Origin of the sequence: Bifidobacterium asteroides (assembly GCF_048001765.1) — a bacterium.
Classification (GTDB): domain Bacteria; phylum Actinomycetota; class Actinomycetes; order Actinomycetales; family Bifidobacteriaceae; genus Bombiscardovia; species Bombiscardovia asteroides_K.
On sequence record NZ_CP181447.1, the window covers coordinates 1,672,149 to 1,729,819 of the forward strand.

Sequence of the window (57,671 nt, forward strand, 5' to 3'; positions counted from 1 at the left end):
GGCTAGGGCGTAGGCTAAGACCGAACTGGTCAACAGAGTCAGCACAACCGAACACACCGTGATCATGGCCGTGTTCATAAGCGCTCTGGGGAAATTGGTTCGGGCCCATGCCTCTGCAAAATTGCCCCAATGCACTGGATTGGGCCATTCAAAGCCCGTCCCCTTAGCCAGTTGTTCAGGACTCTTAAGCGCAACCGCCACAGCAAAATACAGGGGTACAAGAACAGTCAATGAGCATACTGCCACCAGGGCTGTCAACCACCAATTGACCCTATGGAGACGCCTTTCATGGCCTTGTCGTGTATGTGGATTCATGCCCGATGACTTTGCCGGAATGGCATTCATAACTTGACTGGAGGTCATGGCGCTTAATCCTCCTTCGGATTAAGGTAACGAAGCTGTATAACTGAAAGAGCCGTGATGATTAAGAAGAGAATGGCTGCATCAGCAGATTGATAGGCGAATTCGCCGCCAGTGAATCCACCCTGATAAATCTGCAGAGTCACCGATTCAGTGGCCATCCCTGGCCCGCCATCGGTCAAGGCCACTATCTGATCGAATGCCTGCATGAAGTTCTTGATATTGAGCACCACGTTTATAGTCACGTAGCCCATGATCAGAGGCAATGTGATGGACTTGAATGCCTTGAATCCTGTGGCACCGTCGAGCGAAGCCGCCTCATAGATGTCGGCAGGGATAGTCTGCAGGCCAGCCAGGTAGATGATGATTGCAAAAGCGCAAGCCTGCCATACCGTAACGATAACGATAGGCACCCAGGCCCAGTGCTCATTGGTCAGGATGTTGTCCCTGAGCAGAGGAACTGCTGAGAAGATCTTCGGCACTGACTTGGAGAAGAAGAATTGGAAGACATATCCGATAATCAGCATAGACAACACGTAGGGAATGAAGAAGATACCTCTGAACAAATTTCTGGCCTTGATTCGTGCATTCAGCGCCAGAGCGATAGCCAAGGAAATAACATTGGTCAGGATCGTAGCCACCAGGGAAAAGAAAATAGTGAACAAGTACGAGTGAAGAACCCTGTCATCCCCGAAAAGATTGACATAGTTCGACAGGCCTACCATGTGCCATTTTCCGTAACCGGCATAGTTGGTAAAGCTGAAGAAAATGCCAGCCAGCATGGGAATGGTATGGAAGATGGCGAAAAGGATGATAAAAGGCCATACCATCCAGTAATAAGTGGCTTCAGCGAATCGGCGATGCCGGTGAGCGCCTGCAGCCACAGTCGTCTGTGTCGTAGTCATGTGTTTGCCTCCGATCACTCGATGGTCCTGGCCGCAACTTTGCCCCACTCTTTGTCGAGTGTGGTGAGGGCCGAATCCAGGTCGCCGTCCAACATGGCTTTGTTCAGTATCGGGTTGTAACTGATGCTGGAGGGTATCTGGTGATCCGCATATCCCTGGATCCTGCCAGAATCTATCCAGTATTTGGCCGGCTTCATGGCCGGATTCTCGTCAACAGGAATTGACGAGAGCGAAGGAATGAGCTGTTGCGACTTTACAAAGCGACGTTGAACCTCGTCCGAGTACAGATAGTTAATAAAGGCCATGGATTCCTTCTCGTGCTTGGGATGCGCACCCATGGTGATCGCCACATCTCCGCCAGAGACGAGAATGGCCTTGTCGGCCTCGTCCGTCGGATATGGGAAGAAGCCTATATGCATTTTGGGGTTGATCTGCAGAACCGGCGCCATAGACCAGTTCCCCGCCAAGAGCATGGCTCCCTCACCCCGCGCGAAAGCGGAAGTTCCGTCCTCATAGATCATGGTTCTCACGTCTTTGGTCGAGTGCTGGTAAATCCAATAGAGCCGTTCCATCAGAGGTTTAAAGTTTTTCTGGAAAGAAACGGGCGAATCCGGCCCTACCTTTTTACCTTCAGCACGCATTTTGTCCCAGAACCCGTTGCTGTCGTAGTAAGGAGCCAAACCATCGAAAGGCGTTGAAACACGATTGGGGTCACCCAATGTCCCAATGAAAGGGGCAACGCCGTCAGCTTCCAGAGTGGCAACTGCCTGCTCAAGATCCTTCCAGGTCTTGGGCACCTTAATACCATGCTGCTTGAACAAATCGATGTTATAAGTGATGCCGCATACATTACCGGCATAAGGCACAATATTTATCTGTTTGCCATCTCGTCCCAACCCATTGATCACTGATTGCATGACCGGGCGGATCCTATGGCTTATAGGCGTGTTGCTGAAGTCATAAAATACCCCTGCCTTGGCCATCTTTCCCATGCTTCCGTTGGGATTCAGCGCTATGACGTCAGGCGTGCGATCCTTGACCAGAAGAGCCCTCAAGGCTGTGTCGGCTGAAGAGACCTGATTCTGTACCACTTTGATGTTCGGATGCAGTCTCTCAAAGTCCGCGATAATTCTGGAGTAGTCTTCCACCGCCTCTGGTTTGGTCTGGAAGAAGCTGAGGGTCGTCACATTGGCGCCTCCGAATCCACCGCATGCCGACAGAGGTGCCAGAGCCAGGACAGTAAGAACTGCCGCAAGCACGTGCACAAATTTGTTTTTCGTCATCTTCATTGACGTTTCTCCTCTGCCCCGTTCAAGCCGCCACGCTGCAATAAGACGGCTCGACCTGTGGTTAGACCAGCCGGAATGGAAATTATAGAAACCATCATTGGCATTCCGACCAGCTGATGTAAACGTTAGCACGCAAGTTATCGCCCTGCAAGTTCTTTAATAGCCAGTCATTCAGTCAATTTCTGTATATCAGCTTTAACCCACGCTTTATAGACCTAGTTCAAAAAACAAGTGTCTCTTGTAAAGAATAAATATATGATGTATACGTATCCATCATTTGAGCAGCCGTGATAAGATTTTGCAGGCAAAAGCCCTAAGGAAAACAGGAGGGCATTGTGGGTGCATCCATTCAAGACGTAGCAGATCGTGCCGGGGTTTCAATAGCAACGGTGTCCCGTACTTTTACCCTCCCCGACAAGGTTCTTCCGCAGACAAGGGAAAAAGTCCTCAAAGTCGCACAAGACCTGGACTACACCATTTCACGATCTGCTTCAGCATTGAAATCGGGCAAGTCGGCACGAATCGCCTTCCTGACTGGCGGAGAATTGGACTCCTGGTATGACTCGCATGTTCTGGCTGGCCTCAATTCCGTCCTCCATGACGCAGGGTATGACATCGCTCTATATGCCGTTTCAGATGAGCAGGAACGCCATGCATTCTTTTCGGATATGTCCATCAAACGCAATGCTGATGCTGTGCTTGTGGTGTCTTTCCAAATACCCTGTACAGAGGCCGACAAATTAGCCACGACAGGCATCCCGCTTATCGGGATCAACACTGAGCCAATTCCTGAATTTTCGGCAACCATAGGCATAGATGAGACCAGTTGCATGGAACTGGTCATCAACCATCTGGTCAACCTTGGGCATCGTAAAATCGCCTATGTCTGTCTGGATCCAGAGACTGAACATTTCAAATGGAACGGTCAGGCACGCCTGCAGGCATTTCGCTCTATATGCTCCAAACTAGGAGATCGGGTGAACCCCACAGTTGTATACGCGCCCAAGGACGATACCCGAGCGGACTTCGCCTTATCCCAGTTGGTCAGGTTGGACCAGCACCCAACAGCCATAATCTGCATGAATGATGAATACGCCCTTCCTCTGCTTTTCTGTATGCAGCGTTCGGGATACACAATCCCCCGAGACGTATCGGTTGCTGGTTTCGACGATTCGACTTACGCTCATGAAATCGGGTTGACCACTATTCATCAGGATCCCTATGAGATGGGAAAGTCGTCCGCTCAGACGCTTCTTAAATTGTTAGAGGGCGAAAACCCTGACATGAACATGCAAATTCAGCCATCCTTCCTGGCCGTGCGCAATACAACCGCCCCTCCAGAACACTGACTCTCTGCCGCCATATCAAAAGTTGAGTTTTCATAGGACCAGTGCTCACAATTCCAATCCATCCGAAACACATGATGCGGCAGATGGTTCATAAGGTCTTTGGCCTTTGCTGATGTATACGTTATCATGTGCTTAGAAGCATGGATGTAACCATGTGGACTCCATGACCGTGGATGGGCCATCGAGCATGCTATGAAGCGATACCCGCGTCCCACAAACTTGCTGAAAGGAGCAGTTGATGCCGTCGCCAACCTCGGATCAACAAGAAAATAAAACGGAAAAAACCTTGATGGGATTCAATGCGAAAGGTGCCGCTGGCAATCGTGCTAGCTTCTTTGCCGCAGCAGGCCTCGAATGGCCTGACGACATGGTCATGGAATACGATCTGGGCAGATACACTGATTATCCTTTCAGCGTCGATATCTCCAACAATCGCCTTTTGGCCGCCCTAGACAGAACTGGACAGGTGCGACGCGCGGTTGTTGCAATAGGACGCGAGGACGTGCGAGGCAAGACCATTCCTGGTGTCTACGTGTACAAGAAGTTGGCTTTCTGCCAAGGACATATTGGAATGCAGATTAATTGCATGAACCGTCAATGTCCATCGCCTGCGCTCAGTTTCATGGACGATCTCATACCTGTCTTCGATGCCTCGATAGGCGATCTGCACAGTCAGACCATCGTCTTCGTGCCCCAAGAAGGCGCCAGCAGGCCTTTGTGCCTTATTCAACTTTGCCAGCTCACCAATCTGGGGGCCACACCTATAGATGTAAATGTATCGATTTTGTCGTCAACACAGGGCAAGGATGGGACAGTTTCTCTGCCCTTGAAATTCAATCTTCTGAGCGAATCGGACAGTCCTATCACGAGCGGCACATCCAAGACCATGCTCAGGCTTGATCCAGGAGAGAGTCGGAGCGTGGCCAGTGTCTTCGATTTTTCAGAGCAAGAGGATAGCCTTCGGATATTTAACTCCCTTCATGGATGCCGGACAGCTCTGAAAGCTACCTTGGAAGCCCGTAAGGGCAGCTTGGGCAAGGTCCAGATTCCAGAAGACCCATGGTACGGTGAGCTCATCACCCGGTCGGCTGAACTGGCCCGACAAAGTCTTCTCCTGCTAGCAGACGGCAAGGCAGCTGGCTCATTCTGGGGATCCAACGCCAATCCACTCCCCGACGTATGGACCAGAGACTTCGGCTACTGCGCCATGGGGCTGGTCGACAGCAATCCTGACCTAGCCAATCCCATGATCGAATTTCTTGCGCAGTATGGCATTCCTGACCAAGCTTGGGAACGCGAGGCCCGAATGCATCCAGAAGCAAGCGGATTCGAACACTCCTTAGGCAATTCCTGTCTCGCCGCGGTTCTGGCTTCCATGTTGGTTCACCGGCATGGCCGCACAGCACTCGCTGTGAATCAAAAAATATTCGCACAATACGTTCGTAGGCTGGCCGCCGATCTTATCGCTGAACGACCTGATCAAGGGCAGCTTTATGAGACTCTTTACATTTCGGACGGGCCGTCACGCGGTGACTACCATACCGGGTCCAACATACTGGCCTGGAAGGCAGCCACGGTCATGGCCGAGGACTTTTCGGATCTTCTGGATGCTGATCAGACGAGACAGCTGAAACAGATCGCCGAAGAACTTCGCCAGTCGCTTGACCAGAGATGCGTCCGCAACATTGACGGCAAGCCCATGTATGTGGAAGGAACCAACAGGGATGGGAGCATCATCGGCATCCATGACGGAGAGGAAAGCGACCTGACACTAGCCTCCGTTTACGGATTCACCAGCCGTGACGACGAACTCATCCGCAATCATGCCAGATGGGCCCACAGCACCAGAGATCCATATTATGCGCCGATTACGGGAGGAATCGACTTCTGGGATTTTGATGACAGCAACGGAATTACCTATCCTGGCCACATCCATGGGCTCTGCAGGGCAAATACGCGGGAAGAACTCAAAGATGCCCTGCTTGAGCTCCGCAGAACCACTGATCTGGATGGATCCTTCTGGTGGTGGCCATTCGAACATGCTGAGCAAGAACCAACCAAGGTCAAACGAGGTCTGGGCAAGTGCGGCTGGTGCGCGGGTGAATTCGTCAGTTTCTTCCTGCATGACATCATGGGAGTCGAACGCGATCAAGAGGCCCGAAGCATCAGAATCGCTCCTTATACGCCTTGGCGTCATTTCAGCTGGAAAGGGCTGGCCTTCTGTGGTGGTCAGGTCGATTTCGAGCAAGTAGACGACACACTTCACTTCACCAACAGGACCGATGAGACCCTGCATGCCTATTTGCAAATCTCCATGCAGCCGGACACAATGCTGGAAGACGTGACACTCAATGGCCAGAGCAGACGATACCAAGCCAGCGTCATCCATCTTCACGATGGATCCGCAGTCGGCGTAGACGAAGATGTCGAGCCCGGGCAAAGTGTCGCCTTGACCATCCGGACCAGATAGGCAGCAAGATTATCAGGGGAGCGAAAATCGCTTTTGCTCTCTCCCACGGCGCAAAAGGCATCAGGAATACGAAAGGTGGCGCCCACTACAAAAGTAGAGGACACCACCTCTAATAACTTTGGACGCTCTGCATCCAAAGTCCGATTCACATCATCGGATAAATTATCTAAAGAATCTCAAGAATCTCACTTCTGACCCTGTGCCGCCACAGCAGCGGCACCGGCGGCGGCTGCCTCCGGATCCAGATACTCGCCACGAGGCTTGATGGGCTTGAAGTTCTCATCAAGCTCGTAGACCAGAGGAATGGCCGTGGGGATGTTGACCTTGGCGATCTCATCCTCAGTCAGGTTGTCGAGCATCTTGACGATGGCCCTCAGCGAGTTGCCGTGAGCGGCAATCAGTACGGTCTTGCCGGTCTTGAGCTCCGGGACAATGTCGCTCTCCCAGTAAGGGGTGACGCGCTTGACCACGTTGGCCAGTGCCTCGGCGCGGGGCACGGGGGCTCCGGCATACCGAGGATCATGGGACTGCGAGTATTCGTCATCAGGGTCGATCTCGGGCGGCGGGGTGGCATAGGAGCGGCGCCAGAGCATGAACTTCTCGTCGCCGTACTTCTCACGGATCTCGGTCTTGTTCTTGCCCTGCAATGCTCCGTAATGACGCTCGTTCAGCCTCCAGTCGCGCTTGACGGGGATCCAGAGACGGTCAGCCTCATCCAAAGCTATGTTGGCGGTGTTGATGGCGCGGCGCAGCAGCGAGGTGAAGACAATGTCCGGCAGAACACCCTTATCCTTGAGCAGCTTGCCGCCCTTGCGGGCCTCCTGCTCGCCCTGCTCGGTCAGCGGGACGTCCACCCAGCCGGTGAACTGATTGGTGTTGTTCCATGCGCTCTGGCCGTGCCTGAGCAATACTAGTTTGTAGGTCATAGTGAAAATTCTAAGACCTGAGAGGGACCGTTTGGCGGATCTACAGCTCCCCCTATAGAACAGTCTCTTAAAGCAGACAGACACCCAGCCAGCAGAACCCTGTCAGCAGATCCGTATAGCCCGACAGCGCGAATGCCCTACTGAAGCGATTCCGACAGCTGGCCACTGTGGTGGCAATGGCCAGCACCACGACAGGCAACAGGCAGAGCAGGCGCGGCCAGACGTTCGCAAAGGAGCCGCCGGACAGGGACCATGACTCGACCGCACCCAGAATCACAGCCAGTGCATAGCAGGACCCCATCAGAATCAGCGTGCCTTTGGCTCCGATGAATGAAGACAGCGTGTACTTGCCAGCCAGCGGGTCTGCATCAATGTCCCGATAGTTGTTGATCTCCAGAACGGGAATGCAGATAAGACCCCCGACCAAGGCACCGATGAACCCGTGACGGTCGATACCGCCGGTCTCCATGTACTGGGTGGCCAGCACGCCCACCAGGCCGAAGAATATCATGATGCTCAGTTCGCCCATGGCCCTATAGCCGTAAGGGTGTTTGCCTCCCGTGTAAAACCAGGCTCCTAGCAGACAGAAGATACCTACCAGGATCATCCACCAGTGGCCTGTAACCCAGCAGAGAATCAGACCGGACAGGCAGGCCATAAGGATGTTGAGGTAGGCGGACAGCAGGACCTTGCGGGGTTCCACGCCACCGGCCACCCCTCTTCTGGGCAAATCAGGCACCGAACCGTCGGCCCCCGCGCCCGAAAGGCTACTCCGGCCCTCGTCAGTACCCCTGATGCCGTCAAAGTAATCATTGGCCAGATTGCAGGTACTGTGGATGAATACAGCCGTCAGACAGCATAAGAGAGCAATCAGCCAGAAGCGCGCATCCGGCCCCGACCCCTGGCTGAACAGCTGCCGGAGGGCCACCGCCGTGCCAATCAGAACCGGCGTGGGCGAGCAGAGCAAGGCCGATGGTCGCAGTGCGTCCTTGTATTCCCGAAGTGTGATGAACATGATTGCCTGATTATCCACCAAATCGCTTGAAAGTCGGTCTGCTCTCTTATGAGAGTATCAAGATTTTCACAGCTGCAGGAGCAGGCCAGCCGACCAGCATATGGCGGAGACCAGGGTGCCCTTGCCTGCCATGCCAAAGGCCTTGGGCACCTGGCCACGGGCAAAGGCTCGACAGATCAGCAGAAAGACGGCGGCCACTGGCAGCAGGACCAACACAAGAGGGAAGCCCGGCAGGCCATGTCGCATGACAGCCGGAATGAACTGGATCAGGCCCAGAACCAGACTCAGGATGTAGACCAGGTAAATGGAGATAGCCGCTGCACGCGCCCCCACCAGAACCGCATATGTGTGCTTGCCGGCAAGGCGGTCGTCGTCCAGGTCCCTGTAATTGTTGAGCATGAGCAGGCCCACGGCGTTGAGCCCGCAGACGCAGGCACCCAGGATGCCGGCGGCATCGACCCGATTAATGAGAAAGTACTCGGTGCCCAGGGTGGCCACCAGACCGAAGAAGATGAAGACGCTGATCTCACCCAGCCCGTGGTAGCCGTATGGATGCGGGCCGCCCACGTAACACCAGCCGGCGATCAGACAGCAGACCCCGACCAGAATCATCCACCAGTGGCCGGTCAGTGCCATGACTGCCAGACCCATCAGGCAGGTGAAGGCCGCTGAAATCATGGTGGCGTACAGCACCTTCCTGGGCGGCACACCGGCGGCGACCAGACGTCTGGGCCTGCCGGAGGTGGCTTCCTCGCCTCCACGGCCGGAGTCGGTGCCGCGAACACCATCGGCATAGTCGTTGGCGAAGTTGGCTGCAATCTGCATAGACAGGGCGAGCAAGACCAGCAAGACGACGATCAGGGCCAGCCGTCCCGGCGTGGTCGCCTTCAGGGCAGGGTCGACAGGCGTGGGCGAGCAGGAGCTGGTGCACTGTTCCAGCAGCCGTGACCGCTTCAAGAGTGCAGCTGAAGCGCCCACGCAGACAGGCGCCACCGAGGCAGGCAGCGTCCGGGGACGCATGCCATCCATCCAAAGCCTGATATTCATGACCATCCCTCCCCTGTTATCATCTCAGACCAGCGGCTTAACCAGGGGGAAAGTGATGGTCTCACGGATGGACGCACCGGTAAGGGCGATCAGCAGGCGATCGATACCCATGCCCATACCACCAGCGGGAGGCATGCCTACACCCAGGGCCTCCAGGAAGTCCTCGTCAATGTCCATGGCCTCGACATCGCCGCGGCTTGCCATCTTGGCCTGCTCGACGAACCGCTGCCGCTGGACCACCGGATCGTTGAGCTCGGAGTAGCCCGTGGCCAGCTCAAAGCCGCGAACGTAAAGGTCCCACTTCTCAACAACGCCCGGCTTGGTGCGGTGGGCCTTGACCAGGGGCGAGGTCTCGACCGGGAAATCACGAACAAAGGTCGGCTCAAACAGCTTGTCCTGCCAGAAGTGCTCCCAGAGGTGTTCGACCAGCTTGCCGTGGTTTTCGGCCGGCTCCTCCTCCAGGCCCAGCCCGTCAGCGATAGTCCGCAGATGCTCAACGCTGGTCTGGGGGGTGATCTCCTCACCCAGGGACTCGGAAAGGGACTCATACATGCTGATCTGACGCCAATCGCCGCCGAAATCGTACTGGCTGCCATCCTGCAGAGTCACCTTCAACGAACCAGCCGTGGCCATGGCCGCCTTCTGAATCAGCTCCTTGGTCAGCTCCCCGATGGTGTCGTAGGTGCCGTAGGCCTGGTAGGCCTCCAACATGGTGAATTCCGGGGCGTGGGTGGCATCCACTCCCTCATTGCGGAAGTCGCGGTTTATTTCGAAGACCCGCTCGATGCCGCCTACCAGGCAGCGTTTGAGGAAGAGCTCAGGGGCGATGCGCAGGTAGAGGTCGATGTCGAAGGCGTTCATATGCGTGGTGAAGGGCCGGGCCGCAGCACCGCCATGCACGGTCTGAAGCATGGGGGTCTCGACCTCCATGAAGTCGTGGTCCTCGAAGGTACGCCTCAGGGAGGAGACCGCCTTCGAGCGACGACGAACCATGGCACGCACATCCTCATCGGCGATCATGGCCAGGTAGGGCTTGCGGGTGCGCTGTTCCTCGGTCAGTTCCTTGTGAAGGGCAGGCAGGGGCTGCAGGGCCTTGGCCGCGATATTCCACTCAGTAGCGAAGACGGAGAGTTCGCCGGTCTTGGAGGCGACCACACGGCCGCGCAGGTAGAGGTGGTCACCAAGGTCGACCAGTTGCTTGAATCGCTTCAGAGAATCAGCGCCGATCTCACGCTTGGAGATCATGCCCTGGATGCGGGTGCCATCGCCCGCCGCCAGCTGGACGAAGCAGAGACCGCCGCCGTTGCGCAGGAAGAGAACCCTGCCGGCGATGCCAACCACATCCTCAGTCTCCTGTCCTGGCTCAAGGCGGTCCTGGTACTTGCGGCGCACGTCCTCGATACGATCCGTCACATCCAGATGGACCGGATAGGGTTCGATGCCTTCCTTGAGCATGAGAGCCCTTTTGGCTACACGCATGCGCACCTGTTCGGGATGGCTTTCAGGGCCGTCCTCCAGGTTGTCAGGATCAATGGCGTCATCCAGCTGGGCGCCCTGATCGATCTTCTCCGTGATGGCCATATCCTGGTCGAGCAGTGCCTGAGCGCGTTCGACCGTCGTCAGACGAGGGGTTTCTTCCGATGAGTCATTCATAAATCGCTATTTTACGCATGAGCCGGTACTTGATCCTGGTTGCCGCCTATTGGCAAGCGGCTGAATGGCCGCGCCGCGCAGACGATGGTGTTTGGCCGACGGTACGTGTACTATATAGAACGTTGTCACGGGGTATAGCGCAGCTTGGTAGCGCGCTTCGTTCGGGACGAAGAGGCCGGGGGTTCAAATCCCCCTACCCCGACAAGCAAGAAGGGGGAGACGAGCATCGTCTCCCCCTTCTCTTTTACACCGATAACATATGCCTAACCGGAAAAATAATCAGCCAGTCAGGAATTTTGTTCCAGCATGCTATCAGCGGTGGGGCGCAATTCCTCAGAGGCAGCCTCCGGGTCCTCTTTCTTCAACTTGTTTATATACCGCATGTACCAGAGCATGGCAAGCCCTATGAAGACGACTACGCCACCCACGTTATAAACCAGTGTCAACCAGAGGGGCTGGCCAAGCGGAATGGTGCCCGCTACAAAGACAAAGGCGAAGACGCAAAGCAGGAAAACGGAAATAGTCAATCCAAACGTCCTGTTTCCCATCTTGAAGGAACGCTCGACACCATCGAACTTCAGCCTTAGCATGAAATAGGCCAGAAGAATCAGCAGAGGCGGAATCAAGGCCGTGGCTGCAGTCATATTGATGACAATCTGCAGCAATTCGTTGACGTTATTGGAGCCCAAAGCAGGAATAATCAGAATCGGAACCACAATTGCAAACTGGAGCCACGCTGCACGCCAAGGAATGCCTTGTTTGTTCAACTCGATAATCTTGCCGCCGAAGATACCGCTGGGAATCTCAGAGAAGAAAACCTTGACAGGCGCGGAGGTCCACATCATCAAAGATCCCAAGGTGGCAGCCAGCAGAATTAGGCCGACGATACGCTTCACGACCGGGGCCGAAATACCTACCCACTGTCCAACGGCACCCATCACGGTGAAGATGCCAGTCGACAGATCAAGCTTGCCCACAGGCACGAAGATATTCATGACGATTGATGCACCTGCATACAGCAGTCCTATTACCAGGCCTGCGATGATGATAGTGCGGACGAATGCCTTGACTCCCCCCTTGAGATCATTGACAAACACACCGACGGACTCAGCGCCGCCTACGCCCTGAATGATCCAAGCCAGTGTTCCGAGGAATGCCCAGGTTGTGGCAAACGTGCTCAGATCAGGGGAAAGGGTGGAGGCATTGATGGGGGTGGCGGGCTTAACTCCGCCAATCAGCGAACCTACAGAGAGAAGGATGAATAAAACCGTCAGACCAAGAGCCGCCATAGCTCCGAAAGAAGAGATATTTCCAATCCACTTTGCCCCTTTAGTCGAAACCCAGGTTGCGATAGCGAAAATAACGATCTCCGTCACTGTAATCCAGAACTGGCTCATCTGTCTGTTCTCGCCGAAGAAAAGGAACGAGGCATAGATGATGATGTTCGGAAGTATGGAAGCGAAGTAGAACAGGTTGACGAACCAATAGCAAAAAGCCGTCAAAAAGGCCCATGACCCTCCCATGGACGTCTTCACCCATTGATAAACGCCGGACTCCGAGTCCTTATTCAAGGACACAAACTCGGCTATGACCAGAGTAAAAGGTACAAAATACAAAACAGTGGCAATGAAAAACGCAGGGGCAGCGCTCAAACCGATAGCCACATTGTTATTGATGACGTTCTTAATGCCGAAAACTGCAGAAACAGTCATGCCAAGCAGGGCTACCTGCCCTATTGTGGCTCGTTTCTCAGCACTCATGATTTAGCTCCTTATTAATGTATGAAAATGATGCGATAGTCGCTGCAAGATCGAATGGCGGCTTCTTGACTGAAAAGAGGGGATGCATCGTTTACAGATCCTCAATGGTGACGTGCAGGACATTGACGTGTGCCTGTGAGCCAGGAATTATTCTGACCGCTTCATCAATATCGCAAACAAGGATCTGGCCCCCTTCGACGGTGATTTTGTCTCCCGAACCGTGGAACAGCTCCCTGTCTGAAAGGTCGTCATACTGGCAGGAGACAGAAAGGCGACTTTTCTGTGCGATCTCGACCGTAAAATCAAAATCCATGCTGGCCAAAACGGTGAAATACCGCCTGTGACCGATGAAATCCGCGCTTGACAAACTCGTCGCCGAATCCCACCAGTACGTCACTGAGTCCCCCACGGAATAAGCGACGTTTTGAAGAAGCCCCGGCGCTTTGGTCAATGCTTCCTGAGATCTGGCCCACTTCTTAACTGCACCAGTGGCCTTGTCAAAATAGGAGCGCGTCTTGAAAAGATACATACCGGTCAATCCTCCTCGAAATTCATCAACGCCGACGTAAGGTCATCTTCATAGAGTGGTCGCAACGAGAACGTGAAATCAAACGATTCGAAGCGAATACGGTACTTGTCGAGTACCTCGGAGCCCCATGAATTGGAACCCAGACCCAGCACTTTCTCATTGATATTCAAAGTGACTGAAGATCGCTTTTGCAGATCAGTCGTGTGCCGAGCCTGATCAATGTCCTCGCTCTTGTAAGGCCAAGCGGAGAATGAGAAAGGATGCTCAGCGCTGTTGGATGGCCGTGTTACCAGGAGGCCGTTCCCGCGATGATTCGTCAACGCAACCCAACGCACATCACCTCTGTTGCCGCAATCCTGCGGAAACACATAGGGCGTGAACATAGAATCCACATCTGTGGACCACCTGCCAATGACATTGGCCGTTTTTGAATCCGGATAATTCTCACCAGGGCCCCGTCCATACCACTCGACTTGACGACAGTCACCAGGCAACTCCATGGATATGCCCATTCGGGGAATAATGTCATGGTAATTCCCATAAGGAGTGCCTTGAGCTCGCACTTCCAGACGCCCCTCAGGCCGAATGCAATAGGTCAGAATTACATTCATGCCGAAATCGTAGGAGGGAGGCGCAATTCGTTCCTCCACACGGACCAAGGCATGTCCGCCGTCCTGAGAGAATGAGGTTCCTCCGACCACCGTCTGCATTATCTGAATATTCTTGGGCATCCAGATCGAGTCGAACTCCTGCTGATGGTTATCGATCAGGGGCGTCCAGAATCCCAGGCGAATGGGAGAAACCAGCAAGTCCTTGCCGTCTTGACTCCATTTTCTCAGTTCGCCTGTGGCTTTGTCGAAGAGCATCGCATTCTTTTGCGTCTGCACCTCGATTGAATCAGCCCTATCCCTGACTTCGACAGGTTTTGATTTCGGTGCAGCAAGGGGCGAAACGGCAACGTTCTGAATATCAAACTGATAGATTCCAATCTGGAACATGGCCGGCGCCCAGATATGGGATTTGGTGGATATTACTCGCACAGACAAACGGGTTTCCCCCACTGGAGCGATCTTGATTCGAACTGGAATCGACTTAGTCTCGCCAGGGGCAAGGGGTCCTGGCTGAACACGTTCATTGAAAGCCTCACGGCCATCGTATAGGGTTGCCAGCTCCAGTTCGATATCGCTCAGATCTGTGAAGAACCGCTTGTTCTTCACAAGCAGCTTGCCATGATCGTAGCTGACAGACACAGGACAGATGACCTGCTTGTATTCTTCAAGCCCGGGCCCAGGTTCCTGCCAGGGAAAGACCATGCCATCAATGCAGAAATGACCACTATTGGGATAATCGCCAAAATCTCCGCCATACGCATAGAATGAGCGCCCCTGTGCGTCCTTCTGCCGCAGCCCTTGGTCGCCCCATTCCCAAATGAAGTGCCCTTGAATGCAATCCCACTTGTCCAGCACTGCTTGGTACTCGCTCAATCCGCCGGGACCATTACCCATGGAGTGCCCATATTCACAGATGATTCTTGGTTTGGGATTAGGGTGTTCGCCAAAGTCGTTCATCTGGCTCACACGCGAATACATGGTTGAAATCACGTCAACGCTATCTGCGTTCCTGTCCTCTTCATAATGAGTCGGACGGTAGGGATCGATCTCCTTGCAACGCTTGACCATTGAATCGATATTGCAACCGTAACCGGATTCATTTCCCATCGACCAAATCACAATCGAAGCGTGATTCCGCTCCTGCTTTACCAACCGTGTAATCCTGTCGACGTATGGAATACGCCACTGAGGATCATCGGTCAATCGATTAATTTGGCCCACATCGTCGAATCCGTTGGTCTCCATATCAGTTTCAGCCAGCACCATGAGGCCGATCTGATCGCACAACTCATAAAACCGCGGGTCATTGGGATAATGCGAGGTTCGTACGGCATTTATGTTGTGCTGTTTCATGAGCTCAAGATCTCGACGAACTCTAGGCATGCCCACCGCTCTGCCATGCCTGTCATCGAAATCATGACGATTGACGCCGTTCATTTTGAAGTACGAGCCGTTGAGCAGCATCCGCCCGTCAGCAATGGTCACTTCCGACAGCCCGAGGCGATGTGGAACATATTCAACAGTCTCGTTTCCACATTGCACACAGAGCATCATCTGGTACAGATAAGGTTCCTCTGGATTCCAGAAAACCGGGTGATCCAAGGTGACGCTGGTAGAGGCTCCCGGAACAGCCTCAGCGGACGATATGACTTTATCTCCCTGCGCAATGGTCCACACAATCCTGTCTGCCGGAGAATCGGCCAAATCGAGAGTCACCTCTGCATTGCCCTCCTCCGTACGGTGGGTGTGCACAAAGAAATCAACGAGTCCCTGCACTGGTCTTTCCAGTAAATAAAGATCGCGGAAGATTCCGCTTGCCCACCACATATCCTGATCTTCCAAGTAGGTGCCATCACAGAATTGGAGGACCTTGATCGCAATCAAGTTCTCTCCGTCCAGGAGAAAATCGGTGATATCGAACTCGGCTGAAAGACGCGACCCTTTAGTCATGCCCACATAGCGGCCGTTCAGATAGAGTTCTGCGTAACTTTCCACACCATCAAACCTGAGGATGGTTCGATACCCATCGGCTGGCATATCGATATCAACCGTTCGAACATACACACCAGTAGGATTTGCGGATGCCACCTTCGGAGGATCGACTGGGATGGGATAAAGTTCATCAGTGTATTGGAACTTGCCGTATCCATCTGCCTGCCACATATGAGGCACATCTACTTTGTCCCAGTCAGCATTGAATTTGGACAAATCCTCCAAAGTCACCCGACCAGGTCCGTCGAACAGCCGAAAATGCCATTGGCCCGTTAAATCCATGAACCCCTGGGATAGTTCGCGCGACATCGTGTTGGCCAGTTCCCTGCTTTTATAGCCAAAGAAGTATGCATGAGCAGGCAAACGATTCCTTGATGTCAGTTCTTGGTTTTCCCAGTCGTTAATTGTTCCCATCTATACGCTCCTTTGCGACAGGCGCCACTATTGTGCAACCGGTTGTCTGCAACGATACGTCATCTTTGCCAATTGTGCAACCGGTTGTATTTCTACTGATTGCTCGGCCTTAAGATAGCCGCCCTGAATATTCTGTATCAACACAAAGTGAAATGCCTTTACCGTCGGCATCGATGACCGGCAGATACAATATCAACAAACGTCGTATAAAAGAGAAGGTCACATGGGCTTAATTCGGGGTAGCAAACGAATCACTCTGCATGATGTAGCTCAAAAGGCAGGTGTTTCTCGCTCTACAGCTTCGCGAGCCCTGAATGGTTCAAAACGTATAAGCAGGCAAACCACGCAGCGCGTCGAAGATGCTGCACGGGCACTCGGTTTCGTTGCTAACGCACAAGGCAGGGCTCTGGCTATTGGACGTTCGGAAACCATATCCATTCTGATTACTGAACCGCTTGACGAACTGCTCTCCGATCCTACCTATGGTGCCTTTCTGCGCGGAATATCCGAAGAGCTTTCGCACACCTCGTATTTGCCTGTACTCATGCAGGCCTCTTCCGCTTTTGAACGTAAACGTGTTCAAACACATTTAGAACAACATACAGTCGACGCAGTTATCAACATCTCCCCATACGAAGGAATGGAACTTTTGGAATCCATACAGAATCAGCATCTTCCAGCCGTTCTGTGCGGGCAGCTACAGAATAACCCTTACACCGCGGTCTTTTCGAACGTCTATTCCGACGATGTCGAAGGTGCAGCCATGGCAGCGAAAGCAATGCAGAAACGAGGAAGAAAACAAATCGCCATCATTCTGGGACCTGCAGATAATCCAGCAGTGCCAGATCGCCTGGAAGGGTACCGATCGATATACGGAGCAGGCCTTGACGAAAGTCGAATCGTATATACGGGGTGGGATGAGTCATCAGGCTATTCCGCAATAAGCCACTTGCTCGATCTCGATATATCCATCGACGGGCTCTTGGCCGGCTCCGACCGTATAGCCGCAGGAGCTATTGCTGCCCTTGCCTCCAGGAATCTCAGCGTACCTGACGACGTCTCTGTAATAGGTTACGACGATCATCCTATAGCCGCGCGAATAAAACCAAGACTGACCACGATCCATCAACCCTTGCTTGAAGAAGGACGCGTGGCTGCTCAACTTGCCTTGGCCATGATTAACGGAGAAGAACCCAGCACAAAAATATTGCACATGCGGCTTATCAATCGGGAGTCCCTTTAAGGACTTGCCGAATTTTCCATAAACCACCATCTGACAAAATTTTAATTACAGCTTTCTCAAGCATCAAAACAGCGAATTTCATCACAGTCGCCACGCCCTGCAAGCTTTTCAAAGCCTACGATAGTACTAGTGGTTTTAATGGCGAACACATCATGAAACAAGTCGGAGATCGAATGCAAGAGAGTGGACAAGTAGACCAGACCTATAACGATGGCCCAGCTCATACGAATGCTAACAACGGCTTCGACACCCAAGCTTTCCTGGACGGCCTGGATGCCATCTTTAACGCCGGCAAGGCCCGCGATGAGGCTGAGCCCTACCTGCAACAAGCGCTGGTGGATGCGGAGAATGCGGGCGATGATGCCGGACTGCTGACCGTACTGAACGAAACCATGGGCTTCTACCGGTCCCAGGGTCGCCACCAGGAGAATATGTGGATGATCCAGCGCGCCATCGAACTGGCCTCACGCATGCGCATAGAGGGGTCGGAGGCCTGGACAACCACCCTGATCAATGCAGCCACAGGTCTGCGGGCAGCCAAGAAGTACGACCAGGCTGAAGACCTCTACCGGCAGGCGCTTGCCTCTGCAGGCAAAACCCTTGGGCCCAAGGACCGGAGGCTGGCGGCCCTGCACAACAACCTGTCCATGCTCTACAGCGAAACCGATCGGCCCGACCAGGCCGAGCAGGAACTGCGCCAGGCCATGGGCATCCTGGAGAATTCCAGTACTGATCCTTCCCGGGATCTGGATCTGGCCACCACACACACCAATCTGGCCCTTATGCTTATGCAACGCAACGACAATCCGGAGACCCTTCAGGAGGCCTGGGACCAGGCTCGCACAGCCTTGGACATCTATCGAACCGGCCACCTGGAGAACAGCGCACACTATGCCTCGGCCCTGGCAGGCTTCGCCCAGATCTGCTATATGACCGGACGATTCAGCCAGTCGGCAGACACCTACCGCAAGGCCCTGGCCATCATTGAGGATCGGTACGGCAAGGGTAGCGACTACTACCAGATCACCAAGGCCAATCTGGACCAGGCCCAGGCCACTGCTGAGAAAAACAGGGACAAGGACCAATCCAACCAGGCCGACGCACCCGCATCCAGCCAGCCGAGTACCAGCTCAGACCGGCCACCGGCCGGGAATCACAGCAATGACAACGATCGGCACGACCTTCGCCCCGATATTCAAGGTCTGGACCTGGCCAAGGCCTACTGGGAGCAGGTGGGCCGTCCCATGCTGGAGGAACGCTACCCTCAATATCGCAGTCGGATTGCCGTGGGATTGATGGGCCATGGCTCGGACTGCTACGGCTTTGACGATGCCATATCCCGGGACCACGATTTCGGTCCGGGCTTCTGCCTGTGGCTGACCAGCGAGGATTACCAGGCCATCGGCGACCAGCTGCAGAAGGACTATGAGGCCCTGCCTACTGAGTTCATGGGGTTCGGTTCGCGGACCGACAGCGTCAGAGCCAAGGGGGCTAATCGACGCGTGGGCGTCTTTGAAATCGGCGCCTTCTTCGAATCTCTGACCGGCTACCGGCAGGCGCCCCCGGAAGATCACCCACACGAATGGCTGCTCCTGGACGAGGCCACGCTGGCAGCAGCCACCAATGGCAAGATTTTCGCGGATCCTCTGGGACAGATGCTGGCCACCCGGCAGGGGTTCAAGGCCATGCCCGACGATGTGCGCCTCTGTCTGATCTCCCGTCGCCTGGGCATGATTGCCCAAGCGGGCCAGTATAACCTGCCGCGGAGTCTACAGCGGGGCGATGGTGCTGCGGCTATGCTGTCAATCAACGAATTCATCAAAGCCTGCGCCTCCCTGATCTTCCTGATCAACAATCCGCTTACCGTCGGGTATCTTCCCTATTACAAGTGGACCTTCGCGGCCCTTCGGCGACTGAGCGGACGAATGGCCACCAGGCTGGCCGACCTGACCGAGCAACTGGAAGACATTCTGCGCCTGGCCTCGGCTGCCTGCTACGGGGGGCAAGGCTTCGGCGAAGGCGGCAAGGGAGCCCGACCGGCCGCTGAACGCGTCAGCAAACTTGTAGAGTCAATCTGCGCCAGAATCGTAGAAGAGTTGCAAGCGGAGGGCTTAACCAACAGCCCCGAGACCTTCCTGGAGTGGCAGCGCCCCTATGTCGAGGCCCACATCTCCAGCGACGATCCGGTTCTGCACAGCATCTGAAAGGAGCCAAAGATGGCTAACGACGAGCAATGTCAGGATGAGGAATCCCTGCGCGAGCGGATCGTCCGCCACGAATGGAAGCAGTTCCAGCAGGTCAACAACGAGGGTGGTCCGGCCAACTGTCAGGGCAACTGGCCCATGTTCCACCAGATGCGCCTGAGCCAGTTTCTGACCTGGCCACATCCCCTGCTGACCAGCTATGCGGACGACCTGGATCAGGCCGACAAAGAGGGACGCAACCTGCTGACCGAGAAGTACGGGCGGATGATGGAGTCCACAGCCCCGGACCAGTACCACAACAGCATCGCCCCCTACCTGCCCAGGCTGGGTCTGGATCGCCAGGAGCAGCAGGAGCGCATCATCGACAGACAGGTGGCCTGGGCCAAGGACTTCCGCGAGCGCTACCCCCGTCTAGGTCAGGAGATGCGGGTCCTGCGCACCAGCGAGGACACGCCGGAGACCACTTCCTTCGAGACCTATCTGCGTGGCGAACTGGGCACCTACTCGGCCCGAACGCTGGATCTTTACCAGTCCATGGTGGACCAAATCGAGGCCAAGGGCGGCAATCTTACCGAGGAAACCATCTTGGCCACGGTGCAGTTGAACGGCTTTGAGACCCTGGACGAAGCCGAGCAGGCCCAGGACCGGCCACCTGAACCACAATCATGAGGTCCATCTGACCAACCAGTCGCGCAGTCGGGTAGAGTTGACGGGTGCAAAAGCTGAAACGGGCGGGCTTTACCGCCGCCTCCTTTGTGGTCATCCTGCTGATTATGCTCCTTTTGGGCCAAGCCATGACGCCGGACTGGCAGGTGGAACCCTACCGCGACCATCTGCAGGTCTCGACCCGCTCCACTGCCGTCGCCTCGAGGCTGGGTCCCACCACCCCTGAGGGCACCCACCAAGTCAGGGAGCGGAAGATCAGCATCACTCTGGACGGCGGGGTCCGTGTCCAGGCCATCGTCAGAGAGCCAAGCGACCGTAAGGGCACTGGACCAGCCTGCCTGTTCATCCATGGCGCCGGAACGGGCAAATCCTCCGAAGTATACGGCGACCTGGCTTCAGCCATGGCCTCGGCCGGCATCACCACCCTGGTGCCCGACAAGCGTTTGGACACCTACACCACCTTCCACCGCGACTATCAGGCCATGGCCGCCGACTATGGACGATCCCTTGACCGTCTACGCTCCTGGCCAGGTGTGGATCCAACCAAAGTAGGCCTGTACGCCGAGTCCGAGGGCACCTGGATATCGTCCATCATGACCGCCAAGGACCCCAGCATCGCCTTCTCCATCCTGACTTCGCCCCCCGTCTACCCGGGACGACGGCAGATGGCCATGGCGGCCACCAGCTACTTGGATCTGATTGGCGCACCCAAGGGAATCCGCAACGTGATACCCCGGCTCATGGGCATGGACCTGTCCCTGCTGGGCCTGGAGTACGCCGACTTTCCCTCCCTGCCCTATTTGGATCAGCTGCGGATGCCGGTCATGGTCAACTTTGGCACCATGGATGTCTCCATGCCAGTCGAACAGGGTGCTCACGAGATCATCCGCAGGGCGCATGAAAGTGGCAACGACAACGTGACCCTGCGCTACTACCCCACCAACCATCAGATCCGCACCGGCAGTCGGCTGGCCAAGGCCGGGTTGCCCCTGGAACCCAGATATACCCATAATCTGGAAGACTGGATCAACGCTGTAGTACTGGGCACTAAAGCCGAACAATGGTCGACTCCTATGATTGCCGGCAGCCAGCCCCATCAGCTCAATCAAGTGCCCGAGCACACGAATACAGGGTTGATACCTTCGCTGACCGCCCTGTTGACCCTGATGGCCAGTGGCCCCATTCTGCTGGCAGCCGCCCTTGTCTCTGCCCTGATTGGAGCCTTGAGCTCACATCTGCGGGATCAAGACAAAGACCGCCGACAGTCAGGTTTCAACAAAGGTCTGACCGGACGGCTCTGGTCGCTAGGTCTGCTAGCCGCAGGACTTATGACTGCCCTGCTGGCCTATGCCTTTACTGTGGTCCGCAAGGCGCTTGGCCTCATGCATCTGTCCTCGATGATGGCATCATACTGGTCCCTGTTGTCCGTTCTGTGTCTGGTATTCATCCTGCTCTTGGCGAGCACCCTGACCTCTATCTTCAACCGAGCTGACGGCAAGCCGGCTGTTGCCGGGGCTGGCCACTGGCTGACCCTGACCCTGATCCTGCTGGGGTCTCTGGCCATCCTTGGCAGCCTGATCTTCTGGAATATCCTGGTCTTTTGAGACAGAGCGGGTGCGCCTTGCCGATGCCAGCCAGGCTAATACAGACGCGCCAATCAGCACTACGCCCAGGCCGGCAAAAATCAATGGAATAACCCGCTGCCAGGGTACGACTATGGTCAGATCCGTACCGTAACGCAGAAAGACCAATCCTAGAGCCAACATGGTCAGAGCCAAAAGTCCAACCAGGGCGCCAAAAATGATGGTAGGCAGGCTGGGCCCGCTAGGACGGACCGGCTCCGGCGGCTGCATCCGAACCTGGTAAATCGGGGGTGTGGATTCAACCGGCACGGCCTTGGTGATGCGTTCCTGACGATCCATCGGCTGGTCTCCTTCTGGTTGCTGCGTATCAGTCATCTTCCTGATCCTCCCCAAACTGCCATGGATTGTAGCTGTAATCCCAATAATCATTGATCAAGCCGCTGTAGAGCTGCGCCCGCCTCGGCTGGGTAGCACTCCCCTGGGCTTGCACGGTGACCCGTGCACCGGCCATGAGATTGGCTTCGACGATCAATTCGGGCTCGTCGGGCATATGCCACTGATCCTCCTTGGATGCTCGCAGGGCTTCCTCCCAATCGCGTCGTTCAGCTGATGACGACGTATTGCCCCACCACATCCAGTTTCCTTGTCCCGTCTCGGTTATCCAGTCAGCCGCCCCTGATCCCAAGACCCTGTAGAGGTCGGCGTGTTCCCTATAGGACAAACTGCATCCCTTAGGTATGAGCAGGCGAACGTCAGCATAGGCCACAGCCAGGCGGACGGTGCCCGTCGGGCAGCCTGAGACTGTACTCACCGCATCATCCATAATCTGAACACGATGGGTGCCGTGTTTCTGCTCATAATCAGTCAGGTCAATGACGGCACTTCCCTGATCGTACTGGTCTCCGACCAGCTTGATACCGCGGCGATAACGCCTCATGTCTGAACTGTCCGCCCCCAACAAACGCCCATGGTTATTGCCGTTAACCTGAACTGTGGCGTAGTCGGCCAAGACCCTGCGGTTCTGGGTTTGCTCAATGCCTGGTATGGCCGAACCGGTAGCCAGAATCAGGACAACCAGGCAGGCCAGCAAGGCAATGGGGGTCAATCCTCCTGACCTGCGGCCCATCAAGCCCAGGATCAGTATGACCACGCCAAGTGCCAACGTGACACTTCCAGCCCATATCAGAGCATAGGTCAAGGCCGCATTCAATCCGCGATAGGGGTTCGTGGCCATCCACCAGACCCCTGCTCCGGAGACCAGAATCAGTCCTGACAGAAGACTGACCAGCACAGGTCCAGCGGGGCGACGTCGCAGCCGTGGCGGAACCGACGGAGCCTTAGGGGCTATTCCCGGCCCTGTCGAGAATGACCCGGCTGTGCCATAGCCCGGCCAGGCACTGAATCCATATGACTGATTCATGTTCCCAGCAGTTTCTGCAGGGCCTTCTGCGCCTGTCCAACCTCCGGGAACTGCACCAGCGATGGGATTGCCCCCATCTTGCGTATTATTCGAATCGCTGCCAGCGTTGGCCGAATCCTCTGTCTCAGAGATGGGTCCAAGAGAGGTTACCTCCCCTTGTTGTCCCAAAGTTCCATACGAATCGGAATGCTCCGGCTGGTCCTTGAATCCTTCCGAGCTCGCATTACTTGCTGTCTGTGTATTGCTTCGCGTCCCTGTGTAATCCTGGTATCCCTCATACCCTGAAAAGCTCGGATATTCAGGCTGATTCGAATACCATTGCGAACCTGCGCCACTCGGCCGTTCCGAATACTGCGGTCCCATCACCCAAGGATCGCCCGAAACCGACCTGCCGGCATCCGGCCCAGCCCAGTACCCTCTTTGGTACTCCAAGGCCTTGTTGCGGCTCCACCGGATAAGAAGATACAGGATCAACGCACCCAAAGCCAGGGAAAAGATTCCGACTCCAGGAATCAGGATTGCCAGCAGCCAATAAATGATGATGCCCACCATGGAAGCATGCCAAATCCCGTGAATCAACTCCTGGGCAATGATGACCCCACGCCTGTCCGGCAAGACGAACCAGGCAAAACCGTAGAAGGCGGCACCGGTGCCGAAGAGAAAGACCGCCAAAATCATCAGCGCTCTGACCAGGGTCACGCTCCAGCCCAGTCGACGGGCCAGAGCTACGCAGACGCCGCCGATCCATCCCTGGTCGCGAATCAGATAGGACTCCCTGCAGGCGCGGAAGAACCTATCGGACTTCCGCTGCCAGCCGTCATCAGGGCCATTGCCGTTCATCTCACCATTCATGTCTTCATTACAACACCCAGCGAGCGTGAATCTTATGGGGGAACACCCTGATTCAACCCTGATTTCTTTCCCTTATTGCCTTATCGGCACCGTCCGAAAACGATAATGGAAGCATGAACGCACCCATGCAGGAACAGCAAACGCTGAAGGAACCGCCTCCTCTGCACCCTGCGCGCATGCCCCTGATGAGGCCCCACAAGGGCAGGATCCTGTGCGGCGTCTGCAAGGGCGTCAGTTTGCACCTGGGTATTCCCGTCTTCTGGATACGCCTGGTCATGGTTCTCCTGGCTCCCAAAATGATCACCTGCGTGGTCTACTGCTTTCTTTGGTTGATACTTCCCCAGGGCGATCCCACACAGGCAGTCCAACCGAATGACCCGCGGTCAGCCCCGCTGGCGCCCAGCATCCTTACTGGGCAACCAGGTCAGAAGGAGGATCGCAGCATCACCCCCGGGCGGGTAACCAGACTGCTGGCAGGCCTGGGCATCATCCTCCTGCTGACTGCGGTCATTCTGCTCAACAGCGGTATGCGCCCCGCCTTTGTCGTCCCCTGCCTGCTTTTCTGCGCCGGACTGGTCCTGGCCTGGCTGAGGCCGGAGAACCAAGGAACCGGCTATCACCTGCCGGCCCTGATAGGAAGCCTGGCCCTGATCCTGTCGGCTGCGGTAATCTTCCTGCTGTCCACCCAGGAATTGCATTGGGCCCTGACCCTGATAGTCCTGGCCGGCCTGCTTCTTGTAGGCGTAACCGCGGTGGTTGTGCCCTGGGTCGGCTCAATCATTAGCCAGCTGGGCGATGAACGCGCCATGAAGGAACGCGAGGAGGAGCGGGCCGATATGGCAGCCCATCTGCACGATGGCGTTCTGCAGACCCTGGCCCTGATTCAGCTGCATGCCGACGACCCGCATACCGTCTTCACCCTGGCCCGATCCCAGGAGCGAGATCTGCGCAACTGGCTCTACCAGGAACGCACCCCCTCAGACCGCTCAGTCAGCACCGGGCTGAGCCAGATAGCCGCACAGGTGGAGGACGAATCCGGCAAGCCAATCGAGGTGGTCACCGTGGGCGACGCCATGCCCTGCGCCCAGACCGATGCCTTGCTCAACGCGGCCCGGCAGGCCCTGGTCAATGCCGTCACCCACGGTGGTGAACCCATCTCCGTATATTGCGAGGCCCGCAGGAATCAGGTTGAGGTCTACGTGCGCGACCACGGTTCGGGCTTTGATATGGATGCGATTCCAGCTGACCGTCTGGGAATACGCGAGTCCATCATCGGCCGGATTCGGCGACGTGGGGGCAGGGTCGAAATCGTCTCCCGCCCTGATTGGGGCACCGAGGTCAGGATGCACATGCCGCTGTCCGAGGCCAGCCAGCATCAGGAGGGCAAGGTTGGTCAGGCCGAAAAAGGGACTGATGCCCAGCAATGATAGGATGCATGGTGAACCATTCATTCACAGACGCGTGCCGGTCCGATCCCATCCACACTTGAGGACCCCGCGTCGGGAAAGGCGGGCTGAACCACGCCCATGACCACGACTGCAGCAGAGCCCCATCAAGCCCAGGATGGGTCCGCAAACATTCGCGTAGCCGTCGTCGACGACCATGAGATGTTCCGCACCGGCGTCATCACTACCCTGCAGCCGCATTTTCACATCGTGGGTCAGGCGGCAGACGTGGAGTCCTCCATCCTCATGGTCGCGCAGACCCGTCCCGACGTGGTTCTGCTGGATGTGCACGTGCCCGGCGGCCAGGGCGGCGGGGGCGCCGAAATTCTGAGCCGTTCCCATCCCCTCTCCCCCCAGTCGGTCTTTCTGGCCCTTTCCGTATCCGACTCGCCCAGGGACGTGGGTTCGGTCATCCGCGCCGGAGCCCGTGGTTACGTGACCAAGACCATCTCTGCCAAGGACCTGGTCTCTTCAATACGCCAGGTACACGAAGGATACGCCGTCTTCTCCCCCAAGCTGGCCGGATTCGTACTCTCCGCCTTCCAGGAGGACGAGGCCACAGATGCCGGCCTGACAGAAGACGACGAACTGGATCGGCTCTCCGCGCGCGAGCAGGAGGTCATGCGCCTGATCGCCCGAGGCTACACCTACCGCGAGGTGGCCTCCGAGCTGTTCATCTCCATCAAGACGGTTGAGACCCACGTCTCCAACGTCCTGCGCAAACTCCAGCTGTCCAACCGGACCGAACTGACCCGCTGGGCCGCAGACCGCCGCATCGTCTGAAAGTCCGCTCAGCAGACGATGCCGCGCTGACGAAGATGCTGGCGCAGACTGCTGATGTCCTGGGCAAGAATTCCTTCCATGCCCAGTCTGGCAGCTATAGCCACATGTTCAGGATCCGCATCAACAAAGATCGTATGCCCGGGGCTGATGGCGAAGCGGCGCAGGGCTAGACGATAGAAGAGCGGATTGGAAAGGTCCAGATGCTCCTCGGATGAGATCAAGACACCTTTCAAGGCAGAGAGCGGCGAGAGGGCTTCGGATGCCGCTTCGATCAGCTGACGGGTCGTCGCCGCCATACCCCAAAGGGTCAGGCCAGCTCGCTGCAAATCCCCCAACAGGTCCGATGCTCCTGGAAGCAGGCCTTTCACTGCCAGGGTGTAGTTTTCCAGACAGACCCTAACCACCCAGGCGACCGCAGGCCCGTGACTGGTTTCATAGTCGGCCAGTGCCTGCTGCGGGTCCACGCCCAGATTGATCTGTCTGCTGACGCAGGCGAAGCCCCAAGGGTCCTCCGGGTCAAGCACCATATCGACCACCCCGTCAGGGTACTGTCCAACAAGGGATCGGCGTGGGTCCCAATCCACCAAGGTCCCGGGCAGGGCGAAGAGGATGCTGCCGCCTGGAGCTACGGGATCGGGACGGTCGTCGCTGAATATATCTTCGCCTGACAGGTCGTCCGATACGCCTTGACCGGATCCCTGCTGTAGCTCCCGATGCTGCCTTGCCATGCCCCCAGAATAAACATCTGGACCTACAGGGCCTACGGCAGATTCCAGTAGGCACGTGGTCAATCACTATACGGAGACCGGTGCATGGATATATTGAAGCCAGCCATGGTCGAATCTTATGTTTTGCAACCTGCCCTGGGCGGAAGGCCCGCCCGGTACGAAAGGAGCCGTCATGCGTCGACTGCTACTCACATCCTCATTCTCCGCTACCGCTGACAGGTTGCCCGCCTTCCTCGAGGGCTCCGCCAAGAATCATACGGTGGCCTTCATTCCCACGGCCAACCTCCCACAGCGTTCAGGTGGTTATGTCCAGGAAGCTCGCAAGGCATTCACTGACATGGGCTGCAGGATCGACGACCTGGAAGTCTCGACCTCCGATCCGGAGACCATACGCCGAAGCCTGGAGGAGGACGACCTAATCTACTTATCCGGCGGCAACACCTTCTTCCTGCTGCAGGAGCTGCGTCGCTCAGGCGCTGCGGATCTGATCAGGCAGCAGGTGGATCAGGGCAAACCCTATATCGGCGAATCGGCCGGCGCTGTGGTAACCGGTCCCGATATCGGCTTCCTGGATGCCATGGATCCGCGCTCGGCCGCCCCGGATCTGGACTTCACCACCGGGCTGGGTCTGGTGGACTTCCGCCTCCTCCCCCACCTTGATTCCGAGCCTTTCGCCGAGGTGACCAGAAAAATTCTTGACCACTACTGCAATGATGGTCCCATGGTGGCCATCAGCAACAGCCAAGCCGTGGCTGTCCACGGACATTGCCTGACCATCCTCTAAAGAGCACCCGTCAGCGGCAGAGACCTTCCATGACACGACGGGCCTGGTCCAGGCGATCACCCGGACAGAGCAGGATGACACCGTCTCCCGCGAGCAGCCGCAGATCACCAGCGGGAATCAGCCGATGCTCGCCCCTGCGCAGACCGACCACGGCGCATCCGTGCGGCCATGGGACCTGTCCCAGCAGACGACCAGCCGCCGGGCTGCCATGCTCTATGGGGAACTCCACAGTAACCCTGGCAGGAACCTGGGCATCTGGAGCATGCCCTCGGCGGAAACGCTCCAGCAGAGCCTCGTATATGGGCTCAACACGCAGCAAATCGGACACCATCAGGGCCGTGAAGGCGCACAGGGCCACGGGGAGCATATGGACCAGGGAGCCAGACATCTCCACCGTCAGCAGGATGGAGGTTATGGGGGCCTTGACCGAGGCCGTCAGGGTGCCTGCCATGGCACAGACCGCGCAGACCGGAATGATTCGAACGGGCATCCCCAGGGCGGCCGCACCCATCCCGCACAGGGACCCGGTCAGCGTGCCGACCGCCAGAATAGGCATGAAGATGCCGCCGGGGGCACCGCTGCCAAAGGAAGTGGCCGTAAAAAGCATCTTGACCAGAAGCAAAACCAACAGGTTGATGGCAACCGACCAGGCCAGCTCATGGACAGACTCCGCCTTGCCGATCAGGTCCTCGCCGCCACCCAGAACAGCAGGCAGCAGCAATCCTACCGGCAGGGCCAGGAAGAGGGAGATCACCGGTCCCAGCTTCGAGGGCAGGTGGCTGTAAAGGCTCTGCGCGCCCAGCAGCAGACGGTTCATGGCAGCTCCCACAAGGCCGGCCACCAGCCCAAGGGGGATCATCAGCAGATACTGGGCAATGGTCAACTGGGGCATAGCCGTAAAGTCCAGGACAGGGCGCAGGCCGAAGCGGTTCTTGGCGATAAAATCAGCACTCAGGCAGGCCATGGCCGCCGAAAGAAGAATCATTGGCGAAAAGGACCGGTGGATCTCCTCCAGGGCGAAAACCATCCCCGACAAAGGCGCGTTGAAGGCTGCAGACAGACCGGCAGCCGCGCCCGAGGTCACCAGGCAGGTCTCCTCCACACGGTCTCGGCGCAATCCTCGGGAAACCAGCTGGGAACCGGCTGCGCCGATCTGCACCGAGGGCCCCTCGCGACCCAAAGACAGGCCGAACATGCCGCAGGCCAGACCGCCCAGAAATCGTACGCCCAGCACAGGCAGAGCAGGCATGCGCATGCCGTGGATGACCACACCCTCCACCTGCGGAATGCCGGAGCCGGAGGCCATGGGAACCCGGCGGACCATCCAGGCCAGGGCCAGGCCGACCAGCAGGGCGGCCAACAGCCAAGGAAGGATTATCAGAGGTTGGTCACGCATCTGTGCGTAGGCCCATCGAGCGAACCTGGTGCCATAGCCGATGCCCTGCCTGTAGAGCACCACCAGTACTCCCACCAGCAATCCACAGCAGGCGGCCCTGAACGCTACCAGCCACCGGCTGACTCGACCCGGTCTGGTCACCCCCATCGGGTCGGAACGATGGGTCTGATCCATCTCATCTGCCGATGGCCCTTTTCTCCAAGACAGATTCAGCCTCACCGGCCTGCTCCTTCCCTCCTTCACGCACAACGGTTTCCAGCATCCCCCAGGGCAGAGACCAGGAGTACTGGCTGAGTCGACGGCGTCAACTCTCAGGCAGTATGAACACCTGGGATGCCAGCTTCCGAGCAAGATCCGGCAGGCAGGAGCCAGGAAGGCAGACGGACACATCGTCGGAGCCCAATGGCAGTGCTGTCTGTTCGTCTGTCACCGTCAGATTACCGTCCAGAACGACGGTATCCACCTGACCGCGATGGCCAACAAGATCAAGCAGCGAGACCCGACCCGGCACCGTATCCAGACATTGACGCAAGGTGGCAGCGGAGGCCATGTGCAGCCTTCGGCATCCGACCACTTCCCGCACTTGGTGCAAATCAGGCCGCACTATACCCTTGGCTACCAAGAGTATCAGCAGGCCTCCAGCATCCTCCAGCAGCAGGAACTTGGACAGGTTTTCCACAGAGAGCCCCAGCAGATCAGCAATGCCCAGCTCCATGCCCTGATCGATGGTGTCCAAGGGCGGATGCTGAACGACGCTCCAATCCGTCCTCAAACCATCCAGAAGCTCTCGCACGGGCAGGGGAATCATCCTGTCACCCAAGCCTAATGGCCTCTCATCTATACCGTTCGGGGCGCCAAGGTCTGCTCTAGCGGCAGGTTCAGTGTTGTCATCGCCTGGTCTCATGAGCGCATTATCAGTCGTTGGCCACCTCTGAGTCGGGCTTCAGCTCCTCCTCCTTCTGGCCTATCCGCTTCCTGTCTATGCGATAGTAAGCGTTGAATAGGCCGCCGGATGTCAGCAGGAAGACAAGGAGAACCAGCAACCATATGTTCTCCTTGGCTTCGTAGGTCTCAAGCAGTTCATAAGAGGAGGAAATCATCTTCAACCAACCTGCAACTGACACGAAGTACCAGGCAGTCGCCTGGTCAAGGAAGCTCAGCGCCCGTCGCCGTTCTGATCGGGTCCTGGTGGCCTGACGGAGAATTTCGTGCCCGCGTTTGCGCTCCAAGTGGATCTTGACGATGGGGGCCAGCCACCACCAAGGCGAGACCTCATCCCAATTCTTGCTGAGTTGATCAAAGTCGTCCAGGAGCTCCTGATATTCCTGCAGCTCCATCAGCCCCTGGAAGAGTGGGAATGTGAAAAGCAACCAATCTCCGATCAGAGAGACAATGGCGATGAATTGATCCACAACCCGACCTTTCCCTTGCAGAGTCGGCGCCCAAGGGTCGGCTCGCGTGATTAAGCATGGCTACCATTCATCATTGTAGACACCAGGTACCTGCCCAAACCGCTGTTCCAATTACTGACCTCAGGACCGGGGGCAGAAGGTTCAGCGAATACAAGAATGCCCCGGATATGGCTCCGGGGCATCAACCAGGCGGACAGGGCGGGATTCGAACCCGCGGTGGCTTGCGCCACAACGGTTTTCAAGACCGTCTCTTTCGGCCGCTCAGACACCTGTCCAAAAGACGTGCCAATTAGGCACGTCACTCATCATACGACATCAAGGTTGGTCCAACCACCAACGGAATGTCGGTTGCTTCCGACAGAGGCGGCTCAGGCCTCCCAGGTCTTGGGCTCGATAACCTCCTTGCCGCCCACATAGGAGCGCATGGCCTCAGGGATGACGATAGAGCCATCGGCGTTCTGATGGTTCTCCAGGATGGCGACCAACCAGCGGGTGGTGGCCAGGGTCCCGTTCAGGGTGCTGACAGGACGCGTAGAGCCGTCCTCCAACCGCTCGCGTTCGTTGAGACGGCGGGCCTGGTACTCGGTGCAGTTGGAGGTTGACGTCAGCTCGCGATAGCGACCCTGGGTGGGCACCCAGGCCTCGCAGTCGAACTTGCGCGCAGCCGAGGACCCCAGGTCTCCTGCGGCGGTGTCGATGATCCGGTAGGGCACGTCCACCTTGGCCAGCATCTCCTGCTCCATAGCCAACAGCTGCTGGTGCTGGTCGCGGGAGTCCTCCTGCTTGCAGTAGACGAACATCTCCACCTTGTCGAACTGGTGGACACGGATGATGCCCATGGTGTCCTTGCCGGCCGAGCCAGCCTCTCGCCTGTAGCAGCTGGACCAGCCACAGTAGCGCAGCGGACCCTTGCTCAGGTCCAGAATCTCATCCTCATGCATGCCGGCCAAGGAGACCTCCGATGTGCCCACCAGATACTGGTCGTCAGGCTCGCGCAGGCGATAGATCTCATCGGCATGGGCATTCAGGAATCCGGTGCCGGCCATGACCTCAGGGCGGACCAAGGTGGGTGTAATGGTAGGAATGAATCCATGCTCCATGGCCTGGTCCACGGCCATGGTCAACATGGCAATCTCCAGCCGGGCCACATCTCCACGCAGGAAGTAAAAGCGGGAACCTGAGACCTTGACGCCCCTGCGCATATCGATGCCGGCCACGCCAACGCCCAGGTCCAGGTGGTTCTTGGGTTCGAAGCCCTCCTTGGCGAAGTCGCGCGGAGTGCCGATCTTCTTGACCACCACGTAGTCGTCCTCGCCACCCTCGGGCGCTTCAGGCTCCACCACATTGCTGAACTTCCACATCAAATCGGTGTACCTGGCGTTGGCCTCGTCAGAGGCTGACTTGCAGGCATTCACCTTCTCGGACAGGCTCTTGGTCCGGGCCAGAAGATCGGCCTTCTCATCAGGAGAGGCCGAACCCATGCGTTTGCCGAGCGACTTCTGCTCGGCCCTGCAGCTCTCGTAATCCTGGAGTGCAGCCCTGCGCTCGCTGTCCGCCTTCAGCACTTCGTCGACGAGTTCGACCGATTCGCCGCGTTTGCGCTGTGATTCACGGACAACATCCGGATGTTCCTGAATGAACCTGATATCTAACATATCTGAATTGTATGACTTTCAGGGGACACGAAAACCGGCTCCGCACACCTCTTTCCAAGCCTTATGGCCTCTGCCGCGACCAGCCATGGGGAGCGGCCGAGACAGGAAGGCAGACGGGAACCATCCGTCGCTTATATGCGACCGCCCCGCATCATTTGCCGAATACAGTCTTGCGGAACCGTTTGCCGGTAGGGGTGCCCGCCAGCCCGCCGACACCAGTCTCCCTCAGTGATGAGGGCATGCTCTCGCCTATGGACTTCATGGCTGCGATGACCTCATCGGGCGGAATCCTGCTGACGCCGCCCGATAAGGCGATGTCAGCAGCAATCAAAGCGTTGGCGGTTCCGATGGCGTTGCGATTTACGCAAGGCACCTCCACCAGGCCAGCCACGGGATCGCAGACAAGGCCCAGCAGATTGCTCATGGCTATGGCGAAAGCCTGGGCACAGGCATCAGGATCGCCCCCTGCGCCCTCAACCGCTGCAGCGGCAGCCATGCCGGATGCGCTGCCCACCTCGGCCTGACAGCCGCCTGTAGCCCCGGAAATCATCGCCTTGTTGGCCGTGACCAGACCGAAAGCCCCTGCAGTGAACAGGCAGCGGATCAGCCCATCGTCATCCAGCCCCAGTCGATTTTTCAGCACAGTGAGCACTCCGGGCAGGGTGCCCGAAGAGCCGGCCGTAGGCGTCGCGCAGATGATGCCCATGGCCGCGTTGACCTCATTGGTAGCCATGGCAGCCTCGACGGCCTGCAAGATGGCATCACCGCTCAGGCTGGTTCGCGTCTTCCGGTAATGCTCCAGCAGCGCCGCCTGGCCACCGCTCAGCCCAGTCTTGGAAAACACGCCATCGCCCTGGGACCCTCTGGCGACGGCAGCCTGCATAACCTGCAGGTTCCTGGCCATTCTCTTCCATATCTGTTCACGGGTCTGGTGCGAACGCCGCACCTCCTCATCGATGGCAACTTCAGATATCGACGAGCCGCGCTCTTCGGCCATACTCACGAGTTCAGCGATCGAAGTGAACATGCGCCATGCCTCCTAGTCGATATAAATCATCCGGCACGAGTGATCCGCGATCTGCTTCTGCTGCTGCGCGGACAGCGGATTGTCCAAATCGAACTCGTACACCGCCATGCCGGCCGGCCCCTCGGGCTCATATCTGGTCCGCTTGGTCACGCCCTCTTCCCGTAGCAGATTGCGTATGTGCTCCAAACGCCGGCCGGCGTCATTTTCGGATTCATCCAGTTCCACCAGCAGGATGGGCAGAAGCCCTGGAGGAGTGATCAGACAGCCGTCCAAGTTGATACGCCGCACTTCAATGGTCCCGCCCCCGATGGAACAAGCCGCGTAGATCACCCGACCGGCTGGGCCCTGCAAGTCCAGAACAGCGGTGTTCGGGTGGTCGATGGGACTGGGTTCGTCCTCCTCATGGAAGGTCAGCTCCATACCCTGTCTGCGGGCGATGCCAATGGCATCAGGTACCCGGGGGTCATCCGGTGCAAAACCCAACAGGCCACTGATAATGGCATAGTCGGTACCGTGACCGCTATGCGTGCGGGCGAAGGAGTCATAATAATGAATATCAGCACGGTTCGGAACACCTCCGGCAAGGATGTGGCCAACCCGACCAATGGCCACTGCCCCAGCTGTGTGCGAACTGGAGGGTCCGATCATGATGGGACCTATGATGTCGAACACGCTCTTGTACTTATCCATGCCTGCCTCCTCTTCCCACACCCCCGGGCTTTCCCAGACTCCCAGCGCACGGAGCCGTTGCAACTCCAGACCGAGGGGACCACATGGACCGAGTGCCATCTTAACTTTGCGGTTTTCACAACTCAATCAGCTCATACTGTCAGCGTGATTGCTGTAGAGGGTTCGTTCACGTCGGACACACCCAGAGATATCGGGTCGGCACGGCGCGCAAAATAGAGTCATGCCAATTCCAGCGGTCGTCATCCTCACCATCCTGGCAGCGGCGGCCATTGTCGTCACTGCGGTGGTGCTGATCGTCCGTGCCCAAAGACGGCATAGGTTCGCCATGCAGATCCTGGCCCGGGACGACGACCAGCTCAGCTACGCTTTCGTAATCAACCCCTCCAAGCCCCAGGCCGCCGCCGCCCGTGAACACATCCAGCAATATTGCCGGAACAAGGGCATCAGCGAGTTCAGCTTCATCGAAACCCAGCTGGATCGGGACGGGAAAGCCTGTGCCCGCATGGCACTGGAGCGTGGGGCCAACGTAGTCGTTGCCGTGGGCGGGGACGGGACCGTGCGCACCGTAGCCAGCGCCATGGCTTCCAGCGACCATGTCATGGGCATCATCCCAATCGGGACCGGAAACCTCTTCGCACGGAACATGGGCATTCCCGTAGGCGATCTGGACGCTGCCCTGGCCGTGGCCACCTCGCACGGGTCCACCCAGGTGGATGTGGGTCGCATGGCCCTGCTCGATGCAGACGGTCAGGAGCAAGGCCATGGTCACGCCTTCCTGATCATTGCCGGCATCGGTTTCGACGCCCTGATGATCGATGACACCGACCCCAACCTGAAGAAGACCGTCAGCTGGCTTGCTTATTTCATTAGCGGCGCCAAGCATCTGTTCGCACCCAAGTACACCGCCGACATCGCCATCACCCGGCCCGACCAAGTCACGCAGACCAATACCTCAGTGACCTTCCGCACCTTCATGGCCGGCAACTGCGGGGAGATTCCAGGATTCTCCCTGATGCCCGACGCCTCCTACGATGACGGCATCCTGGACTTCGAAATCATCGACACCTCCGCCGGCCTGATCGGCTGGGCCAACCTCTTCGGTGACGTTATGCATCAGACCATCACCCGCAAGTCCAGCCAGAGCCCCCTGTCGACCAACTCCACCATCGTCCAGCTGCAGGGGACCAAGGCGGAAATCCGCTTGGAGAAGCCCGCCCTGGCCCAGGTGGACGGCGATATTCTGGGCGAGACCCGCCACATCGCACTCAGCGTGGAACGCCAGGCCCTGGACGTGCGAGTGCCGCAGTCTGACTAAGGCCTTCTGACTCAGACCCAAGGAGCCTGTTGCGCATCTGTCCGCTTTCTCATGCCGGGGTGGCATGATGGGAGCCATGACAGCACAGAATGCGGGCAAGCCTGCCAGCCCCGAAGATCTGATCAACGTCGACGATCTGATCGGCAGGTACTACGATCTCGTCCCCGACCCTTCCATCCCCTCCCAGCGGGTGTCCTTCGGCACCTCCGGGCATCGTGGCTCCGCCCTGGCCACATCCTTCAACGAGGCCCACATTGTGGCCATCAGCCAGGCAATAGCCGAACAGCGGGCCAAGGACGGGGTAACCGGTCCGCTCTACCTGGGCCGCGACACCCACGCCCTCTCTCTGCCCGCCTGGAAGACGGCCATCGAGGTCCTGACCGCAAACGGAGTCCGGGTGCGCATCGATGCCAATGATGACTACACTCCCACTCCCACCGTCTCCCAGGCCATCCTGACACACAACCGGGCAGCCGACGGCACCCAGCGCTTCTCCGGCAAGGATCTGGCCGACGGCATCGTGGTCACCCCCTCCCACAACCCGCCCACTGATGGCGGATTCAAGTATGACCCGCCCACAGGCGGTCCGGCTCCGGCCGAAACCACCAACGCAGTCGCCCAACGGGCCAACGAGCTTCTGGGCGACTACAGACAGGTCAGGCGGATTCCCTTCGAGGATGCCATCAAATCCGACCTGGTGGAGCGCTTCGACTACCGGGAGCACTACGTGGCCGATCTGGGCAATGTCATCGACTTTGATCTGATCAGATCCTCCGGGGTCCGTCTGGGCATTGACCCGCTAGGCGGCGCCTCGGTCAACTACTGGCCGCTGATCAATGAAAAGTACGGCCTGAACATTGGCGTCGTCAACCCTGAGGTGGATCCGACCTGGCGGTTCATGACCATCGACCACGATGGGAAGATCCGCATGGATCCCAGCTCCCCATATGCAATGAAGGGTCTGGTGGATCGCCTCAACGCCGGGGCCTGGGATTCCTACGACCTGGTGGGTGGCACTGATCCGGATGCCGACCGGCATGGCATTGTCTGCCCGGGGACCGGCGTTATGAACCCCAACCACTACATCGCCGTCTGCGTGGAATACCTCTTCTCGGGCAACCGACCCGGATGGCCCCAGGGTGCCGGTATCGGCAAGACCTTGGTCTCCTCCTCCCTGATCGACCGCGTGGCTGCCTCCATCGGTGCCAGGCTGATCGAGGTGCCTGTGGGCTTCAAGTGGTTCGTTGACCCCCTCTTCAAGGGCGAGGTGGCCTTCGGAGGAGAGGAGAGCTCCGGGATGAGCTTCCTGCGCCGGGACGGCCGTGTCTGGACAACCGACAAGGACGGGCTGATTCCCGACCTCCTGGCTGCCGAAATCACAGCCAAGACAGGAAAGAACCCGGCCCAGCTCCACCAAGAGCAGGTGGAGCGCTTCGGCCAAAGCTGGTACAAGCGGGTGGACACCCCGACCACCCTGGAGCAGAAGCAGAAGTTCGCCCAGCTGAACGGCGACGATGTGACGGCTTCCACTCTTGCCGGCGAGCCCATCACCGCCAAGCTGACCGAGGCCCCGGGCAATGGGGCCAAAATCGGAGGCATCAAGGTGACCACCCAGAACAACTGGTTCGCTGCCCGCCCCTCCGGCACCGAGAACATCTACAAGGTCTACGCTGAATCCTTCGTCTCCCCTGAGGCCTTGGACCAGGTTCTGGACGATGCCGACCAAGTGGTCGCCAAGGCCCTGGGCTGAGCTGCAGACAAGACCGCCTGCCTTCCCTCCCCCGCATCAGCCATCGCTGGCGCGGGGGTTTCTGTTTTCTTGCTTAGACTGGAACCATGACCAATGACAAGAATCTGGTCGTCTCCACCGACGGCAGCGCACTAAGCAATCCCAATGGCCCCATGGGCTGGGCCTGGGCCGATCACGAGGGCGGCGACGCGGATGCGGGAGGCGCCAGCAACGGCACCAATCAGATCGGCGAACTGTGCGCCGTGCTGCAGGCCCTGCGCGCCCATCCAGGCGAGCGCCCGCTGGTCATCGAAACCGACTCCCAATACGCCATCAACTGCTCCACCACCTGGGTGCCCGGGTGGAAGAAGAAGGGCTGGAAGAACTCACAGGGCAAGCCGGTCAAGAACCGCCCGCTTATTGAAGCCATCGACCGGGAGATCCAGGCACGGACCGGATCGGTCAGGTTTGTCTGGGTCAAGGGCCACGCCGGCGACACCTTCAACGAGAAAGTTGACACTCTGGCCCGCGGCTACGCCACAGCTGCAGGCAAGGGCGACCGGGAAGGCTGTCTGCCCATCGAAGGCTGGCGCTCGCTGCTGGCCTCCCCCTACGCCAAGGGCACTCAGGTGCCGTCCGCAGTCAAGGCTGAGCTGGACGGAGGACCCCAAGTTCTGGACGAGCTGGGCCACAAGAAGGTTCGCCTGGACCAGGAAGATCAGAAAGACCTGGCTGAAATCGCCGTCGAGTCCGAGGCTGTGGATTCCGAACAGGCCGAATCTGTGGCAGCGACGGCTGACGCAGCCAATGTCACACCCGACCCCGACATAGCCGATGGTCAGGAAGACGAAGTCTCACCGGATTTGAAGGACACTTCAAATACCGACACTGTTGACCAGGAGACCAAGAATTCCGGCGCCCGGGGGCTGAGAGCCAGCGGCCGCATCCGCATCACGCCACCCCCATCCGGCAGCAGCATGTTCACCGGACAGGACCTGCACATCGTCGGCAGCATCGATCTGGACGCTGACATCGACCCTGACGGATACGTGACCATCCATGAGGCACCTTTTCGTCTACACGCAATCGAAGTGAGGGACTGAGGGGATCATGGACCGTCAGGGGCCATCGTCTACACTGGAGTGAACCTGAATCAACAAGACCCGCAGACATCAGTCGTTGAGTACATGCGGGCATGAAGGAGCGTGTATGGACAAGACCGAGCAGGACAAACTGAAGAAGGCCGCCGGCATCGAGGCAGCCAAGCTGGTCGAGGACGGCATGACCGCCGGACTGGGCACCGGATCCACAGTCCGGTTCTTCGTGGATGAACTGGGACGGCGCGTCAAGGAAGAGGGCCTGGAGTTCACCGGCGTGACCACCTCCCGGCGGACCAAGGAGCAGGCTGAAGGCTACGGAATCCACATCGTCGACATCGACCAGGTGGATCACATCGATGTCACCATTGACGGCGCCGACGAGGTCGACAAGGATTTCAACGGCATCAAGGGCGGCGGCGCAGCCTTGCTCTGGGAGAAGATAGTGGCAGTCAACTCCCGAAAGATCGTCTGGATTGTGGACGAGTCCAAGGTGGTCGACACCATCGGCCGCTTCCCCCTGCCAGTGGAGGTCATCCCCTTCGGCGAGCGACACGTCCTGGATCGCTTCAAGGAGCGCGGATACAACCCGGTCCTGCGACTGGACGGCCAGGGGCAGCCGGTTCTGACCGACGAGCACAACCACATCATCGATCTGCATCTGGATCGGATCGAGCACCCGCAGGATCTGGCCCAGGACCTGATCACAACCGTGGGTGTCGTGGAACACGGCCTCTTCCTCAACATGGTCGACACAGTCATCGTGGGCGACCCCAACGGGCCCCGGGTCATGACCAACGCCAACAAGTGATCATCAGCGAACATCTTGCCTCCCGGCTGACGGCACCTAAAAGCCTGGGAGCATCCGGCTGGCCACGATGACCAGCGATGATATGAACATGAAGCCCCCCGCGTCCATTCGATGCGGGGGGCTTCGTTGACCCTGATGGGCCATAAGTCATAAAGCTACTTGCGCTGGTGACGAGTCTTGCGCAGCAGTTTGCGGTGCTTCTTCTTGCTCATCCGCTTGCGGCGCTTCTTGATGACAGAACCCATCCGAGCCTCCGATCCTTAGTTACCTGGAAGTGTCCAACTTGCTTATCGTACACCGCTTACGGGACGACTAAAGCGGGAAGGCCTTGTAAAAAGCCTCCAGCGCAGTCCGCTGGCCCTGGGCACGGAAGACCACTGTATCATTCTGCCAGATGACCAGGGCCTTGTGCTCGTCGTCGCCATCCGCCTTCTCCAGGTAGGATCCGGTGACCGTGCCGCCGCTACGAACATTGCCCGAGGCCAGCTCCTTACCGGACATGCCCGTGGACTGGCTGTCATAGAGTGCCTTGGCATCCTCGCTCCTGGACCACTGAGCCAGGTGAAGGGTCACATCCCCGCCCGACTTGCCGGTGGAGTAGACCAGGTTGTACTCCTCAATAGGTGTATGGGTGCTCCACTCGCTATCAGAATCCGCCTTGACGCGGGCGAACTCGCCTACCGTATCGGGCATGGCCTTGAGCAGCTCGGAGGCCGAATCGGGCAGGGGCACCGCAGTGGCCTTGGGACTGCTGGATTGCGAAGGCTGCGAAGATGCGGAGGCCGAAGCCTGAGCGACGGGCTCCTGGCTGCGCACCGCCCAGTGAGGCCAGACAAAGGCCGATAGGAGCACTAGGACCACCACCGCCGCCAGGGCGATGACCAGACCGATCCGTCGACGGCGCTGCTTGGCGTGCGCGGAGGAGTCAGAGGAAGAGGACAGGGGTGCAGAAGGATTGTCAGCCATGTCTCCATTCTCTCATGGGCAGGGTGTCGGCACTGCGAAGATGACGTAAAAGCCCAGCTACTCGTCCCTGAATCCCGATAGCGTGCAGGTATGGCCAAGACGACGACGCAATACGTGTGCACGGAGTGTGGCTGGACCGGCGGCAAATGGTTCGGACGCTGCCCGGAATGCGGCCAGTGGGGAACCATCGAGGAATTTCACGAAGCCCGTGTCGTAGGTGCAGGCGGGGGTCTGTCCTCTTCCGGCGGCAGCCATACGGCACCTGCGCCCCCGAAGACTGGCCTGGCCCGGCCTATCACCCGGGTAGGCACGGACCAGGTAAAGCGCATTCCTACAGGATTCGAGGAGTTCGACCGGGTCCTGGGCGGGGGCATCGTACCCGGGTCGGTCATTCTCTTGGCCGGTGAGCCGGGCATCGGTAAGTCCACCCTCCTGCTGGAGACCGCCGGCCGGGTGGCAGACCGGGGCAGCGAGGGGAGCAAAGTGCTCTACGTATCAGGCGAGGAGTCCCAGGCCCAGGTCCGGATGCGGGCCAGTCGGGTGGGAGCGCTCAAGGATTCACTGCTGCTGGCTTCGACCACCGACCTGGCCACAGTGCTGGGGCTGATCGAGCGCGAGAAGCCGGCACTGGCCATTGTGGACTCCGCCCAGACCATCGTCTCCAGCCAGGTTGATGGCATTGCCGGAGGATCCACCCAGGTGCGCGAGGTGGCCATCAGCCTGATCGACATGGCCAAGTCGCACGACATCCCCATCCTCCTGGTCGGCCACGTGACCAAGGACGGCTCCATCGCCGGGCCGCGGACTCTGGAACATCTGGTCGATGTGGTCTGCCAGTTCGAGGGCGACTCCCAAACCGCCCTGCGCCTACTGAGGGCCGTCAAGAACAGGTTCGGCCCCACCGACGAGGTGGGCTGCTTCGACATGGGCGAGCAGGGCATCGAGGAGGTCAGCGATCCTACGGGGCTTTTCCTGTCCACGACCGGGCAGGAGGTGGAGGGCACCTGCGTGACCTTCACCTTGGACGGCCACCGCAGTCTGCCCATCGAGATCCAAGCCCTGGTCACCACCTCTGTACTACCCACACCCCGTCGCAACACCAACGGAATCGACGCCAACCGCCTGGCCATGTTGGCTGCGGTGCTCTACCGCCACGGCCGCGTCAACCTGTTGACACGGGACCTGTACGTGTCCACCATCGCCGGCGGACTGGCCAAGGAGCCCGGGTGCGACCTGGCCATCGTGGCCGCCCTGGCCAGTGCAGCCAAGTCCCGGCCCATCCTGCGCACAACCTGTGCCATGGGCGAGATATCCCTGACCGGACAGGTCAGGCCGGTGCCTCAGCTCAACCACCGGCTGCAGGAGGCTGCCCGGCTGGGATTCACCCGGGCACTGGTCCCGCCCGACCGGCACTCAGGAGGCCGAAAGTCCATTCAAGGACTAGAGGTGGTCGAGGTCACCTATCTGGCCGAAGCCCTGGAGGCCTTGGACCTGGTCTGAACCCGATGGCCGCTGGTCTCCTATCGCATCATATGGCGTTCACCTGCCGACTCGTTAACCTGCCGGACTAGGATGGAGTCGCTGGAAGACCGACACCCATCATCATCGCGAGGAGCAGATCAGCATGACCATCTTCACCAGGAAAACCATACGCAGGCTGACAGCGGCCGCACTCACGGCAGTCACGCTCATGGCCGGCGCGGCCTGTGGCTCCTCATCGAGCAACAGCGGGCAGTCAGCAGACAAGCAGGACATCACCCAGCAGACCATCAAGCCCGGCACCCTGACCATTGCCACCGGAGACCCGGCATACGCCCCATACGTGCAGGACAACAAGCCCGAATCCGGCAAGGGCTACGAGGCGGCCGTGGCCTATGCCGTAGCAGAGAAAATGGGCTTCGACAAGGCACACGTCACCTGGACCCGGACCACCTTCGATGCCGCCATCGCCCCGGGAAGCAAGGACTACGACCTGAACATCCAGCAGTTCTCCATCACCCCGGAGCGTCGGCAGGCTGTGGACTTCACACCCAGCTACTACAACTCCACCCAGTCGCTGGTAGTCAGAAACAATTCTCCATACGCTTCCGCAACCTCCCTCGCCCAGATCAAGGACGCCAAGATAGGGGCCATGGTCGGCTCCACCTCATACGAGATGGCTCACAAGCTGGTCAAGCCTGACATCGACACCTTCAACGACGACGTGGCTTCGTCCCAGGCCTTGGATGCCAATCAGATCGACGCGCTTGTCGTGGACACTCCCTCAGCCGTGACCATGGTCGATTCCGGGCAGGTCAAGAACGCCAAGATCCTCGGGCAGATCAAGGGCTCGCAGGACCCGGAGGGCATGGGCATAGTCCTGCCCAAGGGCTCCAAGCTGACCCCGGCCGCTTCCAAGGCTGTCACCGCCCTGAAGAAGGATGGAACCCTGGACAAGCTGCAGAAGCAGTGGCTGCACGTCTACACCTCCCTGCCTACCCTGGGCTGAGAGAAGAAAGGAAACCTTGTCGTTCATGGCCACCTCGGCACGGTACGCGGTCAGCGATATCCAACGGGAACGGGAACGCTACGGCCGTCGACAGAATCTGCGCTCCGTGGCGGTCAGCATCGCCAGTACGCTTGTATTGGCCCTGCTGATCGCCCTGGGGTTGCACGCCTCACCCGGCTGGCCCCGAGTCAAGCAGTCGTTTTTCTCCGGCGCCTACTTCGCTCAAGCCTTCCCCAAGGTCCTCCAAGGGCTCTGGCTCAATCTGGAGGTCCTTTTCTTCGCAGTCATCGGCGTGGCCCTGCTGGGCACCCTGTTGGCCATGATCCGCACCAGCCGGAACCCACTGCTCTTCCCCCTGCGGGTGCTGGCCCAGGTCTATACCACGATCATGCGGGGCATCCCCATGATTGTGGTCCTCTACCTGATAGGCTTCGGCATCCCCGGACTGGCCATCTTCAACCGGATTCCGGCTGCACTGCTGGGCACCGTGGCGGTCATCCTCTCCTATTCGGCATACATCGCCGAGGTGCTGAGAGCCGGCTTCCAGGATGTCAGCCCTTCCCAGAGGGCATCAGCACGCTCCCTGGGCCTGACCTCCGGGCAGACCATGCGTCTGGTAGTCATCCCCCAGGCCCTGCGCAAGGTGGCTCCGGCACTGATGAACGATTTCATCTCCATGCAAAAGGACGTGGGGCTGATTTCGGTTCTGGGAGCCGTAGACGCGGTCAGAGCGGCCCAGATCATTGTGGCCACCTCCTACAACTTCACCCCTTACGTGGTGGCCTCGGTGCTCTTCATCGCCACCTCGGTCCCCTTCATTCTTCTCAACGACTGGTATTCCAACCGGCTGCGCAAGCGCGAACAGAGCGGAGGCATGGTATGAGCGAACAGGCAGGCACCGATCAGGATCAGCCGGTGCTCCGTCTGGAGGATGTGCGAAAAACCTACCCTGGGGGCAACAAGGTCCTGCGCGGCATCTCCATGACCATCATGCCTCATGAGACCGTGGCCCTGCTGGGTCCCTCCGGGTCGGGCAAGTCCACCCTGATGAAGTGCATCAATCTGCTGGAGACCGTCAACGACGGTAGAATCTGGCTGGGCGGAACCGACATCACCGATCCCAGGATCAACCAGGATGCCTGCCGGGCCAGAATAGGCGTGGTCTTTCAGCAGTTCAACCTCTTTCCCCACATGAACGTCCTGAAAAATGTGACTCTGGGAGCCATCAAGGTTCATGGCATGCCCAAGGACCAGGCTAGGGAACGTGCTTTGGAACTGCTGGATCGAATCGGCATGAGGAAGAAAGCCGGAGCCTACCCAGACCAGCTCTCCGGCGGTCAACAGCAGCGTGTGGCCATCGTCCGAGCCCTGATGACCGACCCTGAACTGCTTCTGCTGGATGAGATCACCTCAGCCCTGGACCCCATGCTGGTGGGCGAGGTCCTGGCTATGGTCTCGGAGCTGACCGCCGGTGGCACCACCATTCTCATGGCCACCCACGAGATGAGTTTCGCCCATCATGCGGCCAACCGGGTGGTTCTGCTGCTGGACGGTGTCATCGCCGAGAACGGCACGCCACAAGAGGTCATGGACGAGTCTGAGAATCCACGCACCAGGGAGTTCTTCAGCCACTTCCGGGGGCTGTGAGTTACAAAGTACTTTCAGCTTTACAGCTTTTAGTCAGCGGTAAACACTCTTCCTGCAGCCTTGGTCAGCTCCAAGGTGCGATTGGCATCCAGGGCCAGTTGTCGTTTGAGGGGCTCCTCGCCCGTATACCGCTTCTGACCGCGCAGACGGCTGAGGAACTCCACCCGGACCCGGTGGCCGTACAGGTCCACCCAATCCGGCCGGACGGCATTGGCCTCCAGGATTCTCGGCATCTGTTGGCCCGGGGCCAGGAAGGTCTCCTTGGTGCCGATGGAGATGGCAGCAGGCATCCGCCAGGGCGAGCCCTGGGCCAGCCGACCCTCCCGGCCCTCCGGCGTCGCCATCGGATCCGTAGGCAGTCCCAGGTCAACCAGCCAGCCTGCATAGACTCCATCAGCGGGCATCATCCCCTGGCTGTCGAGGTCCAGATTCGCAGTCGGAAATCCCAAGCGACGACCCCGCTGTTCCCCATGGACCACTGTGCCTTGAACCATGTGCGGCCGGCCCAGAATATCCAGTGCCGTATCCACATCGCCATCCAGGATCAGCTGCCGAAGGTGCGAGCTGCTCCAGGCTCGTACCCGACGCCGTTCCAGGCCGTCAGCGTCAGGCAGGGTGCAGTCCCCGGGTCCTTGATCTTTCACGACTTCCAGGTTGAACAGTCCAGTGTCCGCCAGGTCGCCAATGGCCTTGATATCGCCGACCCGGCCAGCGCCCATCTGCGCATCGCGGCCCAGTACCAGCGTTCGCATGGCCAGCTGTTCGGTTAGCTGCTTGAGGAAGAATCGATAGGACTTGGCGGCAAAAGCCAGCGTGTATCGCACCACCACAACCTGATCCAGTCCCAGCTGGGCCATCAGCCGCAAGCGCTCCTCCATCGGCATGATCTGATCAGGGTCATGGCGAATAAGATCCGAGGGCGGTTCAATCATGTCATGGCTGTCGGCATAGCTATGGACCAGTTTGGGACTAGGGTCGAAGACCAGGGCCATGGGCCGGTCCCGATCCTTGGCAGCGAGCTCGACCACCCGGCGCAGGATGGCCTGATGACCCCGATGCATGCCGTCGAAGACACCTATGGTAACCACGCTGGACCGGCCCCCCAAGGTTCCCGGCCACCTGACAATACCCGACTCATCCGGGCTGACCTGGCTGACCTTCATCCGTTTCCCATCACTTGGTCATGGCGGCCCCCGAACCCGGGCGCCGAAAATTCCTTAAGCACTGTATTCCCACCGTCTCATCCTGACAAGACCCTGAGGCCAAACACGGACCTGCACATTCAAGCCTCGGGATGGAAGACCACATCCGGTTTGGCCCCGCCTCGTGAACTGGGCACCAGGATGGCAGCCAGTCGCTGCCTGGCCTCAGGTCCGACCAGGGCTGCCGTGGGCTCGGCTACAGACAGATCCAAGAATCCGCCATTGGCCACTCTGGCGGCCTGGTCGGCATCCAGGTTCAGGACGGGCATGCTCATGCGTGCCGCCTGCACGAGACTCAGCGAGCCATCCAACATGCCCTGCCGGTCGTGGTCCGGGACCATACGGTTGCGAACAACGGTCTGACCTTGTCGGTTCCGGTAGGTGCGGGGGACGGCCTTACCGCCCACAACCCTGGATGCCAGATTGGAATCCTCCAGGTCGAACGGGCCCACGCGAATCCTTCTTAAGGCGGTCAGGTGGCCGCCCAGATCCAGCCGCTCGCCCAAATCGCGAGCAAGGGCCCTGATGTAGGTGCCGCTGGAGCAGGTCACTTCCACATCCACATCGACCACCCTGGCGCCTTGGTCGGGCAACTCCACACGACGGAAGTCGAGCAGACGGAAGGACGCAATCCGAATACGTCTGGGTTCCAGCCTGACCTCCTGGCCTGCACGAGCCAGGTCATAGGACCGCCTGCCCTGGACCTTGATGGCGGAGAAGGCATCAGGCACCTGGTCTATCCAGCCGGTGAAGCAGCGATCAATCAAATCCTGCAGACACTGGGCCGTCAGATCATCCGCCCTCTGTGCAGCTCCAGGACGCACCGGCAGCAAATCCCCGTCCGCATCGTCCGTGGTGGTGCCCAGTCCCAGACGCATGGTGGCCCGGTAGGCCTTGTCATGGCCGACGATGACCGTCAACAACCGCGTGGCCTGGCCGAACCCTACGATCAGCAGACCAGTGGCCATGGGATCCAGGGTCCCGGCATGGCCCACGCGACGTATGCCGAGGCAAGAACGGACGGCAGCCACCACGTCATGGCTGGTCACACCGCTCGGCTTGTCAACAAGGATGAGGCCCGAGGTCGGTTCACCGGTGCCTGACTCCATACCATCCGACGAGTCAGCGGTCGGCTTCATCCGTATCCTCTGCGGCAGATTCGTCAAGGACGGAGTCCGACCCATCGGTCTCTTCTTCGTCGTCATGCCGGTACGGGTCGGGGTCGCCCGCATAACTGGCATTGACCCGGGCTCTGGCCATGGCCTCGTCCCTGTGACGGGCTGCGGTCAGCACATCCTCAATCTCGGTCGCTTCGGCTGGCACCTCATCGTAGATGAAGCGCAGCGTCGGTGTCAGCCGCAGACCGGCCCGGGCACCGACCAGGGTGCGCAGCCTGCCGGATGCCTGCCGCAGAGCCTGCTGGGCGCGCTTACGCTCCCCGGCCTCGTGTCCGGACCGACCCAGCTGGGTCCAGTAGATCTTGGCTATCTGCAGGTCGTTGGTGACCCGGACCTCAGTGACGGTGACCCCTGCCAGGCGCTTGTCGTGCATCTGGGACTCCAGCGCGGAGGCCACAACCCGTTGTATCAGGGCTGCTATGCGTACAGCGCGGGGATTTCCAGCCATCATGATTCCTTTCTCGAACCGTCCATGACCAATCTTCGCATTTCATGGACATCCGCCCCGGCCAGGGAGTACCCAGACCGGGGCGGATCGCCACGGACCTCCGACATGTGGTCGGATAGTCGACAGGCTCTACTTGCGTTCCACTTCCTGCATCTCGTAGGTCTCGATGACGTCGCCCACCTCGATGTCGTTGAAGGAGCCCAGGTTGATGCCTGCCTCGTAACCTTCGGACACCTCGTTGACGTCATCCTTGAACCGGCGCAGGGAGGAGATCTCCAGGTCGTTGACGGTGACCACCCCGTTGCGGGCGATGCGAGCCTTGGTGCCCCGTTTGACGGTGCCGTCCTGGACCATGACGCCAGCGATGTTGCCGAACTTGGAAGAGCGGAAGATCTCGCGGATCTCGGAGTGGGAGGTGGTGACCTCCTCGTACTCCGGCTTGAGCATGCCCTTGAGCGCCGCCTCGATGTCCTCGATGGCGTTGTAGATGACCGAGTAGTACTTGATCTCCACGCCCTCGCGGTCTGCCAGGTCCTGGACCTGCCGGTTAGGCCGGACGTTGAAGCCGATGATGACGGCCTTGTCGACCGTGGCCAGGTTGACGTCGTTCTGGGTGATGGCGCCCACGCCCCGGTGGATGACCTGGATTCCGACCTCGTCGGAGACCTCGATCTTCATCAGGGAGTCCTCCAGAGCCTCCACCGAGCCGGAAGAATCGCCCTTGATGACAATGTTGAGCATGTCCACCTCGGACTTGGCGAACTGCTCCTTCAGGCTCTCCAGGGAGACCACCTTGCGGCGCTTGGCCAGCTGTGCGGCGCGGGCCGAAGCCTCACGCTTCTCGGCGATCTGACGGGCAGTGCGGTCGTCGGGGGCGACCAGGAAGAGGTCGCCGGCGGTAGGCACCGAGGTAAGTCCCAGCACCTGGACAGGCGTGGAAGGACCTGCAGCATCCATCTGCCGACCGTTCTCATCCAGCATGGCACGCACACGGCCATAAGCCGACCCTGCCACGATGGCATCGCCTACATGCAGGGTTCCTTGCTGGACCAGCACGGTGGCCACAGCTCCGCGTCCCTTGTCCAGCCGGGCCTCGACCGTGGCGCCGCGAGCGTCCATGTCGGGGTTGGCCCGAAGGTCGAGGTCGGCATCGGCAGTCAGGAGGACGGCCTCCAGGAGCTTGTCCACGTTGGTGCCCAGCTTGGCGGAGATGTCGACAAACATGGTGTCGCCACCATACTCTTCGGATACCAGACCGAACTCGGTCAGCTGGCCGCGCACCTTCTGGGGGTTGGCTCCCTCAACATCAATCTTGTTGACAGCCACCACGATGGGCACATGAGCGGCCTGGGCGTGGTTGATGGCCTCCACGGTCTGCGGCATGACGCCGTCGTCCGCGGCCACCACCAGGATAGCCACATCGGTCAGCTCGGCACCGCGGGCACGCATGGCCGTAAAGGCCTCGTGGCCAGGGGTATCCAGGAAGGTGATCTTGCGGTCCTCCCCGTCCAGGGTGACCGTGGCCTGGTAGGCCCCGATGCGCTGGGTGATGCCGCCAGCCTCTTGGGTGGTCGTGTTGGTCTTGCGGATGGTGTCCAGCAACCTGGTCTTGCCGTGGTCGACATGGCCCATGACCGTGACCACAGGAGGCCTAGGCTGCAGGTTCTTGTCATCCTGGTCCTCACGTTCTTCGTCCAGGTTGATGTCGAACTGCTGAAGAAGCTCCTTGTCCTCCTCCTCGGCGGAGACAATGCGGATCTTCCACCCAATCTCGTCGCCCAGAATCTGGAAGGTGGCCTCATCAAGGGACTGGGTGGCCGTAGCCATCTCGCCCAGGTGGAAGAGGACCGTGACCAGGGCGGCGGGGTTGACGTTGATCTTGTCAGCCAGGTCGGCCAGGGTGGCGCCCTGGCGCAGCTTGACGGTACGACCATTGCCGGCGGGGATGCGCACGCCGCCAATGACGGGTGCCTTCATCTCCTGGAATTCATGCCTCTTGGCCATCCGATTCTTACGGGCCTTGGAGGACTTGCCTCCCTGGCGACCGAATGCTCCAGCAGCGCCGCCGCGACCGCGACCACCACGGCCTGAACCGCCGCGGAAGCCGCCTGAGGGTGCCGACGAAGCGCCGCCGAAACGGCTGCCGCCGCCCTGATGGGTCTGCTGGCCTGGACGGCTATGGCCCCACTGCCCTGGACGGGCGCCCTGTCCGGAGCGACCGCCACGACCGTTGCGAAATCCGCCCCGGCCCCTGTGGGAGTCGTTGACGGTGGGCCTGGCCATGGGGTGCGGCCTTGGGATATCCGAAGGCATGGGAGCCTTCATCCCCTGCTTGCGGCTGAAAGGATTATTGCCTGGACGAGGCGTGGATGCGCCCGGCCGTGCGCCATGACGTGCCGCCGCAGCGTTGGAGCCACCGGGACGACCATTGTTGCGCGAGCCCTGGGGGCCGGGCCTGCCCATGGCTGAAGGCTTGGGTCCACGGGACTGGTTGCGCTGCTCATGCTCGTTGCGGTTGCCCTGGGGGGCACCAGGCTTGGGGAAGTGGCCACCGGGACGCTGCTGGCTCCGTGGCGAGTCACCGCCAGCCGTGGGCCGACGGTTCTGTCCGGGTTTTGGCCCAGGTGTGGATTGTTGCTGGGTGCCACCGGACTGCGAGCGGCCGTGCTGACCCTGGCCGCCTCCATGATTAGGGTTGCTGGGGCGGGCATTTCGTGCAGCAGCCTGGCCAGCGTCGCCCTGTCCCTTCTGAGGGAAAGCATTCTTGAGTCGACGAACCACAGGGGCCTCGACAGTGGAGGATGCGGACTTGACGAACTCGCCCATGTCCTTCAATTTCGCCAGAACAGTCTTGCTGTCTACGCCAAATTCCTTGGCCAGCTCATACACGCGTGCTTTGGGCACTTACTTTCTCCTTACCGGACCGCGCATATGACCGGCGCGATCACTCTTTCATGACGGCGAACATATCCTGTCTCATCGTGCGACCATGATCGTGTTACCTCGTCTCTGTGCCGGGGCCGACGGCATGAACCACCGGACTCGGGATACCGGGTCCAGCATACTCGCGTCGTCGGATGTTTGCTCTCAGGCGTCTTCACCAGCAGCCGAAGCTGATTGCGCCTGCAGCTCACGCAATTTTTGCTGGTGGGCCTCCTCGGACTCGATACCGATCTTCCAGCCGGTCAGCTTGGCGGCCAGACGGGCGTTCTGCCCCTCTTTGCCAATGGCCAGGGAGAGCTGGGCGTCCTTGATGAAGGCAATAGCCGTTCGGTTGGGCTCGCTGACGATCTGCACCTGACGAACCACAGCCGGGGACAGGGCCGCAGCCACGAATTCGGCAGGATCCTTGGACCAGTCCACAATGTCGATCTTCTCAGGTCCAAGGTTCTCCATGACGGCACGGACGCGAGCGCCAGCAGGGCCGATCAGCGCACCCTTGGGATTGACCCCCTTGGTGTTGGCACGAACCGCAATCTTTGTTCTGGCCCCGGCCTCACGGGCAATGGCCATGATGGAGACTGCGCCGGAGACCAGCTCAGGCACCTCCCGCTCAAAGAGGCGGCGCACCAGCTCCGGGTGGGAACGCGACACGATGATTTCCGGCCCCTTGAGCCCACGTGACACATTGACCACGTAGACACGGATCCGCTGGCCGTGCTGATAATGCTCTCCAGGCACCTGCTCGCGGCGGGGCAGAATGGCCTCGACATTATCTACGGCCACATGCACATTGCCGGGATCGCTGGCATCCTGCTGCACAACTCCGGTAATCAGATGGCCCTTTTGACCCGAGAAAGCTCCGAAGACTCGCTCATCATCTGCCTGGCGGAAGAGCTGGCGGATGACCTGGCGGGCCGTGGAGGCCGCCAGCCGATCGAAGTCCTTCGGCGTGTCATCATATTCCTCGCCCAGATCGTATCCCGGTTCAGGCTCGTCGGGCGTGGGTTCGCGAGCAATTTCGTCCTGTGCCCAGATGGTAAAGGTTCCCGCACGTTCATCCAGCTCAACCCGTGCGTGCTTGGCTGCATGAGGCGATTTCTGGTAGGCCAGAAGAAGGGCCTCGCTCAATGCTTGATCCAAGGTCTCGGCATCAATCCCTTGTTCGTGTGCCAGCTGATGAATTTCAGCCAGGTCCAGTTCCATGTCAAGACCTCCTATGAAGTTATTCAGACCGTGCTTCTTTTAGTCTGCAATGCCTACTATTCTAGCCTTTCATGCAGACACAGCCGGTTCCTGAATACCACGGGTGGGCGAGTCGTCGGCCGACGACCCCGGCACGACGGATAAGGGCCGCTATCGGAGTACTTCTGCTGGCTGTCACAATCTCAGGATGCACACCCTCAACCGTGCATGTCAGCCAACACGACCCCGACAATCTCCGCCCCACCGCCTGCGAACAAGCATGGACGCGAGCACGGCAGTCGGAACGGCTCCAGAAGAATCAGGCAGACGGACGGGCTCAGGCCTGGATCCAGGCGGCCCGAGAGTGCCCTGCTCGCATGGACGAAGCCACGGTACATGCAGCCCAAGCTTTGACAGCTTCCGAGGGCGGACAGGCCAACCGTCAAAAAGCCACATTGAGGCTGGTGCAGGCTGCACAACAGTTGGACCCGTTAGCCAAGGCGCTGCCCGTTGAATTGGCCGATCAGGCCATCACAGGCGAAGACCGTTCCGGATTCGAACTCTCGGTCCTCGCGGCCCGCAAGACGGATGCCGCATGGATGCTCACCCTTGCCGATGCGCACACTGCAGCCGCGCAGATTCTGGTCGGTCATGCCAAGCACGATCCCCGGCAGGGGGTCTATCCCACCACTGATCTGTTGGCGCACCCAGAAGAGTCCACCGACCCCGCCAACGGAATACAGGCCTCTACCCCCGCCCTAATCGAGATGAATACAGCCCGGACCCTGTTGGCCGTAGGGAGAAAGCTGAACGGCTCCTCAGGCACCATACGAACTGATGCCGGCCAGGACGCGAAAAGCCACCGGGAGGCCACATCGGCTCTGGTCGACATAATTGTAGCCCACTTGTCCATGGCCATGAATCTCGGCTACCCGGCTACTTCGTCAGCCCTGCTGCAGGCGCCAAAGCACTGACGTCCAGGACGGACCATACTCGCAGGGCCCTCATTCGCATATGCGAGCAACCCTTGCTCATCCATGCCCAAAACCTGGTCAATCATGAAGTGCAATCATCAAGCACAACACATTAACTATTGCTTACTGCAGATTTCACGAAACTTACGAGTGGCGCCAAAGTTTCAGACGGTGCTAATATAGAACGTGTTCCAAAGGAGTATTCCACAGGAACGCAGGGGGGTATGAACCCGTGCAATGTAGGAGGCGAGCCGGTGCTGACCACCACATCGCCTTCTGCATTGGACGGTCTTTTTATTTGCTGAGTATCGCTGCTCATGGTCATGCCAAACTAGGTAGTCAAAGATTGTATACGGAAGACCAATCGCATCTGACATCCATGAACCAAACGGGTGCCATTGCCTCAGTCACTCCGCAAAAGTCAGTCTTCTATGGACCGCATATCAGCAGCAATTATGAAACCTGATACTCCAAGTGTGCCACTGAAACTGTGAAAGGCAGCAACAGGATAAAACGTAAAAGGCCCCGGCCATCGGGCCGGGGCCAATAAGGGCGGTTGAGGCGAGATTCGAACTCGCGGAGGGAGTTGCCCTCACACGCTTTCGAGGCGTGCTCCTTAGACCGCTCGGACACTCAACCATGGTCGTTGCCCGACACTGCCGAACAACAACTTTTCTATTATGCCACAGAGTCCCTACCTGGCAAGCGGCGTGGCGCAGGCAACCGTCAAAACAACCTTAATATCAAAGTGTCCGGCGTGCTCGGATGGCCCGCGCTCGCTCAGCAAGCTGGTCATCAGGCGGATAGGCCACATGTTCCAGGGTCAGGCCCCGAGCGTCTATGGGGCCAGTGGAACCTTCACGCAGGGGGTGGGCCACCTTGTCGGCAAACCATTGCACAGACCGGCGTCCTTGGCCCACCTGAATGCAGGCCGCGACCAGTGAGCGGACCATGTTATGGGCAAATGCATCGGCTACAATCCGAAAGACGGTCAGTCCGGACTCCATGAAGGTCGGAAAGTATCCGACGACACTCTGTCCCGGAGCAGCCTCACACAGATTCACGCTAGGAACCAGATCCCAGTGTGCTGCCAGGACCTTGCGGATGGCTGTGCCGCCGGGATTTGGCCTTGCGAAGGACCCGAAGTCATGCAGCCCGATACACTCCGCTGCAGCCTCGTTCATAGCTTGCAGATCCAGGCTTCCCTCCAGGTTCAGCACATAGCCCCGCATGCGTGGATCACCTGACTGACCCCCCTGGCTAACCCGATACAGGTAGGTGCGTTCCAGGGCGGAGAAGCGGGCATCGAAGCCCTTAGGAGCCAATCTGAGACCGAGCAGAACGATGTCAGCAGGCAACAGATGCCTGAGACGGCGCTCCAGGGCCAAAACACCATCGACCCCCATATGCCCCCTGCAGGATTCGAGCACTGCATCGGGAACGTCCAAGTGTGCCACCTGGTGAGATGCATGGACACCTGTGTCGGTCCTGCCTGCCACGACCAGTTTTGGCTCCCAGACAACTTGGCTATGGGAAATCCGGCCTTGTGATCTGCGGGCTCCAGTAATCAGAGACAGAGCATGCTCGATGCAGCCTTGGACTGTGCGCAGCCCTGGCTGCCGGGCCCAGCCATGGAAACCGCCGCCGTCGTAGGCCAGGTCCATGCGCAGCCTGACAAGGGACATTTCCACCTTCTGATCCTCCATCACGACCTCCCTGGCAGCAATGACAAACGGGGCCGGAGAGCCATGCTCCCCGACCCCGTCACCAGAACAAAGACCGATTACTCGGCAGCCTTCTCGGCATCCTCAGCCACGTCGGCATCTTCCTCAGCCTGGGCTTCAGCCTGATCAGCCTTGTCAGCGGTCTGCTCCAGATCCTCGGCGGCCTGGTCGGCCTGGGCCACATCCTGATCGGACTCGTTGGCCTCGACAGCCTGGTCAACAGCATCCTTGGCAGCGCCTTCGGCGACAGCGGCATCAGTGGCCGCCGCCACCTCGGCGTTGTCGTCCTTGGCAGCCACCTTGGCTGCGGACTCAGCCTCCTTGACCACGGCCTTCTTGGCCGACAGTGGCTCGGTGACCAGCTCGATCACGGCCTGCGGGGAGTTGTCTCCGCGGCGGGGCGCAATCTTGGTAATGCGGGTGTAGCCACCCTCACGCTGCTGCATCTGCTCGGCGATCTGCGTGAAGAGGATGTGGACCACAGACTTGTCACGGATGACACGCATGACGCGGCGGCGGGCAGGCAGATCCCCTCGCTTGGCGAAGGTGATCAGCCGCTCAGCCAGCGGACGCAGGCGCTTGGCCTTGGGCAGGGTGGTCGTGATACGACCGTTGGCGAAGAGGCTGGTGGCCATGTTGGCCAGCATCAGCCGCTCGTGCGCCGGGCTGGAGGCCAGACGTGGGCCCTTGCTAGGTTTTGGCATTGGATTATCTCCTTACGGCCCGGGAGGACAGGTGGGCATACGCCCGAACATCCGACTTCCCGGAATTGCTGTCAGCAGGCAACGGAACCCTTCCCCCTCGCCCGCTCATACGAAGGCTGCTATCCCTCACTCGTCATCAGGCGAGAAGAAGGTGCCTCCCTCGAGATTATTGGTATCGAAGCCCAGCGGGGATGCCTTCAGCGACAGCCCCATGCCCTCAAGCTTCTCCTTGACCTCGTCGATGGACTTCATGCCGAAGTTGCGGATGTCCAGCAGATCCTGCTCGGTATGCGAGACCAGCTCGCCGATGGTGTGGATTCCTTCGCGCTTGAGGCAGTTGTAGGAACGCTGCGTCAGGTTCAGGTCCTCAATCGGCACGGACATCTGCGGATCGGCCTCTTCCACCACAGGCTCAGGGCCGACCTCCACGCCCTCAGCCTGGGTGTTGAGCTCGCGGCAGAGGCCGAAGAGCTCGACCAGGGTCGACCCAGCGGATGCCACCGCGTCACGCGGCGAAATAGCCGGTTTGGTCTCCACATCCAGAATCAGCTTGTCAAAATCCGTTCGCTGCTCGACGCGTGTGGCCTCGACCTTGTAGCTGACTTTAAGCACAGGAGAGTAAATGGAATCGACCGGAATGCGGCCAATCTCATCATTGTCCTGCTTGTTGAGCTGGGCCTGGACATATCCACGCCCACGCTCCACCGTAAACTCGATCTCCAGCTCGCCATCCTCGGCCAGGGTCGCGATATGCAGATCAGGATTGGCCACGGTGACGCCGGCCGGCGGGGTGATATCCCCAGCGGTGGCCTCACCCTTGCCGCTCTTGCGCAAATACATGACCACAGGCTCGTCATATTCACTGGTCAGCACGATGCCTTTGATGTTGAGCAGGATCTCGGTGACGTCCTCCTCCACACCAGGCAGCGTGGTGAACTCGTGCAGGGCACCCGAAATGCGGACCGAGGTCACAGCCGCACCGGGTATGGAGCTCAGCAGGGTACGACGCAGGGAGTTGCCCAGGGTGTATCCGAATCCGGGCTCCAAGGGCTCGATGGTAAAACGGGAGCGCTGGGCATTGACGACTTCTTCAGTAAGAGTCGGACGCTGTGCAATAAGCACTGTTGCTATCCTTTCAGCTCCGACCGGTGGTGCACTCACCGGTCTTCGCGGGTGGATTCATGGGTTTTCTAGTGCTCAGACGCGACGGCGCTTGGGAGGACGAACGCCATTGTGTGCCTGGGGGGTCACATCGGAGATGGAACCGACCTCCAGGCCTGCGGACTGCAGGGAGCGGATGGCGGTCTCACGGCCCGAACCCGGGCCCTTGACGAAGACATCCACCTTCTTGACCCCATGCTCCATGGCCTTGCGGGCTGCGGATTCGGCAGCCATGCCCGCGGCGTAAGGAGTGGACTTGCGGGAGCCCTTGAAGCCTACGTCGCCGCCCGAAGCCCAGGCCACTACAGCACCGGAAGGATCGGTGATGGAGATGATGGTGTTGTTGAATGTTGACTTGATATGCGCCTGCCCGACCGGAACCGACTTGCGATCCCGACGACGAGGCTTGCGCGCGGCCTGCTTTGCTGCTGCCATTGATCCTCGTTTCCTTGTCACGAATAACGAATAACTGATTGCTAGTGCGAACCATCGGGGACCCTTATCCCCGCTTCGCATTCGGCCTTACTTGGTCGCCTTCTTCTTTCCGGCGACGGTGCGCTTGGGTCCCTTGCGGGTGCGGGCGTTGGTCTTGGTCCGCTGACCGCGCACGGGCAGGCCCCGGCGGTGACGCTGGCCCTGATAGCAATTGATTTGGATCTTACGGCGAATATCAGCGTCAATCTCACGACGCAGATCACCCTCGATCTTGTAGTTTCCCTCGAGGTAATCACGCAGCGTAATGAGCTGCTCGTCCGTGAGATCCTTGACGCGGGTGTCCGGATTCACTCCGGTCGCGGCAAGTGTTTCCTTGGCGCGAGTACGCCCCACACCGAAGATGTAGGTGAGGGCTATCTCTATGCGCTTCTCGTTGGGGATGTCGACTCCGGCAAGACGTGCCATTGCGATTCCTTTTTTGCTCTACGCAGGTCGTGCACCGAGTCTTCCGGTCTCCCGGCCCGGGCCTGCGCACCCGGGGTTCAGCCTGTTGGCTGTGACTCAGCGCCTTTGGTGTTCGTTGCCGCTGGGAATCCGCTCAGCCCTGGCGCTGCTTGTGGCGTGGGTTTTTGCAGATCACCATGACGCGGCCGTGACGACGAATCACGCGGCAGTTCTCGCAGATTCTCTTCACACTAGGGCTGACCTTCATGGTTTTCCTTTGCTTGTGTACCTTAGTTACTTGTACCGGTACGTAATCCGTCCGCGGTTCAGATCATAGGGACTCATTTCGAGCACCACCCGATCCTGGGGCAGAATGCGGATGTAGTTCTTGCGCATCTTGCCGGAAATGGTGGCCAGCACCAGGTGCTTGTTCTCGAGCTCGACGCGGAACATCGCATTCGGGAGGGCCTCGACCACACGCCCTTCCACCTCGATCACACCATCTTTTGCCATAAGCCTTCTATCCGATCCTCGGCCGGTTACACAGCGCGCCGAAAGACACGCCAAATGGTAAGTATAGCATTGATGGACCCAAAATTGGGCAATAGCGTGTTGACACGACAAAAGGGCCGTCTGAACGGCTGTCGCTCAATCAGTATAGCAGTCGTTCAGGCGGTCCGATAAGAGCCCGAATCCCTCAGTCCTCGATGGCAATGTTCTGCGTGTTGTCAGCCGGCTCAATGCTGGTCTTAGGCAGGGTCACCTCCAGGGTGCCGTTTGCGTAGTGGGCATGAATGTCTTCCTGGCGGACCTTGTCGCCCACATAGAAGCTGCGTGAGCAGGACCCGGTGTAGCGCTCACGCCGGATCCACCGACCCTGGTCGTCCTTGTCACCCTGGTCGCTGTTCTTCTGGGCCGAGACAATCAGGTAGCCATCCTCCAGACGCAGGCCGATGTCCTTCTTGTCGAAGCCGGGCATGTCGATGGAGAGTTGGTACTGTCCGTCCTTCTCACG

Annotated in this window: 50 protein-coding genes, 3 tRNA genes and 2 pseudogenes (2 of these 55 cut by a window edge); 19 read left to right on the forward strand and 36 right to left on the reverse strand. The window is 58.9% G+C overall.

Annotated elements, in window-relative coordinates; all coding sequences use genetic code 11:
* The 3 genes in view from ACNAOV_RS06840 to ACNAOV_RS06850 are tightly spaced (at most 53 nt apart) and all read right to left on the reverse strand, a layout consistent with a single transcriptional unit that may run on beyond the window.
* Positions 1-315, reverse strand: partial view of a carbohydrate ABC transporter permease gene (locus ACNAOV_RS06840; protein WP_416518175.1) — the start only. Its footprint begins 540 nt before the window's first position; only the first 315 of its 855 coding nucleotides appear in the window; it begins with the start codon at positions 313-315; its stop codon lies beyond the left edge, outside the window.
* 53 nt (positions 316-368) lie between these two features.
* Entirely contained in the window at positions 369-1,265 is an 897-nt protein-coding gene (locus ACNAOV_RS06845) for a carbohydrate ABC transporter permease (protein WP_416517132.1), read from the reverse strand.
* Between the two features lie 14 nt (positions 1,266-1,279).
* A complete protein-coding gene (locus tag ACNAOV_RS06850; RefSeq protein ID WP_416517133.1) occupies positions 1,280-2,554 on the reverse strand; it encodes an ABC transporter substrate-binding protein in 1,275 nt (424 codons plus the stop codon).
* A gap of 335 nt (positions 2,555-2,889) precedes the next feature.
* Here ACNAOV_RS06850 and ACNAOV_RS06855 point away from each other — a divergent pair, with 335 nt between their 5' ends.
* Positions 2,890-3,903 carry a LacI family DNA-binding transcriptional regulator gene (locus tag ACNAOV_RS06855; protein ID WP_416517134.1) on the forward strand — a complete coding sequence of 338 codons (1,014 nt, stop codon included), beginning with the start codon at positions 2,890-2,892 and terminating at the stop codon, positions 3,901-3,903.
* A 238-nt stretch (positions 3,904-4,141) separates the two neighbouring features.
* Positions 4,142-6,373, forward strand: a complete 2,232-nt coding sequence (locus tag ACNAOV_RS06860) for a hypothetical protein (RefSeq protein WP_416517135.1) — start codon at positions 4,142-4,144, stop codon at positions 6,371-6,373.
* Between the two features lie 185 nt (positions 6,374-6,558).
* On the opposite strand, the gene ACNAOV_RS06865 is transcribed toward ACNAOV_RS06860, so the two are convergent.
* The 4 genes from ACNAOV_RS06865 to lysS form a co-directional block, all read right to left on the reverse strand.
* A complete protein-coding gene (locus ACNAOV_RS06865; protein ID WP_024626731.1) occupies positions 6,559-7,299 on the reverse strand; it encodes a phosphoglyceromutase in 741 nt (246 codons plus the stop codon).
* A gap of 67 nt (positions 7,300-7,366) precedes the next feature.
* A complete protein-coding gene (gene menA, locus ACNAOV_RS06870) occupies positions 7,367-8,314 on the reverse strand; it encodes a 1,4-dihydroxy-2-naphthoate octaprenyltransferase (protein WP_416517136.1) in 948 nt (315 codons plus the stop codon).
* A gap of 66 nt (positions 8,315-8,380) precedes the next feature.
* Positions 8,381-9,361 carry a 1,4-dihydroxy-2-naphthoate octaprenyltransferase gene (gene menA, locus ACNAOV_RS06875; protein ID WP_416517137.1) on the reverse strand — a complete coding sequence of 327 codons (981 nt, stop codon included), beginning with the start codon at positions 9,359-9,361 and terminating at the stop codon, positions 8,381-8,383.
* 24 nt (positions 9,362-9,385) lie between these two features.
* Complete coding sequence (gene lysS / locus ACNAOV_RS06880; RefSeq protein ID WP_416517138.1) at positions 9,386-11,014, reverse strand: lysine--tRNA ligase; 1,629 nt, start codon at positions 11,012-11,014, stop codon at positions 9,386-9,388.
* A gap of 128 nt (positions 11,015-11,142) precedes the next feature.
* Here lysS and ACNAOV_RS06885 point away from each other — a divergent pair.
* Positions 11,143-11,216 (forward strand) — tRNA-Pro (locus tag ACNAOV_RS06885).
* Positions 11,217-11,301: 85 nt separating this feature from the next.
* Here ACNAOV_RS06885 and ACNAOV_RS06890 read toward each other — a convergent pair.
* From ACNAOV_RS06890 to ACNAOV_RS06900, 3 genes are all read right to left on the reverse strand, one after another.
* Positions 11,302-12,774 (reverse strand): amino acid permease, encoded by a 1,473-nt coding sequence (locus ACNAOV_RS06890; RefSeq protein WP_390134820.1) that lies wholly within the window; start codon positions 12,772-12,774, stop codon positions 11,302-11,304.
* Between the two features lie 91 nt (positions 12,775-12,865).
* Complete coding sequence (locus tag ACNAOV_RS06895) at positions 12,866-13,303, reverse strand: hypothetical protein (protein WP_416517139.1); 438 nt, start codon at positions 13,301-13,303, stop codon at positions 12,866-12,868.
* A 5-nt stretch (positions 13,304-13,308) separates the two neighbouring features.
* Positions 13,309-16,320: a glycoside hydrolase family 2 TIM barrel-domain containing protein gene (locus tag ACNAOV_RS06900; protein ID WP_416517140.1), complete on the reverse strand. Its 3,012-nt coding sequence runs from the start codon at positions 16,318-16,320 to the stop codon at positions 13,309-13,311.
* Positions 16,321-16,543: 223 nt separating this feature from the next.
* On the opposite strand from ACNAOV_RS06900, the gene ACNAOV_RS06905 reads away from it, so the two are divergent.
* From ACNAOV_RS06905 to ACNAOV_RS06920, 4 genes are all read left to right on the forward strand, one after another.
* The gene (locus ACNAOV_RS06905; protein ID WP_416517141.1) at positions 16,544-17,563 is read left to right on the forward strand and encodes a LacI family DNA-binding transcriptional regulator; all 1,020 of its coding nucleotides are present in this window, start codon (positions 16,544-16,546) and stop codon (positions 17,561-17,563) included.
* A 173-nt stretch (positions 17,564-17,736) separates the two neighbouring features.
* A complete protein-coding gene (locus tag ACNAOV_RS06910; RefSeq protein ID WP_416517142.1) occupies positions 17,737-19,767 on the forward strand; it encodes a DUF4037 domain-containing protein in 2,031 nt (676 codons plus the stop codon).
* Positions 19,768-19,779: 12 nt separating this feature from the next.
* The gene (locus tag ACNAOV_RS06915; RefSeq protein ID WP_416517143.1) at positions 19,780-20,436 is read left to right on the forward strand and encodes a DUF4125 family protein; all 657 of its coding nucleotides are present in this window, start codon (positions 19,780-19,782) and stop codon (positions 20,434-20,436) included.
* Between the two features lie 44 nt (positions 20,437-20,480).
* Positions 20,481-22,037, forward strand: coding sequence for an alpha/beta hydrolase family protein (locus tag ACNAOV_RS06920; RefSeq protein WP_416517144.1), 1,557 nt, complete (start codon positions 20,481-20,483; stop codon positions 22,035-22,037).
* A 346-nt stretch (positions 22,038-22,383) separates the two neighbouring features.
* On the opposite strand, the gene ACNAOV_RS06925 is transcribed toward ACNAOV_RS06920, so the two are convergent.
* Complete coding sequence (locus ACNAOV_RS06925; RefSeq protein WP_416517145.1) at positions 22,384-24,288, reverse strand: PspC domain-containing protein; 1,905 nt, start codon at positions 24,286-24,288, stop codon at positions 22,384-22,386.
* 113 nt (positions 24,289-24,401) lie between these two features.
* On the opposite strand from ACNAOV_RS06925, the gene ACNAOV_RS06930 reads away from it, so the two are divergent.
* Together ACNAOV_RS06930 and ACNAOV_RS06935 are read left to right on the forward strand one after the other, a co-directional pair.
* On the forward strand, positions 24,402-25,715 hold the full coding sequence (locus ACNAOV_RS06930; protein WP_416517146.1) for a PspC domain-containing protein: 1,314 nt from the start codon (positions 24,402-24,404) through the stop codon (positions 25,713-25,715).
* A gap of 99 nt (positions 25,716-25,814) precedes the next feature.
* Positions 25,815-26,516, forward strand: a complete 702-nt coding sequence (locus ACNAOV_RS06935) for a LuxR C-terminal-related transcriptional regulator (RefSeq protein ID WP_416517147.1) — start codon at positions 25,815-25,817, stop codon at positions 26,514-26,516.
* Positions 26,517-26,524: 8 nt separating this feature from the next.
* Here ACNAOV_RS06935 and ACNAOV_RS06940 read toward each other — a convergent pair whose 3' ends face one another.
* Complete coding sequence (locus ACNAOV_RS06940; protein WP_416517148.1) at positions 26,525-27,244, reverse strand: hypothetical protein; 720 nt, start codon at positions 27,242-27,244, stop codon at positions 26,525-26,527.
* Between the two features lie 172 nt (positions 27,245-27,416).
* Here ACNAOV_RS06940 and ACNAOV_RS06945 point away from each other — a divergent pair, with 172 nt between their 5' ends.
* The gene (locus tag ACNAOV_RS06945; RefSeq protein WP_416517149.1) at positions 27,417-28,028 is read left to right on the forward strand and encodes a Type 1 glutamine amidotransferase-like domain-containing protein; all 612 of its coding nucleotides are present in this window, start codon (positions 27,417-27,419) and stop codon (positions 28,026-28,028) included.
* Positions 28,029-28,038: 10 nt separating this feature from the next.
* Here the strand turns inward: ACNAOV_RS06945 and ACNAOV_RS06950 are convergent, their stop codons facing one another.
* From ACNAOV_RS06950 to ACNAOV_RS06980, 7 genes are all read right to left on the reverse strand, one after another.
* The gene (locus ACNAOV_RS06950; protein WP_416518176.1) at positions 28,039-29,598 is read right to left on the reverse strand and encodes a ClC family H(+)/Cl(-) exchange transporter; all 1,560 of its coding nucleotides are present in this window, start codon (positions 29,596-29,598) and stop codon (positions 28,039-28,041) included.
* Positions 29,599-29,728: 130 nt separating this feature from the next.
* The gene (locus ACNAOV_RS06955) at positions 29,729-30,160 is read right to left on the reverse strand and encodes a YbaK/EbsC family protein (RefSeq protein ID WP_416517150.1); all 432 of its coding nucleotides are present in this window, start codon (positions 30,158-30,160) and stop codon (positions 29,729-29,731) included.
* Between the two features lie 178 nt (positions 30,161-30,338).
* The gene (locus ACNAOV_RS06960; RefSeq protein WP_416517151.1) at positions 30,339-30,836 is read right to left on the reverse strand and encodes a hypothetical protein; all 498 of its coding nucleotides are present in this window, start codon (positions 30,834-30,836) and stop codon (positions 30,339-30,341) included.
* A gap of 190 nt (positions 30,837-31,026) precedes the next feature.
* Positions 31,027-31,111, reverse strand: a tRNA-Ser gene (locus ACNAOV_RS06965).
* 93 nt (positions 31,112-31,204) lie between these two features.
* Positions 31,205-32,491 (reverse strand): serine--tRNA ligase, encoded by a 1,287-nt coding sequence (serS, locus tag ACNAOV_RS06970; RefSeq protein ID WP_416517152.1) that lies wholly within the window; start codon positions 32,489-32,491, stop codon positions 31,205-31,207.
* 151 nt (positions 32,492-32,642) lie between these two features.
* On the reverse strand, positions 32,643-33,518 hold the full coding sequence (gene sdaAA / locus ACNAOV_RS06975) for an L-serine ammonia-lyase, iron-sulfur-dependent, subunit alpha (RefSeq protein ID WP_416517153.1): 876 nt from the start codon (positions 33,516-33,518) through the stop codon (positions 32,643-32,645).
* 12 nt (positions 33,519-33,530) lie between these two features.
* Entirely contained in the window at positions 33,531-34,208 is a 678-nt protein-coding gene (locus ACNAOV_RS06980) for a serine dehydratase beta chain (protein ID WP_416517154.1), read from the reverse strand.
* Positions 34,209-34,428: 220 nt separating this feature from the next.
* Here ACNAOV_RS06980 and ACNAOV_RS06985 point away from each other — a divergent pair, with 220 nt between their 5' ends.
* The 4 genes from ACNAOV_RS06985 (at position 34,429) to rpiA (ending at position 39,160) form a co-directional block, all read left to right on the forward strand.
* Entirely contained in the window at positions 34,429-35,523 is a 1,095-nt protein-coding gene (locus ACNAOV_RS06985; protein ID WP_416517155.1) for a diacylglycerol/lipid kinase family protein, read from the forward strand.
* Positions 35,524-35,599: 76 nt separating this feature from the next.
* A complete protein-coding gene (gene pgm, locus ACNAOV_RS06990; protein WP_416517156.1) occupies positions 35,600-37,273 on the forward strand; it encodes a phosphoglucomutase (alpha-D-glucose-1,6-bisphosphate-dependent) in 1,674 nt (557 codons plus the stop codon).
* An 86-nt stretch (positions 37,274-37,359) separates the two neighbouring features.
* Positions 37,360-38,355, forward strand: coding sequence for a ribonuclease H family protein (locus ACNAOV_RS06995; RefSeq protein ID WP_416517157.1), 996 nt, complete (start codon positions 37,360-37,362; stop codon positions 38,353-38,355).
* 106 nt (positions 38,356-38,461) lie between these two features.
* Positions 38,462-39,160, forward strand: a complete 699-nt coding sequence (gene rpiA / locus ACNAOV_RS07000; RefSeq protein WP_416517158.1) for a ribose-5-phosphate isomerase RpiA — start codon at positions 38,462-38,464, stop codon at positions 39,158-39,160.
* Positions 39,161-39,315: 155 nt separating this feature from the next.
* On the opposite strand, the gene ACNAOV_RS07005 is transcribed toward rpiA, so the two are convergent.
* Together ACNAOV_RS07005 and ACNAOV_RS07010 are read right to left on the reverse strand one after the other, a co-directional pair.
* Complete coding sequence (locus ACNAOV_RS07005; RefSeq protein ID WP_004268639.1) at positions 39,316-39,405, reverse strand: 30S ribosomal protein bS22; 90 nt, start codon at positions 39,403-39,405, stop codon at positions 39,316-39,318.
* A gap of 67 nt (positions 39,406-39,472) precedes the next feature.
* Complete coding sequence (locus ACNAOV_RS07010) at positions 39,473-40,126, reverse strand: hypothetical protein (RefSeq protein ID WP_416517159.1); 654 nt, start codon at positions 40,124-40,126, stop codon at positions 39,473-39,475.
* A 90-nt stretch (positions 40,127-40,216) separates the two neighbouring features.
* Here ACNAOV_RS07010 and radA point away from each other — a divergent pair, with 90 nt between their 5' ends.
* The 4 genes from radA to ACNAOV_RS07030 all read left to right on the forward strand — a co-directional run bounded on the left by radA (position 40,217) and on the right by ACNAOV_RS07030 (position 44,261).
* Positions 40,217-41,626 (forward strand): DNA repair protein RadA, encoded by a 1,410-nt coding sequence (gene radA / locus ACNAOV_RS07015; RefSeq protein WP_416517160.1) that lies wholly within the window; start codon positions 40,217-40,219, stop codon positions 41,624-41,626.
* Positions 41,627-41,750: 124 nt separating this feature from the next.
* The gene (locus ACNAOV_RS07020) at positions 41,751-42,614 is read left to right on the forward strand and encodes an ABC transporter substrate-binding protein (RefSeq protein ID WP_416517161.1); all 864 of its coding nucleotides are present in this window, start codon (positions 41,751-41,753) and stop codon (positions 42,612-42,614) included.
* A gap of 25 nt (positions 42,615-42,639) precedes the next feature.
* Positions 42,640-43,497: an amino acid ABC transporter permease gene (locus tag ACNAOV_RS07025; RefSeq protein ID WP_416517162.1), complete on the forward strand. Its 858-nt coding sequence runs from the start codon at positions 42,640-42,642 to the stop codon at positions 43,495-43,497.
* On the forward strand, positions 43,494-44,261 hold the full coding sequence (locus tag ACNAOV_RS07030; protein ID WP_416517163.1) for an amino acid ABC transporter ATP-binding protein: 768 nt from the start codon (positions 43,494-43,496) through the stop codon (positions 44,259-44,261). The genes ACNAOV_RS07025 and ACNAOV_RS07030 overlap by 4 nt, the downstream gene beginning before the upstream one ends.
* 29 nt (positions 44,262-44,290) lie before the next feature.
* Here the strand turns inward: ACNAOV_RS07030 and ribF are convergent, their stop codons facing one another.
* The 6 genes and pseudogenes from ribF to nusA form a co-directional block, all read right to left on the reverse strand.
* The gene (ribF, locus tag ACNAOV_RS07035; RefSeq protein ID WP_416517164.1) at positions 44,291-45,424 is read right to left on the reverse strand and encodes a bifunctional riboflavin kinase/FMN adenylyltransferase; all 1,134 of its coding nucleotides are present in this window, start codon (positions 45,422-45,424) and stop codon (positions 44,291-44,293) included.
* Between the two features lie 119 nt (positions 45,425-45,543).
* Positions 45,544-46,602 (reverse strand): tRNA pseudouridine(55) synthase TruB, encoded by a 1,059-nt coding sequence (truB, locus tag ACNAOV_RS07040; protein ID WP_416517165.1) that lies wholly within the window; start codon positions 46,600-46,602, stop codon positions 45,544-45,546.
* Positions 46,586-47,089 carry a 30S ribosome-binding factor RbfA gene (rbfA, locus tag ACNAOV_RS07045; protein WP_416518177.1) on the reverse strand — a complete coding sequence of 168 codons (504 nt, stop codon included), beginning with the start codon at positions 47,087-47,089 and terminating at the stop codon, positions 46,586-46,588. The genes truB and rbfA overlap by 17 nt, the downstream gene beginning before the upstream one ends.
* A 129-nt stretch (positions 47,090-47,218) precedes the next feature.
* Positions 47,219-49,534, reverse strand: a pseudogene (gene infB / locus ACNAOV_RS07050) (translation initiation factor IF-2); the annotation flags it as partial.
* Between the two features lie 308 nt (positions 49,535-49,842).
* Positions 49,843-49,993: pseudogene (locus tag ACNAOV_RS07055) on the reverse strand (translation initiation factor IF-2 N-terminal domain-containing protein); the annotation flags it as partial.
* Positions 49,994-50,176: 183 nt separating this feature from the next.
* Positions 50,177-51,235 carry a transcription termination factor NusA gene (gene nusA / locus ACNAOV_RS07060; protein ID WP_416517166.1) on the reverse strand — a complete coding sequence of 353 codons (1,059 nt, stop codon included), beginning with the start codon at positions 51,233-51,235 and terminating at the stop codon, positions 50,177-50,179.
* A gap of 71 nt (positions 51,236-51,306) precedes the next feature.
* Here nusA and ACNAOV_RS07065 point away from each other — a divergent pair, with 71 nt between their 5' ends.
* Positions 51,307-52,188 carry a hypothetical protein gene (locus ACNAOV_RS07065; protein ID WP_416517167.1) on the forward strand — a complete coding sequence of 294 codons (882 nt, stop codon included), beginning with the start codon at positions 51,307-51,309 and terminating at the stop codon, positions 52,186-52,188.
* Positions 52,189-52,741: 553 nt separating this feature from the next.
* Here the strand turns inward: ACNAOV_RS07065 and ACNAOV_RS07070 are convergent.
* The 9 genes from ACNAOV_RS07070 to ACNAOV_RS07110 all read right to left on the reverse strand — a co-directional run.
* Positions 52,742-52,827: transfer RNA gene (locus ACNAOV_RS07070), tRNA-Ser, on the reverse strand.
* A gap of 104 nt (positions 52,828-52,931) precedes the next feature.
* Positions 52,932-53,894 (reverse strand): tRNA pseudouridine synthase A, encoded by a 963-nt coding sequence (locus tag ACNAOV_RS07075; protein WP_416517168.1) that lies wholly within the window; start codon positions 53,892-53,894, stop codon positions 52,932-52,934.
* Positions 53,895-53,971: 77 nt separating this feature from the next.
* The gene (gene rplQ, locus ACNAOV_RS07080) at positions 53,972-54,616 is read right to left on the reverse strand and encodes a 50S ribosomal protein L17 (protein WP_254478314.1); all 645 of its coding nucleotides are present in this window, start codon (positions 54,614-54,616) and stop codon (positions 53,972-53,974) included.
* Positions 54,617-54,742: 126 nt separating this feature from the next.
* Positions 54,743-55,738 carry a DNA-directed RNA polymerase subunit alpha gene (locus ACNAOV_RS07085; protein WP_015022327.1) on the reverse strand — a complete coding sequence of 332 codons (996 nt, stop codon included), beginning with the start codon at positions 55,736-55,738 and terminating at the stop codon, positions 54,743-54,745.
* Between the two features lie 75 nt (positions 55,739-55,813).
* On the reverse strand, positions 55,814-56,212 hold the full coding sequence (gene rpsK, locus ACNAOV_RS07090) for a 30S ribosomal protein S11 (protein WP_015022328.1): 399 nt from the start codon (positions 56,210-56,212) through the stop codon (positions 55,814-55,816).
* Between the two features lie 87 nt (positions 56,213-56,299).
* Positions 56,300-56,677 carry a 30S ribosomal protein S13 gene (rpsM, locus tag ACNAOV_RS07095; protein ID WP_015022329.1) on the reverse strand — a complete coding sequence of 126 codons (378 nt, stop codon included), beginning with the start codon at positions 56,675-56,677 and terminating at the stop codon, positions 56,300-56,302.
* Positions 56,678-56,810: 133 nt separating this feature from the next.
* Positions 56,811-56,924: a 50S ribosomal protein L36 gene (gene rpmJ / locus ACNAOV_RS07100; RefSeq protein ID WP_015022330.1), complete on the reverse strand. Its 114-nt coding sequence runs from the start codon at positions 56,922-56,924 to the stop codon at positions 56,811-56,813.
* Between the two features lie 26 nt (positions 56,925-56,950).
* Positions 56,951-57,169, reverse strand: coding sequence for a translation initiation factor IF-1 (infA, locus tag ACNAOV_RS07105; protein WP_015022331.1), 219 nt, complete (start codon positions 57,167-57,169; stop codon positions 56,951-56,953).
* Between the two features lie 184 nt (positions 57,170-57,353).
* On the reverse strand, positions 57,354-57,671 hold the 3' portion of the coding sequence (locus tag ACNAOV_RS07110) for an Hsp20/alpha crystallin family protein (RefSeq protein ID WP_045935704.1). It continues 144 nt past the right edge of the window; the window shows 318 of its 462 coding nt (coding positions 145-462); the start codon falls outside the window, past its right edge; it ends in the stop codon at positions 57,354-57,356.

Bases quoted from the DNA above. Each gene is read 5' to 3' on its own strand.
- ACNAOV_RS06860 (WP_416517135.1), top strand. From the start codon at position 4,142: ATGCCGTCGCCAACCTCGGATCAACAAGAAAATAAAACGGAAAAAACC.
- ACNAOV_RS06950 (WP_416518176.1), bottom strand. From the start codon at position 29,598: ATGGATCAGACCCATCGTTCCGACCCGATGGGGGTGACCAGACCGGGT.
- ACNAOV_RS06945 (WP_416517149.1), top strand. From the start codon at position 27,417: ATGCGTCGACTGCTACTCACATCCTCATTCTCCGCTACCGCTGACAGG.
- ACNAOV_RS07010 (WP_416517159.1), bottom strand. From the start codon at position 40,126: ATGGCTGACAATCCTTCTGCACCCCTGTCCTCTTCCTCTGACTCCTCC.
- sdaAA (WP_416517153.1), bottom strand. From the start codon at position 33,518: ATGTTCACTTCGATCGCTGAACTCGTGAGTATGGCCGAAGAGCGCGGC.
- ACNAOV_RS06890 (WP_390134820.1), bottom strand. From the start codon at position 12,774: ATGAGTGCTGAGAAACGAGCCACAATAGGGCAGGTAGCCCTGCTTGGC.
- rpsK (WP_015022328.1), bottom strand. From the start codon at position 56,212: ATGGCAGCAGCAAAGCAGGCCGCGCGCAAGCCTCGTCGTCGGGATCGC.
- ACNAOV_RS06910 (WP_416517142.1), top strand. From the start codon at position 17,737: ATGCAAGAGAGTGGACAAGTAGACCAGACCTATAACGATGGCCCAGCT.
- pgm (WP_416517156.1), top strand. From the start codon at position 35,600: ATGACAGCACAGAATGCGGGCAAGCCTGCCAGCCCCGAAGATCTGATC.
- ACNAOV_RS07025 (WP_416517162.1), top strand. From the start codon at position 42,640: ATGGCCACCTCGGCACGGTACGCGGTCAGCGATATCCAACGGGAACGG.
- ACNAOV_RS06930 (WP_416517146.1), top strand. From the start codon at position 24,402: ATGAACGCACCCATGCAGGAACAGCAAACGCTGAAGGAACCGCCTCCT.
- ACNAOV_RS06915 (WP_416517143.1), top strand. From the start codon at position 19,780: ATGGCTAACGACGAGCAATGTCAGGATGAGGAATCCCTGCGCGAGCGG.
- menA (WP_416517137.1), bottom strand. From the start codon at position 9,361: ATGAATATCAGGCTTTGGATGGATGGCATGCGTCCCCGGACGCTGCCT.
- ACNAOV_RS06940 (WP_416517148.1), bottom strand. From the start codon at position 27,244: ATGGCAAGGCAGCATCGGGAGCTACAGCAGGGATCCGGTCAAGGCGTA.
- ACNAOV_RS07075 (WP_416517168.1), bottom strand. From the start codon at position 53,894: ATGGAGGATCAGAAGGTGGAAATGTCCCTTGTCAGGCTGCGCATGGAC.
- ACNAOV_RS06905 (WP_416517141.1), top strand. From the start codon at position 16,544: ATGGGCTTAATTCGGGGTAGCAAACGAATCACTCTGCATGATGTAGCT.
- rplQ (WP_254478314.1), bottom strand. From the start codon at position 54,616: ATGCCAAAACCTAGCAAGGGCCCACGTCTGGCCTCCAGCCCGGCGCAC.
- rpmJ (WP_015022330.1), bottom strand. From the start codon at position 56,924: ATGAAGGTCAGCCCTAGTGTGAAGAGAATCTGCGAGAACTGCCGCGTG.
- ACNAOV_RS07030 (WP_416517163.1), top strand. From the start codon at position 43,494: ATGAGCGAACAGGCAGGCACCGATCAGGATCAGCCGGTGCTCCGTCTG.
- ACNAOV_RS06850 (WP_416517133.1), bottom strand. From the start codon at position 2,554: ATGAAGATGACGAAAAACAAATTTGTGCACGTGCTTGCGGCAGTTCTT.
- ACNAOV_RS07005 (WP_004268639.1), bottom strand. From the start codon at position 39,405: ATGGGTTCTGTCATCAAGAAGCGCCGCAAGCGGATGAGCAAGAAGAAG.
- ACNAOV_RS06900 (WP_416517140.1), bottom strand. From the start codon at position 16,320: ATGGGAACAATTAACGACTGGGAAAACCAAGAACTGACATCAAGGAAT.
- serS (WP_416517152.1), bottom strand. From the start codon at position 32,491: ATGTTAGATATCAGGTTCATTCAGGAACATCCGGATGTTGTCCGTGAA.
- rpsM (WP_015022329.1), bottom strand. From the start codon at position 56,677: ATGGCACGTCTTGCCGGAGTCGACATCCCCAACGAGAAGCGCATAGAG.
- ACNAOV_RS06895 (WP_416517139.1), bottom strand. From the start codon at position 13,303: ATGTATCTTTTCAAGACGCGCTCCTATTTTGACAAGGCCACTGGTGCA.
- lysS (WP_416517138.1), bottom strand. From the start codon at position 11,014: ATGAATGACTCATCGGAAGAAACCCCTCGTCTGACGACGGTCGAACGC.
- radA (WP_416517160.1), top strand. From the start codon at position 40,217: ATGGCCAAGACGACGACGCAATACGTGTGCACGGAGTGTGGCTGGACC.
- ACNAOV_RS06845 (WP_416517132.1), bottom strand. From the start codon at position 1,265: ATGACTACGACACAGACGACTGTGGCTGCAGGCGCTCACCGGCATCGC.
- menA (WP_416517136.1), bottom strand. From the start codon at position 8,314: ATGTTCATCACACTTCGGGAATACAAGGACGCACTGCGACCATCGGCC.
- ACNAOV_RS06925 (WP_416517145.1), bottom strand. From the start codon at position 24,288: ATGAATGGTGAGATGAACGGCAATGGCCCTGATGACGGCTGGCAGCGG.
- ACNAOV_RS06995 (WP_416517157.1), top strand. From the start codon at position 37,360: ATGACCAATGACAAGAATCTGGTCGTCTCCACCGACGGCAGCGCACTA.
- ACNAOV_RS06980 (WP_416517154.1), bottom strand. From the start codon at position 34,208: ATGGATAAGTACAAGAGCGTGTTCGACATCATAGGTCCCATCATGATC.
- truB (WP_416517165.1), bottom strand. From the start codon at position 46,602: ATGAAGCCGACCGCTGACTCGTCGGATGGTATGGAGTCAGGCACCGGT.
- ACNAOV_RS06935 (WP_416517147.1), top strand. From the start codon at position 25,815: ATGACCACGACTGCAGCAGAGCCCCATCAAGCCCAGGATGGGTCCGCA.
- rpiA (WP_416517158.1), top strand. From the start codon at position 38,462: ATGGACAAGACCGAGCAGGACAAACTGAAGAAGGCCGCCGGCATCGAG.
- nusA (WP_416517166.1), bottom strand. From the start codon at position 51,235: ATGGAACTGGACCTGGCTGAAATTCATCAGCTGGCACACGAACAAGGG.
- ACNAOV_RS07020 (WP_416517161.1), top strand. From the start codon at position 41,751: ATGACCATCTTCACCAGGAAAACCATACGCAGGCTGACAGCGGCCGCA.
- infA (WP_015022331.1), bottom strand. From the start codon at position 57,169: ATGGCAAAAGATGGTGTGATCGAGGTGGAAGGGCGTGTGGTCGAGGCC.
- ribF (WP_416517164.1), bottom strand. From the start codon at position 45,424: ATGAAGGTCAGCCAGGTCAGCCCGGATGAGTCGGGTATTGTCAGGTGG.
- ACNAOV_RS07065 (WP_416517167.1), top strand. From the start codon at position 51,307: ATGCAGACACAGCCGGTTCCTGAATACCACGGGTGGGCGAGTCGTCGG.
- rbfA (WP_416518177.1), bottom strand. From the start codon at position 47,089: ATGGCTGGAAATCCCCGCGCTGTACGCATAGCAGCCCTGATACAACGG.
- ACNAOV_RS06985 (WP_416517155.1), top strand. From the start codon at position 34,429: ATGCCAATTCCAGCGGTCGTCATCCTCACCATCCTGGCAGCGGCGGCC.
- ACNAOV_RS06865 (WP_024626731.1), bottom strand. From the start codon at position 7,299: ATGACCTACAAACTAGTATTGCTCAGGCACGGCCAGAGCGCATGGAAC.